Here is a 57671-nt window from a genome sequence, read left to right on the forward strand (position 1 = left end):
GCGTGTCGATCCTCTCGAGACCGGATCTCCTCTCGAAGCGTCGGGTGATCCGGTGCCGAGCCGACGAGTTCCGAGCCAGGGTCAGGCGGTGGCGGCGCGGATCGCAGCGTCGACCTCGGCGAGAACGTGCGGCGGCGTGAACATCAGAGCCGTCGACAGGGCTCGACGCGTGCCCCACACCGTTCCCGTGCGCACCGCATCCACCCGTTCGGGCGCGTGCTCGGAGAGGGTGTCGAGCAGGGCCCGGTAGGCGCGCGGGTCGTCGATGACGTCGGCGAGCATCGCGTCGAGTCCGGGTAGAGCCGGATGCTGCCGCGGCGCCGCGGCGGCGACGCGCCACTCGTGGGAACCGGATGCGACCTCCCGCGCGGCTCCGTCGCCCAGATCGACCTCGGCGACGGTATTGGCCGGGACGACGGCCGACACCACGATCTCGTCGCCCTCGCGCCGCCACGCCACGGCAGCCTCGCCATAGGGCGTGAGGTGCCGGGTCGACGCGTGCTCGAGTGCGGGGAGAGGGCGCGGAGCGATGCGCAGCCTGCGGTACCCGGGCGCCGCCGGAGCGAGCCCGGCCACCGAGCGGTGCAGCCAGTCGGCCACCGCACCCAGCGCGTAGTGGTTGAACGAGGTCATCTCCCCGGGGTTGATCGACCCGTCGGGCAGCATGGAATCCCAGCGCTCCCACACGGTCGTCGCTCCCATCGTCACCGGGTAGAGCCACGAGGGACACTCCGTCTGCAGCAGCAGGCGTTCGGCGACGTCCAGGTGCCCGGCCTCGGTGAGAGCATCGGTGACAAGGGGCGTGCCGACGAAGCCCGTGCCGATGCGGTAGCCGCCCTCGCGCACGAGGTCGGCGAGCCGCGCCGCGAGTCTCGTGCGCAGCGCCGGGTCGGTCACCAGGTCGAATTCCAGCGCGAGGGCATACGCCGTCGGGGCGTCGTCCATCATGCGCCCGGCCGGTGTGACGTACTCGGCGACGAACGCGCTGCGGGATGCGTCGGCGAGCCGGGCGTATCGGTCCCGATCCGCTTCGTGGCCCAGCAGGTCGGCCGCCTCGGCGACGCGTCGCAGCGAGCGGGCGAGATAGGCCGAGGCGACGATGTCGCCCGATACCTTGGCCGCCCCGGGGTCATCCGGCGGGGCGGAGGGGTCGAGCCAGTCGCCCAGCTGCATGCGACCGGTCCAGAGCCCCGACCCGTCGGTGTCGGCCAGCACCGCCTCGATCCAGCCGAGCATCGAGGAATACTGTGCGGCGACGACGCCCGCATCTCCGAAGCGCTCGTGGAGCACGTCGGGCACGACCGTCGCGGCGTCTCCCCAGGCCGCCGTCGGGCCGCCGGGCCCGAAGGCGGGCAGAGCCGCGGGCACGACCAGCGGCACCGAGCCGTCGGCGGTGCGCGCCTGCTCGTAGGCCAGGTCCCGCAGCCAGGAGGTGAGGAATCCGTCGCAGTCGTACAGGTAGCTCGCGGTCGGGGCGAAGACCTGGATGTCGCCGGTCCAGCCGAGGCGTTCGTCGCGCTGCGGGCAGTCCGTCGGGATGGACAGGAAGTTGCCGCGCATGCCCCATACGACGTTCTCGTGCAGGCGGTTGAGCTCGGCGTGCGACGAGTCGAACCATCCGGTGCGGCGCATGTCGGTGTGCAGCACGACCGCCTCGACGTCGTCGGGAGAGACATCGGTGCCGGTGATCTCCGCGTAGCGGAAGCCGTAGAAGCTGAAGCGCGATTCCAGCACGTCGTCGCCGCCGGACAGATCGAAGGTGGCGGTCGCGGCGGCGTTGCGAAGCGGTCGGATGCCGAGCTCGCCGTCTTCGAGCACCTCGGCGTGACGCACGACGAGCCGGGCGTCGCGGTCGCCCCTCACCCGGATCCGCACGCGGCCGACGAGGTTCTGTCCGAAGTCGAGGATGCGGCCGCCTGTCGCCGAGACGACGACCTCTGCGACGGGCAGCGTCTGCGTGCGCCGCACCGGCGCTGCGATGCGGGCTTCGGGAACGGGCACGCTCTCATATCCGGGCTTCGCGGCGGCACCGACGCGCACGGGCGCCCAGCTCGTCGCGGAGCGCCGGAGATCCTGGTGCTCTCCGGCGTAGATCCCGCTGTCCACCACGGGCCCCCCGGCCGCCTCCCATGACGCGTCGGTCGCGGCGACCGTGCGCACCGTCCCGTCGAGGCCGGTCACCCGAACCTGGGCGAGGAAGGCCGGCTGCGACCCGTAGAGCCGGTCGGTGAAGGTGAAGAAGCCGTACTTCTCGGTGTACCAGGCGCCGGCCACCGTGGCGGCGAGCTCGTTCTCGCCCGGGTGCACGAGGGCGGTGACGTCGACCGTCTCATGCACCAGCCGGTCGCGGTAGGCCGTCCATCCCGGCGCGAGGACGTCGTCGGACACGGGTGAGCCGTTCACGCGCGGCTCCGCGACACCGAGCGCCGTCCACAGCAGCTCCGCCCGTGCGATGTCATCGCCGAGGGTGAAGCGCGTGCGCGCTTCGAACGGCTGCGCCTCGCGGGTGGGGGATGCCAGCCCGACGGGTTCGGCGATCCACTCGTCCGCAGCGAGGAATCCCGCTACGAGGGTGACGGCGGTGCTCCAGGCCGTGGTCGCCCCGGCCGTTGAGTGCACGCGCACGGCGACGTCACGGCGCTCGCCGGCCGCCAGCGGGGAGAAGGGCCAGGCGACGAGCACGCTCTCGGCCGTTTCGAGGACCACGGTGTCGGTGCCGTCGGTGAGCTCCGCCGAGCGCTGCCGCCATCCGTCCGGCGCATCCGTGATCTGCCAGGTCAGTCGCGGCGTCGCCGTCGCGACGAGTGGGACGTCATCCCGCAGCTCCGCCCGCAGACAAGCGGTCGCACCCGTCATCCGTCGTGCCCCTCCGCCTCCCACGACGATACGGCGACCCGGCCGGCGACCGCGTAGACGCCGATGACCCGGCCGGTGAACGACTCGGTCACCTCGCTCGACAGGAATCGTCCGTCGATGCGCGCGAGATCCACGCGGGTCCCGTCGACGGTCGCCGCCAGGTGGAACTCATCGCTCGTGGTCACCATGGCGGCACCGGCCTGTGGCGGTCGGGACCCGAGGTGGAGGTCGATGACGTCCGACGCCGCGGCCGCCGACCACTCCTGCAGCAGCCCGCCGATGTGGGCGCGCGCGGTGACCGATTCCCCGTCGGCCTCGATCTCGATGAAGAATCGCTCGTCGTATCGCACGGCGAGTCCACCGGTGCCGTCGGAGACGTCGATGCGAACCGTCACCTCGTTCGTGAGGTGCTCCTGACGGCGCCCGACGAACACCGGCTGGGAATCGGCGAGGGTCGAGCCGTCGGCGGTCAACACGAGACGGTTCCCGTCCCGATGCGACACGTCTTCGGGGAGCCGGCGCACGGCCATCCACTCCGCGTCCAGCGGAGCGGAGAAGTCGATGTCGACGCGCGTGCCGGGGCGCGGGTTCAGCTCGACGGGAGCGATGCTCGGCCACCCGTCCTGCCACGTGACCGGGGTCACGAAGGTCTCACGGCCCAGCGCCGAGAAGGCTCGGGTTCCGCTGCGCGGGCGCACGCCGAGCAGCACGCACAGCCACTGTCCGTCGGGGCCGACGACGAGATCGCCGTGGCCGGTGTTCTGGATGGGCCGCGGCGTCGACCGTGCCGAGACGAGGGGATTGCGCGGAGCGCCCTCGAAGGGTCCTTCCGGGCTGTCGCCGCGAGCGATGCTGATGCCATGCCCGCGCTCCGTACCGCCCTCGGCGATCATCAGGTACCAGGAGCCGTCGATCTCGTAGAGGTGAGGAGCTTCGGGGAACATCAGCCCGGTGCCCGACCACAGCGACCGCGGCGCCTCGAGGGCAGTGTGGGTGTCGAGGTCGACGCGCACCTGCTGGATCCCCAGGTGAGTCGGTGCATTCGGGTTCAGGTCGCCCGAGAGGAGCAGGCCGGAGAAGGTGATGTAGCAGGTGCCGTCGGCGTCCCACGCGATGTCGGGGTCGATGCCGAACACGCTCTCCGAGCCGTCGGCCATCACGATCAGATCGCCGTCCGACCACGGCCCCGCCGCGTCTTCGGCGGTGAAGTGCAGCATCCCACGGCCCATCGCGTCGGTTATCACGAGGTGGAACCGGCCGTCGTGGTGGCGGATCGTGGGGGCCCACGCGCCGCCGCCGGTCGGGACCGACTCGACACCGAGCTGACCCGCCCGGGTGGCGACGTGGCCGATCAGCTCCCACGTCACGAAGTCCCTCGAGCGGTGGATGGGGATGCCCGGCAGGTATTCGAACGTGCTGGTCGCGATGTAGTACCACCCGTCGACCGCGACGACACTCGGATCGGGGTGGAACCCGTTGATCAGGGGGTTGTGAAGCGTTGTCATGCGTTGATGCTCCAATCCAGCTCGAGGTTCGACGCCGCAACGGACGCGCCGATCCGCAGGGTGTACGTGCCGGGCTCGACCTGCCAGCCGGCGCCGTTCCAGTGGGCGAAGCGGCGGGCGGGCAGCGCGATACGGGCTGTCACCGTCGCGCCGGCCGCAGCGCGCACGACGCCGTACCCGACCAGCCAGCGCACCGGACGCTCGACCGACGAGTCGGCGCGCTCGGCGTAGACCTGCACGACCTGCTTGCCGGCGCGGGCGCCGGTGTTCGCGATGGTGACCTCGAGCGCGTCGCCGTCGCGCTGCGCCGCGCCCCACGACCACGTCGTGTAGCCCAGGCCGTGTCCGAACGGGAACGCCGGAGCGGCCGCATCCTTCAGCCACGCCCGGTAGCCGATGTGGATCCCCTCCTCGTACCGCAGAATGCCGTCGGTCGGAGTGACGGCGGTGACGGGGACGTCGGCCAGGGCAGCGGGCCAACTGGTGGGGAGCCGTCCGCCGGGCTCGGCGGTGCCGGTGAGCACGTCGGCCAGGGCGGCGCCGAACTCCTGGCCACCGAAGTAGCCCTGCACGATCGCGGCGACATCGGCGGCCCACGGCAGTTCGACCGGTGAGCCGGCGTTGACGACGACCACGGTCGGCGTGCCCGTGGCGGCCACCGCGCGCACCAGATCGTCCTGACGACCGGGAAGGGCCAGGTCGGTGCGGTCGTAGCCCTCCGATTCCACCTTCGAGTTCGTGCCGACGACGACCACGGCGACCTCGGCGTCGTCCGCCGAAGCGACCGCACGGGCGATGAGCTCGTCGGGGTCGGTGCGCTCCGGGGCGATCCCGAGCGTGACGGACAGGGCGCCGCTGAGCGCGCTCTCGACCTCGTTCACGCGCAATTCCAGCCGGATGCGGCGGGCGACGCCCTGCTCCACGGGCACCGTCGCGGTCAGCGACGGCGGGTTGAGGAAGGCCGCGCCGAGGTCGGTGCCCTCGATCACGGGCGCCTCGTCGAGAACCGTCTCGCCGTCGACCTGCAGGACACCGCGATTGGCGCCGGCGAAGCCCAGCTCGACCTCGCCGGTCTCGTCGGCGACGAAGTCCGCCTCGAGCACGACGCGTCGGCTCGCCGCGATCGGGGCGTCGCCGCCGAACCACACCAGGGCGGTCGAGCGGCGGTCCTCGGCGAACAGCTCCGCCCCGTGAGCGTCGAAGAAGCTCACCCGCACTCCGGGCGCACCGGTCACGGGGTTCGCGATCTGCTCGAGCGGGATCTCCGCCACACCTTCCTGCACCACGGCCCCGATCTCGTACGAGACCTCGGCGTTCGCGAAGGCGGTGCGGATGCCCTCGAGCGGCGTCACGATCTGCTCGGGCAGCACGGTCGCGCTGCCGCCGCCCTGCGTGCGCGCTTCGAGAGCGTTGTGACCGATCACGGCGATGCGAGACAGCGCCGGGGACAGCGGAAGGGACCCGTCGTTCGCCAGCAGCACGGTTCCCTCGACGGCGGCCTCGCGCGCGAACGCGCGGGCGTCCACCGGATTCGGCGTGACAGCGGCATCCGCCCCGAGCGCCCCGACGCGCTCGGCAAGCAGCAGCAGCCGCAGCACCTTGCGGTCGAGGTCGGATTCGGACACGCCGCCCTCGCGCACGGCGTCGACGAGCCCGGCCCACGCCGGCGCGGGACCGGGCATCGCGAGATCCTGCGAGGCGGCGACCGCGTCGAGTGACCGCACGGCCGTCCAGTCGCTGATCACAACGCCATCGAAGCCCCACTCGGAGTTCAGCGGCGTCTCGAGCAGGTCGTTCTCGGTCATGGTCACGCCGCGCACCGAGTTGTACGCGCTCATGATCGTCCACGCGCCGGCGTCGGCGACCGCGCGCTCGAACGGCGCGAGGTACAGCTCGCGCAGCGGGCGGTCATCGAGCTGCACGTCGACGGTGAAGCGGTCGGTCTCCGAGTCGTTCGCGACGTAGTGCTTCGGGCAGGCGGCGACGCCGTTGTCCTGCAGGCCGCGCACGTAGGCGGCGGCGAGTCCCGACGTGAGCTCGGGGTCTTCGCTGAAGCACTCGAAGTGGCGTCCGCCGAGAGGCGAGCGGTGCAGGTTGATCGTCGGGCCGAGCACGACGTCGACGTCTTTCCGGCGCGCCTCGGATGCCGCGGCGGCGCCGTACCGGTACGCGAGCGCGTCGTCCCACGAGGCCGCGAGAGCCGACCCCGAAGGCAGGTTGAGCGAGGGCTCGCGCTCATCCCAGCGGGGACCGCGCACGCCGGCGGGGCCGTCGGAGAGCGTCATCGCGCGCAGGCCGATCCTCGGCAGCGGAACCGTCGTCCAGAAGTCCGCGCCCTGCACGAGCGCCGCCTTCTCCTCGAGGGTGAGCTGCTGCAGCAGCGGCACGAGATGATCGACCTCGGTGGTGGCGGGGGCAGTCATGCGGCTTCTCCTTCGGCCTGGGCGCGCAGAGCGGCGCGTTCGTGGCGACGCTGCTCCTGCTTGTCGGGATCGGGCAGCGGGGCGGCCATGAACAGGCGCTGGGTGTAGGGGTGCTGCGGGTGCGAGGTCACCTGGTCGCCGTCGCCGTTCTCGACGATCTCGCCGTGATACATCACCGCGACGCGGTGGCTGATGTGGCGAACGACGGCGAGGTCGTGGGTGATGAACAGGTAGGCGACGCCGGTGCGCTCCTGGATCTCGATGAAGAGGTCGAGCACGCGTGCCTGGGTGGACAGGTCGAGCGCGGAGACCGGTTCGTCGCACACGATGAGCTTCGGGTCGAGCGCGAGGGCGCGCGCGATGGCGATGCGCTGCCGCTGGCCACCGGAGAACTCCCGGGGCAGCCGTGAGCGCGCCCCGTCCGGAAGGCCGACGCGGTCGAGGAGGTCTCGCACGCGCGTCTTGGCCTCCCTGGCGGAGGTGCCCCGGGCGGTGAGCGGTTCCGACAGGATCTGCTCGATCGTCATCGCGGGGTTCAGCGAGGAGTACGGGTCCTGGAAGACGACCTGGATCTCGCTGGAGAGCTCGCGTCGCTCGCCGCGGGAGAGGTGGCCGATGTCGCGGCCGGCATAACGGACGGACCCCTCGGTGACCGGAGCGAGCCCGAGCAGCGCGCGACCGAGGGTGGTCTTGCCCGACCCGGATTCGCCGACCAGGCCCACCGTCTCGCCGGGCCGGATGTCGAGCGAGACGCCCTTCAGGGCGCGGAACGGCTTGGCGCGGAACCCCTTGCCGGGATACTCCACGACGAGGTCCTTCACATCCAGCAGCGGCGCGGTCATGCCCGGCCTCCTTCCTGACGGGAGGCGTAGGCCGGCCGGGCGGGGCCCTCGTCGAGGATCGCGTCGAGGAGCGACTGCGTGTAGGGGTGGGACGGGGAGCCGAGGATCGTGCGCACCGGGCCGGACTCGACGAACAGGCCCTGCTGCATCACGGTCACGCGGTCGCAGAGATCGGCGACCACGCCGAAGTTGTGGGTGACCAGCAGCATGGCCATTCCACGCTCCTTCTGCAGGTCGCGCAGAAGGTCGAGGACCTCGGCCTGCACGGTCACATCCAGAGCCGTGGTCGGCTCGTCGGCGATGATCAGGTCGGGATCGGTCGACACGGCGCCCGCGATCAGCACACGCTGCGCCATGCCGCCCGACACCTCGAACGGGTAGGCGTCGAAGGTGCGCTGCGGGTTCGGGATGCCGACCCGGTCGAGCAGGCTGAGTGCGCGCTCGGTGGCGTCCTTCTTGGACATCCCGAGGCCGACCCGGAGCGGCTCGACCAGCTGGCTGCCGATCGTGAACGACGGGTCCAGGTTCGACATCGGCTCCTGGGGGATGTAGCCCATGCGCGTCCCGCGCAGCGCCGTGTACTGCTTCTCCGAGGCTGCGGTCAGGTCGCTGCCATCGAAGTCGATGCGCCCGCCCGACACGTGACCGCCGCGGGGGAGCAGTCCGAGCACGCTGAACGCGGTCTGGGTCTTGCCCGATCCCGACTCGCCGATCAGACCGTGCACCTCGCCGGCCCGGATCTTCAGGCTCACGCCGTGCACGACCTCGACGACGGATCCATCCGATTGGTCGTACGCGACGTGGAGGTCGTCGACCGCAAGCAGCGTGCGACCGGGGGTGTCGTCATCGTGCACGATGGTCTCGCCGCCGACCGGGATGGGGCCGGAGTCCTCCAGTGCGAGGTCACCACCCGAGGTGGAGATCGACGTCGTCACCGCCGCGATGGAGGTCGTCGCGCCTGTCACGGCGCGGCGACGCCGACGTCGGACGGGGATGGTCCGCTCGAGCTCATCGCGCATCGCGTTCGCCAGGAGGGTCAGTGCGATACACGTGAGGGCGATCGCGAGCGCGGGCCAGAGCATCAGCAGTGGTGCGCGGTAGATGCTCTGGAACGCGTCGTTGAGCATCTGCCCCCACGTCGGCACCGAGAGGTCGCCGAGTCCGAGGAATTCCAGGCCCGCCTGAATCGCGATGGTGATGCCGGCCACGATCGCCGACTGGATGATGATCGGCGCGCGCACGACCGAGAAGACGTGCCGGCCGATGATGCGCATGTCGCTGAGGCCTGCGACGCGGGCGGCGTCGACATAGAGCTCGCTCCGCACGGCATTCACCGATGCGTAGACCAGGCGGAAGTAGGCCGGCGAGATGAGCACGCCGAAGACGAGCATCGCGATCCACACCGACGGGCCGACGACCGCCTGAACGGCCAGCAGCACGATGATCCCGGGAAGCGCCATGAACAGCGAGGTGACCCACGAGGCGACGGTGTCGAACCATCCGTGGAAGTACCCCGCGATGAGGCCCGAGACCACGCCGATGATCAGGGAGGTGATCAGGGCGACGAGCGAGGCGGCGACGGAGACCTGCGTGGCCGCGAGCAGCCGGGAGAAGACGTCGCGACCGGCGCTGTCGTTGCCGAGGAGGTGCTCGGGCGAGGGTGGCGCGAGGATCAGCGACAGGGATGCTTGGTTGGGGTCGTAGGGGGCGAGGAGGGGGCCGAAGACGGCCACCAGCGCGACGAGCGCGAGGAAGACGAGCGATGCCACGGCGAGCGGTCGGCGCAGCAGTCGCCGCATGATGTGGGCGTTCCCGGTGCCGCGGGTCGGTACGGTCTGCGGGGTGTCGATGGCGGTCATGACAGTCGCACCTTCGGGTTGAGAGCGGCCTGCGCGAGGTCGATGAGGAGATTGACGACGACGACGATCACCGCCGTGGCGACGACGACCCCCATCACCACGGGGATGTCGCCGGAGCTGGTGGCCGAGACGGTCAGCTGGCCGATGCCGGGCAGGGCGAAGACCTGTTCGACGATCACGGCGCCGCCGAGGAGGCCGACGAACTGCACCGCCAGCACCGCGAGGGCGGGGCCGCCGGCGTTGCGCAGCACGTGCTTGTAGACGACGCGGTTCGTGCTGAGGCCTCGGGCGCGGAGTGTGCGCACGTAGTCACGAGACGTGGCGTCGATCACGGATCCGCGGACCTGCTGCGCCACCGCCGCGATCGCGCTCAACGAGAGCGCCGCGATGGGCAGGGTGACCGAGGAGAGCCACCCGGTGAAGGACTCCCCGATGGGGACGTATCCGGTGGCGCGGAACCATCCGAGGTCGATGGCGAACCACAGCACGAGGTAGAGGGCGATGAGGAAGCCCGGCACGGCGAAGCCGACGACGGCGATGAACTGCACCACCCCGTCGACCCAGCCGCCGCGGCGGGCGGCGAGGACGCCCAGCACGACTGAGACGACGGCCGCGACGATCGTCGTGCCCACCACGAGCGTGAGGGTCACCGCGAGACGGCTCGACAGGCTTGCCGTGACCGGCTGGCTCGTGAACCACGACACCCCGAAGTCGCCGGTGAGCGCCGAGGTGAGCCAGTTGCCGTACTGCACGATCAGCGGCTGGTCGAGACCGAGCTGCTGAGCCCGGAGGGCGACGACCTCCTCGGAGGCGTTCTGGCCCATGATCCGGCGGGCGATGTCGCCGCCGCCCGCGTAGAGCAGGCTGAAGGCGACCGCCGAGACCGCGACGATGAGCACCAGGCCGGCGAGCAGGCGCCGGACGATGAAGGTGAGCATGCTGAGCGTCCTTGACAGTGTGATTCCCGGGGCCCGCCCGCATGGGCGGACCCCGGAGGTGATCAGTTGGCGGGGTAGATGTCGTAGATGGCCGGGTAGGTGTTGGTCGGCAGCATCTCGACGACGGTGTCCGCGTCGGACGGGAAGTTGCCCTGCACGCGGTACAGCGGCGCGAACCACGCCTGCTCGACCAGGTAGCGGTTCAGCTCCGCCGCGACCTCGTCCTGCGTGGCCTGGTCACCGAATTGGAACTCCTCGATCCACGCGTCCACCTGGTCGTCCTGGTAGCCGAACGGGTTGAAGATGGCGGTGGGCGAGACCATGAATTGGATGAGCTGCCAGTCGGGGTTCTGCTCCAGCGGGATGTAGCCCGCGGGGAACTTCGGCGCCAGGAAGTCGGCGATGAAGTTGCTTCCCGGATCGGTGTACTCCACGGTGATGCCGATGTCGGCCAGGGCCTGCTCGTGCAGCGTGTAGGTGGTCGCGCCCAGCTGGGCGGAGTTCGGCAGCGACAGCGTGAAGCCGTCGGCATAGCCGGCTTCTGCCATCAGCTCGCGCGCCTTCTCGGGGTCGTATCCGTAGTAGTCGTCCAGCTCCGGGTCGTAGGCCGCCGAGCTCTCGGGGAACATCTGGCCGGTGACGGTGCCGTAGCCGCTCTCCAGCGCCTGCAGGAGACCCTCGCGGTCGAATGCGTAGTTGATGGCCTGACGCACACGCACATCGCCGAGGGCTTCGTTCATCTCGCCCGCGCGGTCCATCAGCAGAATGCTGGCGACGTCGAGCTCGTTGGAGTTGATGGTCCAGCCGGCTCCCTCGATCTCGGCGAGGTTCTCGCTGCTGAACACCTTGACGGCGTTGGCCTCGCCGGCGCGAATCGCGTTCAGCTGGGCCGTGGCGTCGCCGAGCACGTTGATCACCAGCTCGTCGTAATGCTGCACATCCGGGTTCCAGTAGTCCGGGTTCGCGGTGTAGCGATAGCTCGTCCCCGGCACCGAGGCGGCGGCGTCGTAGATGTAGGGGCCGGAGCCGATCGGGTTGGTGGCCAGGTCTCCGGCGGCGATGGCCTCGCTCGAGGCGACGAGGCCGGCATCGCGCGTGAGGTAGTTCAGCATCGACGGGTCGGGTGCGACGAGGTTGATCGCCACGGTGCCGGCGTCGACCGCCTCGAACGTGTCGACGTTCGCGAAGTACGACGCGTCGGGCGAGGTGCCGTCCTTGAAGCGCTGCAGGTTCTCGACGACCACGTCGGCGGTCATCTCGCTGCCGTCACTGAAGGTGACGTCGTCGCGCAGGGTGAGGGTGAGGACGGTGTTGTCTTCGTTGTACTCCCACGCGGTCGCGAGCCAGGGCTCGATCGTTCCCTCGGGGGTCGCGACCAGAAGCGTGTCGTACATCGCCTGGTAGTACGGCGAGCGGTTGCCCCACTCGGCACCGGACGGATCGAGGGTCAACGGCTCGATCGCCGCGCCCAGCGTGAGTGTTCCACCGCTCGCGTCACCGCCGTTCCCGGAGTCCGAGCCTCCGCCCGAGCATCCGGTCAGTGCGAGTGCCGCGATGGCGAATGTGGCTGCTGTGGCCTTCCATCGGAACATCCTTGGTCCCCTTCGGGTCGTGGCGATTCCCCTGTGGATCGCCGGGTTGTCTGCGACCGTAACAGTAATTCCGAGCGCACACTAGGTTTTTGGCCTAAAAAACTAGCGGTCGCTAGGAATTCGTTATAGAACGGTACCGAAGGGACCTCGACACGGCGCCGAGGAGGGCGCTGAGGCCGGGGATACGGTGGTCAGATGACGAACGCGAAGACGGCGGCGCCGCCGCGCAAACGCCGCGGCGAGTACGCGAAATCGGAGGCGACGCGTGCCGCGATCCTCGACGCGGCTCTCGCCGTCTTCGCAGAGTCGGGGTACCGAGCGGGGTCCCTGCGCGAGATCGCACAGCGCGTCGGCATGAGCGAAGCGGGCCTGCTTCACCACTTCAAGAACAAGAGCGAACTGTTGATGGCTGTGCTGGACCGTCGCGACGAACACGCTTTCGACATCACGAGATTCAACGAGGTCGACGGGATCGAGCGGCTTCGAGGTCTCGTGCGCCTCGCCGCCTACAACGCCTCCGTACCGGGGGTCGTCGAGCTCTACTGCACGCTGTCGGCCGAGGCCACCTCGGCCGATCATCCCGCCCACGCGTACTTCCTCAACCGCTACGAGTGGACGCGGCGCGAGGTGACCCGCTCGTTCGATCAGATCGCGGAGGAGGGCCGGCTGTCCTCGGCGACGACGCCGACCGCTGCGGCGATCGCGACGATCTCGCTCATGGACGGCCTGCAGGTGCAGTGGCTGCTGGATCGCACCGTGGTCGACATGGCAGACGAACTCGCCCGCTACTTCCGCACCATCGTGAGCGGATTCGATCTCGAGTCGCTCGAATCGTTCCTCGACGGAAAGGTCCCCGCCGAATGATCCGCACGTCCTTCCCCGGTTCCTGGACGGTCGGACCGAAGCTCGGCGCCTTCGAGCGGCCCGATGCCTCGACCGCCCCGCGACCGGTCCGGCTTCCCCATGACGCCCTGCGGGACCTCGCCCGTGACCCGCGCACGGAGCAGGGGGTCCACGCCGGCTACATCCCGGGCGGCGTCTTCGAGTACGCCGTCGAGTTCGACGCCCCCGCCGAGTGGCGCGAGAAGACGGTGCTCGTCGAATTCGAGGCCGTCTACCGCGACGCCGTCGTCTGCGTGAACGGCGACTTCGCCGCCCACCACGCCGGCGGATACTCCGCCTTCACCGTCTCCCTGGACGGACACCTCCGATTCGGGGAGACCAACCGTCTCACCGTCGAGGCGCGCGTGCACAAGGACAGCCGCTGGTACACCGGCGCCGGCATCTACCGACCCGTGCACCTCGTCGTCGCCGACCCGGTTCACATCGTCCTCGACGGGGTCCGCGCCGAGGCGGCAGACGTGGATGCGGAGCGGGCGATGCTCGCGCTGTCGACCGATGTCGTCAACACCACGCGGCGCACGCGCACCACGCGGGTCGCGTGGGAGGTGCACGATCCGCGCGGGGTCTCGGTCGCCGCCGTCTCGGTGCCGCTCACGCTGGCGCCCGGCGAGACCGGCACGGCTCGCGCCCGTGTGGCCGTGCTCCATCCGCAGCTGTGGGGTCCGGAGTCGCCGCACCTCTACACCGTGGACACGACGCTCGACGACGAGACCGACGGTGCGCGCCTGGACCGGGCCAGCGTCGTCACCGGCATCCGCACCCTTCAGCTGGATCCGCTCCGGGGTCTGCGCATCAACGGCGCGCGCGTCGACCTTCGGGGAGCCTGCGTGCACCACGACAACGGCGTCCTCGGCGCGGCAGGTGACGCCGCGGCGGAGGACCGCCGCATCCGGCGATTGAAGGACGCCGGGTTCAACGCGATCCGCAGTGCGCACAACCCCGCCTCGCGAGCGGTGCTCGAAGCCTGCGATCGCCACGGCATGCTCGTGATGGACGAGCTCACCGACGTCTGGACCCGCTCGAAGACCGCCTTCGACTCGTCTCTCGCCTTTCCGTCGACCTGGCGCGAGGAGGTGGCGGCTCTGGTCGCGAAGGACCGCGCCCACCCGAGCGTGATCATGTACTCGATCGGCAACGAGATCCTCGAACTCGGCCGTCCCCTCGGCGCGGCGTGGGGCCGTCGCATCGCGGAGGAGTTCCGTTCGCTCGATCCGTCGCGGTACGTCACGAACGGGATCAACGGCATCATCGCCAACCTCGACGCGGTCGCCGAGTCGATGGCTGCCGCCGAGGAGGACGCGGCCGATCCGAACACGATGATGGCCAACATGGGCGCACAGATGGCCGCGGCGAACGCCTCGGAGGCGATCTCCCGCTCGATCGAGGAGTCTGCCTCCGTGCTCGATGTGGTCGGCTTCAATTACGCCGACTCCCGCTACCGGCAGGATGCCCACGATCACCCGCACCGGGTGATCGTGGGGTCGGAGACCTTTCCCGATCGCATCGCCGAGCTGTGGCGCCTGGTCACCGAGCTTCCGCACGTCATCGGGGACTTCACCTGGACCGGGTGGGACTACATCGGCGAGGCGGGGATCGGGCGCGTCGACTACACCGACGTCGACGGCTACGTGCCGACCGGCACCGCCGGCCCCTACCCCTATCTGCTGGCCGACTGCGGAGACATCGACATCACCGGGCACCGGCTTCCGGCGTCGTTCTACCGCGAGATCGCCTTCGGGCTGCGTCGCGATCCCTACATCGCCGTCCACCGCCCGCAGCACCACGGTCGCCCGACGGCCAAGACGCCGTGGTCATGGGATGACGTGGTCGCGAGCTGGTCGTGGGACGCGCCGCAGGGCGCACCGGTGACGGTCGACGTCTACGCCGACGCCGACGAAGTGGAGCTGCTCCTCGACGGGCGGTCGCTCGGGCTCGAGCCGGTCGGCCGGGTGCGAGACCTCGTGGCGAGGTTCGAGGTCGGCTATGCGCCCGGGGAGCTCACCGCGGTAGCCCGCCGTGAGGGGACCGTCATCGGCACGCACGCCCTGGCATCCGCAAGCGGTGACGTCAAGCTGCATGTCGATATGGAGGAGGAGATCCTCGCGGGTCCGCTGTCCTTCGTCGACATCTCGCTCGCCGACGGAGCGGGGATCGTTCCGTGCGATCGGGATGTGCGCGTGACGGTCGAGGTGACCGGCGCCGCGGAGATCGCGGGACTCGGAACCGGTCGCGCGCGTACGGAGGAGGGCTTCGCCGGGCCGTCCTGCACGACCTTCGACGGGCGCGCCCTCGCGGTCGTCCGCCGCGTGGGCGAGGGTCCGGTCTCGGTGTCGGTCGCCGCGGACGGCTTCACCCCGGTCGATATCTCCCTGCCCTGACGTGTACACGGAAGGTGCGCAGACTGGCGGTGGTCACGCGCCTGAAGAGGAGGTCCCGCCTGGAGAGGATCTGCGGACGGCGTTCCGTCCTCGGCAGCCGTGATCTCCTCCGCGCGGGCGCGTCAGGATGCCGGATTAGGATGCCGCGGTTCGGCGCCACGAGAGCGCCGGCACCGTGACGGCGGCGTCGCCGACGCGCACCACGCGGTCGGCGGCATCCAGATTCGCGACGACGACCTCTCCGGCCTCGACATCGCGGATCGCCCACACGAGGCCATCTGCGGTTCCGCCCGTCGCGACGACGCGGCCCTGAAGCGCGGCCAGCATCTCGATCGCCTCGGTCACCGGCCGTGAGGAGCCGTCGGCGCGGAACACCCCGCGCGGCCCCCATTCCTCGAAGTAGGCGAGTGTCGCGACGCCGGGCGCGGTGAAGGCCGCTGCGCTCGCGAGCGTCCAGGCCGCGAGCTCGGGCGCATCCATCCGGGGGTCGGCGGCATCCAGCAGCGCCGGCCCGTAGCCGTCGCGCAGGTCGCCGTGGGCGGACATCGGCGGTGGAGTGGTCGCCACGTCGTTGACATGCGGTCGCAGCGAGATCGGCCCGATGTGCACGGCGCCGCCGCCGGCGATCTCGACGGTCTGCTCGGCGACCAGGCGCTGCATGGCGACCGCTTCGGTCAGCTGCGCCGTGCTGAGGCTGTGGAACAGCGGTGTGCTGCTGAAGACGATGCCGTCCAGCCCTTCGGGGAGCCGATGCTGCTCGCGGTTGAGCTCGGTGAAGTGCGATCGCACCCCGCCGGCGAGGAACGCGGTGATCCCGGCGTCGCGCAGCGCAGCCCTCACGAGCGCGACGGCGGCCGTGTCCGACACGAGCCGCGCGTCGCCCGTCGGCCAGAACGCCGTGACACGGGCGAGGTCGAGGCCGGCGAGCTCACCCGCCGCGGCCTCGATGAGGAGCGGCTCGGCATCGGCGAGGATGAAGCGCACGTCGAGCGGCCGGTCCGACGCCGCCGCACGATCGAGCGCCGCCCGCCATGTCGGCGAGGCGAGGTCGAGTTCGACGAGGCTTGCGGCCCACGGGATCGCCGGCAGCTGCGGAGCCGGATCCGGTGCCGTCGACGCCGACACGGCCAGGAGCGGCATCCTGACCGGATCGCCCAGCATCACGACGTCGCGGTCGGGGCGTGCGGATTCACCGGGGCCCGAGGTGACGGAGACGGTGACGGCCTGCGAGACGGTCTCCCCCTCGGCGAGTCGGTACGGAAAGGGCAGCGAGAGCGGCCGGCTGTAGGTCTTGAACGACGCATCGGTCCAGTTGCGCTGGTCCTCCATCTCGAACACGTCGCCGTGGAACCGCAACGCCACGTCGCCGCCGCGACCCTCCCACGACAGTCCCGCGATGTCGAAGGCCGGCTGATGCGGGCTGATTCTCACCGGGAAGGCACTCGCCTCGGACGAGCCGTCGGTGTGGTCTATCCGCATCGCGGCACCGGCGAGCGTGGCCGGGTGCAGCACGACGAGGCCCGTGCGGTTGGTCTCGAAGTCGGCGGCCGCGCGCAGGTCGAGGGCGACGGTCACCGTGTCGCCGGCGGCATCCACCCGCACCTGGCCGGTCAGGTCGGCGCCGAGTTCGCGGGTGTGAACCCGGATCGTGAGCCCGCCCTCGCGCTCGATCACCTCGTCGACGGTGAGCGCCGCCGTGTCCCAGTCGCGATCGCGGACCACGGCGCGCACCGAGCGCAGCACGACGGCGCCGTCGACGGCGAGGTCGGCGATCTCGTCGCCGCGCAGCTCGGCGCTCCAGCGCCCGCTCGTCCACGCGCGGGAGGTCTCGGCCCACAGCGCGCTCAGCGACGAGGCCATCAGAGCGAGGTCATGCCGCCGTCGACCTGGAAGGTCGCGCCGGTGGCGAACGCGCCGTCGTCGCTGGCGAGGTAGACCATGATCCCCGCGACGTCGTCCGGAGTGCCGGCCCGTCCGATGGGGATGCGCGAGACGATCGCCGCGCGGGACTCCGGGTCGTCGCTGATGGCGGCGACGAGCGGTGTCTCGGTGTAGGCGGGCTGCACCGTGTTCACGCGGATGCCGCGATCGGCATACGCCGCCGCGACGGTGCGGCCGAGGCCGTGCATCCCGGCCTTCGACGCGCTGTACGCGGTGAAGTCCTTGCCCTCGCCGTTGATCGCGGTGGGGCTTCCGGTGAGGATGATCGACCCGCCGCCGTGGGCGAGCATCGTGCGCACCGCGTGCTTGACCGTGAGGAAGGTGCCGGTGAGGTTGATGTCGACCGTGCGACGCCAGACCTCGAGGTCGAGGTCGGCGATGGGCGCGTCCTGCCCGAACAGCTGCACGCCGGCGTTGGCGACGACCACATCCGGTGCCCAGCCGTCGGCTTCCACCGCGGCGAACGCCGCCGCGACGGCGGCCTCGTCCGAAATGTCCATCGTGACCGCGCGGGCTCTCTCGCCGATCTCCGCCGCCGCGGCCGCGGCGCCGTCGCCGTTGCGGTCGGCGAGGATGACACGCGCGCCCTCGCGGGCGAATCGCTGCGCGACCGCCAGCCCGATGCCGAGCGCGCCTCCGGTGATCAGCGCGGTCTTTCCCTCGAGTCGAGTCATGGTGCTCCTCAGTATGTCGGCGGTCAGCGCTGGATGCGGTCGAGGTGCAGCATGCGCGCCAGGTTCTTGTCGAGCTCGTCGTCGCGGAAGATCTTCTTCCAGTCGTCCTTGATGATCGACTCGCGGCCGTAGTCCATCGCGATCAGGCACGCGTCGCTGAACGGGTTGTCGCCGCGCAGGCCGTTGGCCAGAGCGACCTGGGTGTGCCCGTAGAGGATGCTCCGCGCGGCTGCTTCCGGCACGCCCATGGTGTGGATCGCCTCGTCGAGCGCCTCGTTCAGCAGCGACCCGATCATGCAGGCGACGGTCTCGACGAGAGTCGGCTCGAGCTGGGCGAGCTGCTTGACGGTGACGAAGTGCACGTCGATGACGGGAGCGTAGATCGCGCGGACGGTCGCCTCGACGATCTCCCTGTGTGCGGGGTCGTCGCTCTCGACGGCGGCGATCGCGTCCTGCGGGGCGGCGATGCCGCCGAAGGTGTCGGCCCACTCCTCCTTGGTCGTGCGCTCCAGGAACACGGACGGGTGGCAGGGGTGCGCGACGGCCTGGACGACGTCGTCGCGCGTGGTGAGCAGCCCCGCGTATGCGGCGGCGGGGTCGAGCGTCAGCACGATCGCCCCGGCCTTCATCTGCGGCACGAGGTCGGCGGTGACGGGCCCGAGGGCGAGGTCGGGCACGGCGAGCACGACGATGTCGGCGTCGGCGACGGCGGTCGCGGCATCCGACAGCTCGCGGCCCGCGTCGAGGGTGCGCTGCTGCCCGGCGGGCGAGGTCTCGACGTACCAGACGGTGTGGTCGGTGCGGACGAGGTTGTTGGACACGCGCATGCCCATCTTGCCGCCCGCGCCGATGACGGCGATCTTGTACGTGGTCGTGGTCTCGGCGGTGGTGCTCATGACGTGCTCCTCAGGTAGTCGACGGTGTTGCGGGTCCATTCCCGCTCGGTTCGGATGGTGGTCTCGGCGTCGCCCTGCCAGGACAGCCAGTGCTCGACGATCTCGTTGACGCCTCGCGCGCGCGGGCCGACGGTCTCCAGCAGGTGCGCATAGTCGTGCAAGCCCTCACCCATGCGGGCTCCGCCGTAGGTGAATCCGACCCAGCCGGCCTGGCGTGCGAAGGCGAAGTCCTTCACGTGCACGTTCTTCACCCACGGCGCCGTCGCCTCGACGCAGGCGCGGGGGGACTCCAGCCGCGCGACGACGTTCGCCGGATCGAGGCAGATCCGGAGGCGGTCGCTGTCGACGCGCTCGATGAGCCCGATGAGGTCGGCGGTCGGGAGCTGCTCGTACGTCTCGAGCGCGAGGGTCACGCCGGCGGCTTCGTAGTCCGGGATCGCTGCCCGCAGCGCGCTCTCCGCCTCGGCGAGCGTCGGGCGCGTCGTGGGTCCGTTCACCATGCTCCGCACCAGCCGGGCATCGAAGACATCGGCGAGCTCGAGGAAGCGCGAGAGGCGATCGGGTTCGATGCCCTTGGTGCCCAGCTCGATCGCGACGCCGAGGTCGCGCGCGGCGGCTGCCGCGTCGGCGAGGTCGCGCGCGGTCATCGACTCCAGCGGGGCGTAGTCGCAGATCTGGAACAGCTCGACGCCCATCTCGCGAGTCGCTTCGAGAGCGTCGACGAGCGACAGCGGAGCGGGCACCCGATCGGAGTGCTGCCAGAAGAAGGCGTACGTGCCCAGGCCGATCACGACGCGCTCCGGGCATCGGCGAGGGCGGCGGCTTCGTCGATCACGGCGAGCAGGTTGTCCGGATCGTGGGCGAAGCGGCCGAGGAAGAGGCCGTCCGCTGCGCCGTCGAGGCGGGCGAGGAGGCCGGGCCCGGCGGATCCGCCGTAGATGACGACGCTCCCGGCGCGGCCCGCGTCGGCGTCGATCGCGCCGCGCAGGGCGCGCGTGACGGTCGCGATGTGGTCGTCGGGTGCGGGCTCGGTGGCGCCGATCGCCCAGACCGGCTCGTAGGCGACGACGACCGGTCCGGCCGGAGCGCCCTCGAGGTCCGCGGCGAGCTGGTCGAGATTGGCGGAGGCCGCGTCGGCGCCGCTCATGCGGGCATCCTCGCCGATGCAGAGCACGGGGGTCATGCCGTGCTCGAGCGACGCGGCGGCCTTGCTCGCCGTGACCTCGTCGGTCTCGCCGAAGAGCCGCCGGCGCTCGGCGTGGCCGATCTCGGCGACCTGAACCCCGACCTCGGCGAGTTCGGCGGCGGTGATCTCACCCGTGAACGCGCCCGGCGGGTGGGCGGAGACATCCTGCGCCCCGACGAGCACCGGAGTCGCCGCGAACGCTTCGATCGCAGCCGGGATCTGCAGGTAGGTGGGGATGACGAAGAATCGCACCCGACCGTCGGCGATCGCCGGGTGGGCCTGCAGTCGCGGTGCGACCTCAGCGAACCAGTCGCGCGCGCGGGCGTTGCCGAAGTAGGTCTTCAGGCTCACACCGACGGTGACGGGTGCGGTCATCAGCAGGATCCGGTCTGCTCGTACGCGCCGATGACGGCGACCTTCTCGGCGGAGGCCGAGCTCGGGTCGAAGCGGTAGGTGAGCCACTCGCGCACGAGACGGCGGGCGAGCTCGATGCCGACCACGCGCTGACCCATCGTGAGCACCTGCGCATCGTTGGAGAGCACGCCGCGCTCGACGGAGAACGAGTCGTGGGCGGTGACGGCGCGGATGCCGGCGACCTTGTTGGCGGCGATCGCGACGCCGAGGCCCGTGCCGCAGATCAGCAGGGCCCGGTCCGCCTCGCCGCGCGCGACGCGCTCCGCGGCTTCGATCGCGACCTTGGGGTAGGGGGTGTGCCCGTCGGCATCGACGCCGACATCCACCACCGACGCGACACCGGGGTTCTGTTCAAGGTCCTTCTTGAGGATCTCCTTGTAGTCGTAGCCGGCGTCGTCGCAGCCGATGATCAGGCGCAGCGGTGTGGTGTCGGACATGTCAGTTCTCCTCGGGGGTCGGATCGGCGAGCATCGCGCCCACCGCGCTGGCGATCAGGGCGAGCGAGTGCGCACCCGGGTCGGGGGTTCCCACGCTGTGCTCGCCGTGCGTGCGCGCACGGCCCATGCGGGGGAGGAGGTCGGCCGTCGCAGCGGCGGCCTCGGTCGACGCCTTCGCGGCAGCCGTCCACGCGGCGGCGAGGTCGCGCGAGGCGACCTGTGCGGTGAGCGTCTCGGCGAAGGGAACGAGGGCATCGACGAGGGTCTTGTCGCCGACCTCGGCCTTGCCGTAGGCCATCACGCCGCGAGCGGCCGCATCCACCCCGCGCGCGACGGCGGTCGGCTCGGGTGCGCCGGCGTCGCCGAGCTCGGTGGCGATCGACGACAGGATCACGCCCCACAGCGCGCCCGAGGTGCCGCCGGCCCGATCGGACCACGCATCGGCGGCGCGCTCGAGCGTCGTGCGGGCCCCGGCGCCGGCGGTGACGGCGTTCGTGGCGGCGGCGAGGGCGGCGTGCGAGCCGCGCTGCATGCCGATGCCGTGGTCGCCGTCGCCGGCGACGGAGTCCATCCGGCCGAGTTCGTCGACGTGGGTGTCGATCGTGTCGACGAGGGTCCGAAGCGCCGTGTGGACGAGCCGGGCGGCCCGTCGCGAGGCGTCGTCGGCGTCGGGGATGGCGTCGATGTCGCCGTCGGCGACCTCAGCCGCGTCGGCCTGGGCGACGGGACCCACCGAGCCGCGCCGGTAGGCGGGGGTGTCGACCGGCGTCTCCCAGAGGCCGGCGAGCTCGTCATCGAGCCAGAAGAGGGTGAGCGAGGTGCCGGCCATGTCGAACGACGTGCAGTACTCGCCCACGTGCGGGTCGACGACCTCGACCCCGGCGTCTTCGAGCAGCCGGGCGATGCGCCGGTACACGACGAACATCTCCTCGTACTTGAGCGATCCGAGCCCGTTGAGGATCGGGACCACGCGCGCTCCCGGCACCGTCACGCCGTCGGGGATCTCGCCGAGCAGGCGAGAGACGAGGAGGTCGGCGAGCTCGTCGGCGGTGGGGATCGCCGCCTCGTCCACCCCGGGTTCGCCGTGGATGCCGAGGCCGATCGCCATGCGTCCCTCGGGCACGGTGAACAGAGGTGCGCCGGCACCGGGGAGGGTGCACCCGCTGAAGGCGACGCCGAACGAGCGGGTGCGGGCGTTGGCGTGGGCGGCGATGCGTGCGACCTCGCCGAGATCGGCGCCGGCCTCCGCCGCAGCGGCCGCGCTGCGGAAGACGGTGAGGTCCCCGGCGATCCCGCGACGCTTGTGCGCCTCGGCCGCGGGGGCGCTGGCGACGTCGTCGGTGACCGTGACGGTCTCGCATCGGATGCCCTCGGCGCGCAGGCGCTCCTGCGCCGCGTCGAAGTTGAGCACGTCGCCGGCGTAATTGCCGTAGCTGAGGAAGACGCCGCCGCCGGCATCCGCTGCCTTCGCCACCGCGTACACCTGCTGCGTCGACGGCGAGGCGAAGAGGTTGCCCATCGCCGCGCCGTGCGCGAGACCCGGACCGACCAGCCCGCCGAATGCGGGGTAGTGCCCCGAGCCGCCGCCGACGACGACGGCCACCTGGCCCGAGGGAACGACGGTGCTGCGCACGACCCCGCCGGTCACGCGTCGCACCGAGCGGCCATTGGCAGCGACGAAGCCGTCGATCATCTCGTCGGCGAAGTCGGCCGGATCGTTCCACAGTCGCGTCATTGCGGCTCCTCACAGCGATGATCGATGCGCGGGTGCGCAACCCCCATCTTCCACAACCGGTTGACCAATTGCAAACAACCGGTGGACCAATCTTCGCCCACGATGATCGGACCGGATAGGTTGATCACCATGCCCGCCTACTCCGACGACCGCTCGGCCGCGATCGCATCGGCGCTCGCCGCCGTGCCCGCCGGCTCGCCGGTGTCGGAGGTCGCGCGGCGCCTGCTCGACCTGTTCACGAGCGGATCCATCGCGGCCGGCACGCGGCTCCCGCCGGAGCGCCACCTCGCGGCGACTCTCGAGGTCGGCCGCTCCGCCGTGCGCGAGGCGCTCGCAGCGCTCGAGATCCTCGGCATCGTCGACGTGCGTCCCGGTTCGGGCACCTACCTGCGTGGAACGGCCAGCGAGCTGCTGCCGCAGACGCTGCGGTGGGGGCTGCTGATCGGCGAGCGGAACACCGCCGAGCTGCTCGAGCTGCGCTCGGGCCTGGAGATCTTCGTCGCTCGCCTGGCGGCCGGGCGGGTCGACGAGAGCTCCCTGGCCGGCATGCGCGCAACGGTCGATCGGATGCGCGCGTCGGTCGACGATCTTCGGGCCTTCGCCGCGGCGGACCGCGATTTCCACCTCGCCCTCGCCGCCGCGGCCGGGAACGGCGTGCTGGTCGATCAGCTCGACGTCGTGCGCTCCCTCCTGCGAGTCTACGCCGACCGGGCGGTCCACGACGCCGACGCGGCTCGCGTGGCGGTCCAGGAGCACGCCACGATCCTCGCGGCTCTCGAGCGCGCCGACGCCGACGCCGCTGCGTCGGCCATGGCGCTGCACATGGCGACGGCCTCCGCGCGCCTCGCAGACGCCTGAATCGTCGCCGCCCGGCGGACGCCTGCCGCTCCGGGTGTTCACGCGGCATTCAGGTGTCGTATCCCTCGCCGGCCATGTCCCGCCGGAAAGATGCCGGGCATGCGCGAGCACACCGCCCTGAGGTTCCTCGACGGGCTGAGGTTCGGGCCGATGCACCGCCGCGTGTGGTGGCTGTCGGCGATGGGCATCATGCTCGACGGCTTCGATTTCTTCATCATCGGCGTCGCCTCGCCGCTCATCGTCGCGCAGTGGAGCATCACGCCCTTCGAGACGGGTCTGCTCACGAGCGCCGCCGTCCTCGGGGCGATCGTGGGAGCAGCCCTCATGGGGCCGCTGTCGGATCGGATCGGCCGCAAGATCGCCTTCCGGATCGATCTGGCCATGTTCGTCGTGTTCTCGCTGGCGTCGGCCTTCGCCCCCGACATCTGGTGGCTCATCGCCTTCCGCTTCCTTCTCGGCGTCGGAATCGGCGCCGACTACCCGATCGCCGCCAGCTACGTGTCCGAGATCTCTCCCCGCCGGCTGCGGCCGCGGCTGCTCATCGGCGCCTTCAGCTTCCAGGCGGTCGGTCAGCTCCTGGGTGCCCTCGTGGGATTGGCCGTGCTGCTGCTCGACCCGCACCCGGAGGCGTGGCGGTGGATGCTCGCCGCCGGCGTCGTCCCCGCCACCGCGATCGTGATCCTGCGGCGCGGGGTGCCGGAGAGCCCCATGTGGCTGGCGTCGCAGGCGAAGTATCTCGAAGCGGCCGCCGCGCTCTCCCCGTTCGCGGGGCGGACGGTCACGGTCAGCGAGCTCCACGACAGGTCCCCGTCGGAGGGCCACGCGGTGCTCGTCGCCGCGACCCGCACCGTGCCGTCCGCTCGCCGTGGCGCCCTCTTCTCCGCTCGGCACCGAGCCGCCACCGTGCTGACGAGTGCGCCCTGGTTCCTCATGGACATCGCGACCTACGGCGTCGGCGTGTTCACGCCGACCATCCTCGCCGCACTCGCGCTCGGATCCGCCGCGAACACCCCTTACATCGCCGACGACATCGTCTCGACCGAGGGTGCCGCGGTGCTCGACATCTTCCTCGTCGTCGGTTTCGCCGCGGCGATCCTCCTCGTGCGCCGACTCGGTCTGGTCGCGATGCAGTCCGTGGGCTTCTTCGTGATGGCGGGGGCGCTCGTCGTGCTCGGCGCGACCGAACTGATGGCGCAGTCAGCGCTCCAGCTCGCGATCGTCTCCCTCGCCTTCGCGGCGTTCAACCTGTTCATGAACGCCGGACCCAACGCGACCACCTTCGCGATGCCGACCGCCGTCTTCCCCGTCGAGGTGCGCGGTGCCGGCGCCGGCTTCGCGGCCGCTGCCGGCAAGGCGGGCGCAGCGGTGGGAACGTTCTTCTTCCCGCAGCTCCAGGCCGGGATCGGACTGTTCGGAACGCTGTCGATCATCGCCGCCGGCTGCGCCGTGGCGGGCGTCGTCACGATCGTGCTGCGGCGCCTGGTCAGTCCGCGTGAGGTCGTGCCGGACGCGCCGGGCGGCGCGGCGCCGGTTCCGGTCGGCTGACCGCGCGGCCGCGCCGCGGGGCCGCACGGCCGTCTGTCAGCGGGATGGGCGTCGTCTGGGCGATCGGCTCGCTGAACTCCTCCGGCGTCGGCCGCACCACGGACAGTGGGCGGGTCTCGTCGATCGTGAGGCGGAAACGGCGAGCCTCGTGGCGGTGCACACGACCCGACGACAGCAGCCAGACGAGGCCGATCGAGAAGGCGACCACGCCGGCTCCCGCTCCGACGAGAATGCCCACGCGCGGGCCGAACGCGTCGACGACCGCGCCGACGATGGGTGCGCCGAACGGCATGCCGCCCATGAGCACCGCCATGTAGAGCGCGAGCACCCGGCCGCGCAGGGCCGGCTCCGTCGTCGTCTGCACGTAGCCGTTGGCCGTCGTGAGCATCGTCACGATCGAGAACCCGAGGAACATGAGCGTGATGGCATACGCCCAGTACACGGGCATGTAGGCGCCCACCGCCGCGGAGACGGCGAACAGCCCGACACCGAACAGGATGATGCGGAAGCGGGCGCGGTCGCGGCGCGCGGCCAGCAGCGCGCCCGTCAGGGAGCCCACGGCGAGGATCGAGCTCAGGAGACCGAAGCCGTCGGCCTCCTGGCCGAACTCGATCGCCATCGTGGAGGCGTAGATGGGGAAGTTCATGCCGAACGCGCCGATGATGAACACGATCACGAACGTCACCAGCAGATCGCTGCGGCGCGCGACGTAGCGGAAGCCGTCGGCCAGGCGCGCCCGGCCCTGGGCCTTCGCGCGCGGGACCAGTTCATCGGGGCGGATGATCGCGAGCGCGGCGATCATCCCGACGAAGGTCAGGGCGTTGATGACGAACACCCAGCCGGTGCCGACCGCGACGATCACGACGCCCGCGACGGCGGGGCCCAGCATGCGGGCGGAGTTGAAGGATGCCGCGTTCAGCGCGATCGCGTTCGAGGCGTTCTCGCGGGCGACGAGGTCGGAGACGAACGCCTGCCGGGTGGGGTTGTCGAACGCGGCGACGATGCCGAGCACCAGCGCGAAGCCGTACATCAGCGGCAGCGACATCGCCCCGACCAGAATGAGGAGGCCGATCGCGCCGCCGAGCAGCATGAGGGCCCCCTGCGTGATCATCAGCAGGCGCCGCCGGTCGAAGCGGTCGGCGACCCATCCGGTCACCCCCACCAGCAGCAGCGGCGGACCGAACTGCAGCGCCATGGTGACCCCCATCGCGCCGGCGTCGTTGTCGGTGAGCACGGTCAGCACCACCCAGCTGAGGGCGGTCGCCTGCATCCACTGGCCCACGTTCGACACCAGGGCGCCGATGAACCACACGCGGTAGTTGAAGACCGAGAAGGAACGGAACATGCTCATCGTGCGGCCAGCTCCTTCATGATCTCGGATGCGGCCGCGAGCGTGCGCCGCTGCGCGGGGGTGAGTGAGGCGAGGCCGTGATCGAGCCACGCGTCGCGCCGGCGCACGGTCTCATCGACGACGTCGCGTCCGGGGCCGGTGAGGGCGATGTTGACCTTGCGGCGGTCGGTCTCATCCGCGGTGCGGCTGAGAAATCCGAGCTCTTCGAGGCAGTTCACGGTGCGGTTCATCGACGGAGCCGTCACGCGCTCGCGCTCGGCCAGCTCGCTCAGCGTGTGCGGGCCGTGGACCTTGAGCGCGGCGAGCACGGCGAACTGGCCGTCGCTCATGCTGTCGATCGCGCGTTCTGCGCGGAGGCGTCGGGCCAAGCGGAAGGTCGCCATGCGGAAGTCGGCGGCGGAGATGTCGCGTTCGAGTTCGTCGGCGTGAACGGCTGCTGGGGCGGTGGTGGGTGTTTCGGGAGAGTCCATGCGGTTCTTTAGCATAGCTCATTAGTCCTGCTAAAGGAATGTCGGCGGACGTGCTGCGCCTAGACTCGGCCCATGCCCGAGTTCATCGACGCACACGGGGTCGCGATCGTCTACGACGTGCACGCCGCCCGCACGCCGGCCCGCGGAGTCGTGCAGCTGCTGCACGGCGTCGGCGAGCACGCCGGCCGCTACGCCGCCCTCATCGAGGCGCTCACCGCCGACGGTTTCACCGTGTACGCCGACGATCACCGCGGGCACGGCCGCACCGGCCTCCGTCAGCACGGCGGCTCCGGCAAGCTCGGCCGCCTCGGCAAGGGCGGACATCGCGCCGCCGTCGACGCGCTGTGGCGGTTCACCCGGCTCATCCGTGACGAGAACCCCGGTCTGCCGCTGGTTCTGCTCGGCCACTCGTGGGGGTCGTTCCTCGCGCAGAAGCTCGTCAATGCGCATCCCACCGCCTACGACGGTCTGGTGCTGTCGGGTTCCGCGCTGCCGTGGCCCGGCACCCTCAACTCCGGCCCGCTGAACAAGCCGTGGAGCGGTCCGGATGCGACCGGCGTCGAGTGGCTCTCGTCCGACCCCGCGACCGGCGCCGCGTTCCTCGACGATCCGCTCACCACGGCCACGCCGATGCTGCAGCTGTTCGGTCCCTGGAACACCCTCCAGGTGCTGTCGCGGCCGAAGCGCGGTCTGGCGCGCGACATTCCGACACTGATGCTGGTCGGGAGCGAGGACACCGTGGGGGGTCCGAAGAGCGTGCATCGCCTGGCGGATGCCTACCGGCGTCGGTCGGGGTTCGGCGATGTCACGACACTGGTCTACCCCGGCATCCGCCACGAGGTCTTCAACGACGTGGCCCAGGCCGAGGTGCGAGCCGACCTCTCGGCATGGCTCGACGCGCGCTTCCCCGTGCGGGTCTGACGCGCGTCGAGCCGCCGATCAGTTCGCGACGTTGCCGCCGCGCGCCGCGCCCGAGCGTCCGCGCCCGCCGCGGCGCGACCGGCGCCGACGGTTCGACGGCGCTTCGGCCGGGTTGTGCGCCGCGGCCGACCCCTGGGCGCCCGCCCGCTGACGCTGACCGTGCACGGCGCCGCCGTGGCCGGCCGCGGGCTTGTCGCCGCGAGCCGAGCGGCTCTGGCCGCCCGCGCGCTTCTGGCCGCCACCGGACTGCTTCTGTCCACCGGTCGATGCGACCGGAGGGGCGGGCTTCACCGCGGGGGCGGACTCCCCGACGAGCTCGGCGACGGTCGCGTGCGCGGCGTCGACCGGCTCCAGGGCCGCCGTGATCTGCGCCTTCCGCAGCAGGTCCTTCACCTCGCGGCGCTGCGCCTCGAGCGCGATCGTCACGACCACGCCGTCGGCACCCGCGCGTGCGGTGCGGCCGGAGCGGTGCAGGTACGACTTGTGCTCCACGGGCGGGTCGACGTGCACGACGAGCTCCACGCCGTCGACGTGCACGCCGCGTGCGGCGACGTCGGTGGCGACGAGCACGCGCACGCCGCCGGCATCCGGGTTCGCGCCGAAGGCGGCGAGGTTGCGCTCGCGCGCGTTCTGCGACAGGTTGCCGTGCAGGTCGACGGCGGGAATGCCGGCCGCGGTGAGCTGCTTGGCGAGCTTCTTCGCCTGGTGCTTGGTGCGGGTGAACAGGATGCGGCGGCCGTATCCCGAGGCGATGCGGCGCACGAGGGCGGTCTTGGCCTCGGCGTCGGCCGCGACGAAGACGCGGTGGATCATCGTGCCCTCGGGCACCGAGGACTCGTCGACGGAGTGACGCACCTCGTTCTGGAGGAACTTCGACACGAGGGTGTCGACGCCACGGTCGAGGGTGGCCGAGAAGAGCATGCGCTGACCACCCTGCGGCGTGGCCTTGAGGATGCGGGTCACGCCGGGCAGGAATCCGAGGTCGGCCATGTGGTCGGCTTCGTCGAGCACCGTGACCTCGATGCGGTCGAGCTTGACGATGCCCTGCTGCATGAGGTCCTCGAGGCGACCGGGGCAGGCCACGACGATGTCGACGCCGGCGCGGATCGCGTCGGCCTGCGGACGCTGGCTGACGCCGCCGAAGACGGTGGTGACCGTCAGGCCGGTCGCATCGGCGAGGGGCTTGATGGTCGCCGCGATCTGCGAGGCGAGCTCGCGCGTGGGGGCGAGGACCAGTCCGCGCGGGTGCCCGCCGGTGCGGCGGGCGGCGTTCGCGCCGGAGAGGCGCGCGACCATCGGAAGCGAGAACGCGATCGTCTTGCCGCTGCCGGTGCGGCCGCGGCCGAGCACGTCACGGCCGGCGAGGGCGTCGGGCAGGGTGTCGCGCTGGATCGGGAACGGCTCGGTCACGCCGCGCGAGGCGAGGGAGGAGGCGAGGGTCTCGGGCACGCCGAGAGCGAGGAAGGAGGACATGGGGGAGTGCTTTCTGACAGAGCGCGGCACGCGAGAAGTCGCGGGGCGCGGGGTGGGCGACGGCGCGGGATCGCGCATCGGTTCGCCGATCGAGAAGAAGTCGCGGCTCGGGAGGCCGGAAAGCGTATCGTCGACGCAGCGGCAGGAAGCCGCACCACGACGGTAGCACGCCGACGCTCGAGGCGGCTGGGAGGCCCGTTCCGTGGCTATCGGGTGCGCAGGTGATCCGGGCGCCGGAGGAAGCAGACGGCCACGACGCCGAGCGCCATGACCGCGGCGGGAAGCAGCATCGACTGGGCCATCGCGGTGGCGAACGGGCCGGCCAGGTCGGCGGGGAGCTCGGTGGCGGCGGCGACGTCACCCGCAGCCGATCCGGCGGGCAGCTGTGCTCGAGGCTCAGCTGCATCATCGCCGCGATCGACGATGATCCGAGCACCGATCCCACGGTGCGGGTGGTGTTGTAGATCCCGGCGCCCGCCCCCGCCTGATGGCGCGGAAGATCGCGGGTGGCCGTCGTCGCGAGCGGTCCCCACATGCCCGCGTTGCCGATCCCCATCATCGCCGCCGGGATGAGGAACGCCCAGACCGGCGTGTCCATGTTCATGAGCGCGGCATACAACACGAGGGCGCCCGTGACCGTCAGCAGTCCCGGCACCAGGAGAGCGCGCGGATCGACGCGGTCGAGCAGGCGTCCGGCCAACGGGGAGAGCACGCCGGCGAACACGGCCGTCGGCACGAGCAGCAGGGCCGCCTGCGTCGGCGAGAGTCCCCGGGCGAGCTGGATGAAGAACATCAGCGGCAGCGACATGCTCGTGACGGTGAACCCGACGATGGCGACTCCGGCGCTGGCGAGCGCGAAGTTGCGATCGCCGAACAGTCCCAGCGGCACGAGGGGCTCGCCCCGTGTGAGCTTCTGCTGCCAGAGGAACAGCCCGAGCACGACGACACCGGCGCCGATCATCACCCACACCCACGGCGCCCAGTCATACGCCTCACCCTCCTGAAGCCCGAAGACGATGAGGAACAGTGCGGTGGCGCTCAGGACGACGCCGACCACGTCGAAGCGGTGCGGCTGCCTGCCGAGGTCGGGCACGAGCATCCATGCCAGAACGAACCCGACGATGCCGACGGGGATGTTGATGAAGAAGATCCACTCCCACCCGAGGCCGTCGACGAGGAAGCCGCCCGCCAAGGGGCCGACGAGCATCGCGACGCCGGATGTTCCGCCCCACAGCCCCATCGCCGCGCCGCGCTGACCGGCCGGGAAGGTGCGGGTGATCACCGCCATCGTCTGCGGGGTCATCATCGACGCGCCCAGCCCCTGCACCGCGCGGAACGCGATGAGCGCGCCGAGCGTCGGCGACAGGCCGCACGCGAGGGACGCCAGGGTGAACAGCGCGAGACCGCTCAGGTAGATGCTCTTCGGGCCGAACCGGTCGCCGAGGCGTCCGGTGATGAGCAGCGGCACGGCGTACGCGAGCAGGTAGGCGCTGGTGACCCACACGACGTTGTCGAGGTTGGCGGTGCCCGGGTCGAGGGCGGCCTTGATGGCCGGGTTCGCGACGGCGACGATGGTGGTGTCGACGAGGATCATGAAGAACCCGATGATCAGCGCCCACAGCGCCGGCCACGGGCTCCGGGGGCGTGTGTCGACTGCGCCGGTTCGTGCGTGGGTCTGGGTCATTCGCGCGCCGCCTTCCGCTGAGCGAGATAGTGATCGCTCTTTTTGCCGGCGGCGGCGTGGCCCCAGGGCAGCTGCGGATTCTGCAGGCGTCCCAGGAAGTCCGCCAGCCAGATCGTCTCGGCCACGCACAGGGCCCGTTCGCGGTCGTCCTCGACGAGGAACTGCTCGTCGACGGGAACCCGCCGGGCGGCGGCGAGGCTCTCCTCCAGTTCCGCGAGGTCCTGCGTGAGCCGTGCGAGCCGGCGCGTCAGCAGATCCCGCACCTCATCGCGCGGCAGGTTGTGGGCCTCGGACAGGGCGATCCGGAAGTCGCCGGGACGATCGATCCGCTCGAGCTCGTCCCGCAGCCACGATCGCATCGCGTCGCCGCCGGAGGGCAGGAGCGTGTACGTGGTGCGCTCCGGCCGATTCCCCTCGCGGTCGACGCCGACCTCGGCGATCAGACCGTCGCGCTGCAGTCGCGCGACGGTGTGGTACATCGTCCCGTTGGTCACGCTGAGCATGCGGTCGTCGTGTCGCTGCTTCATCAGGCGCAGCATCTCGTACGGATGCATGTCGTCCTCATCGAGGAGGGCGAGCACCATCAGGCTCAGCGGCGTCAGTCGGCGCGCGGTCATGAATACTCCGAATCGATTAGCCCAATTGGACTATACCGGACGAGTCGTCCTCGCGGGCCGACGGCCGGGCGCCGTAGGCTGGCACCCGTGCACGGCGAATACAAGGTCCCCGGCGGAAAGCTCGTCGTCGTCGACCTCGAGGTGGTCGACGGCCGCATCAGCGGATTCCATCTCGCAGGCGATTTCTTCCTCGAGCCCGACACGGCGCTCGACGACATCGACGCCGCCGTCAACGGGCTCCCGGCCGAGACGGATGCGGCCGCCATCGCCGCGGCGGTTCGGGGCGCCCTGCCGCAGGGGGCCCAGCTGCTCGGCTTCACCCCGGAGGCGGTCGGCACGGCGGTGCGCCGCGCGCTGGTCACGGCTCCCGGCTGGAAGGACTTCGACTGGGAGGTCGTGCACGAGCCGCCCGTCTCGCCGCGCATGAACCTCGCGCTCGACGAGGTGCTCACCACGCGTGTCGGCGACGGGCGCCGTCGCCCCACGCTGCGGCTGTGGGAGTGGAACGAGTCGGCCGTCGTCATCGGATCGTTCCAGTCGTTCCGCAACGAGGTCGACCCCGAGGGGGCCGTGCGCCACGGCTTCGATGTCGTGCGGCGCATCTCCGGCGGCGGGGCGATGCTGATGGGCGCCGGATCGATCGTGACCTACTCGCTCTACGTGCCCGCCACGCTCGTGGCCGGCATGACCTTCGCCGACTCGTACGCCTTCCTCGACGACTGGGTGCTGCAGGCGCTGCGCGGCATGGGGGTCGAGGCGACCTACCAGCCGCTCAACGACATCGCCTCGCCGCAGGGCAAGATCGGCGGCGCCGCCCAGAAGCGGCTGGCCAACGGCGGCGTGCTCCACCACGCCACGCTCTCCTACGACATGGACGGCGCGGTGCTCACCGACGTGCTGCGCATCGGGCGGGAGAAGCTCAGCGACAAGGGAACCGTCTCGGCCGCCAAGCGCGTCGATCCCCTCCGGCGGCAGACGGGTCTGTCGCGCGAGGAGATCCTGGAACGCCTCGCATCCACCTTCACCAGCCTCTACGGCGCCGATCGGGGCACGATCAGCGCGGAGGAGTACGCCGAGGCCGAGAAGCTCGTGGCGTCGAAGTTCGCCACCGACGCGTGGCTGCACCGGGTGCCGTGACCGCCGAAGAGGACGGACCGGGAGAGGTCGTCATCCACCACGGCGACAATCTCGAGGTGGCACGCGGGCTCGAATCGGGCGCCTACACGCTCGTCTATCTCGACCCGCCGTTCAACACCGGCCGCGCCCAGCGTCGTGCCGTCGAGACCGCCGTCTGGCGCATCGCGGAGCCGCCCGACGCCGCCGCGCCGTCGCCCGACGACGCCGCCGCCTCGCCCGATGCCGGCGCGGACGCCGACGCCGCCGCGGCCTCGCCCGATGCCGGCGCGCTCTCGCCCGATGCCGATGGTCCGTCGTTCACAACTCCTCAAGATCGGCACGTAGAGGCTCCCTCCGGGGCCGAATCGCCGCACCAGGGCGCGGTTCCGAGGAGTTCTGAACGGCGCGAGGAGCCGCCGGTGGTCCGGCGCGGCTTCCACGGACGAGAGTACGAGCGCCTCCGCGGCGACCTGCGAGCCTACGACGATCGGTTCGACGACTACTGGGGCTGGCTCGAGCCGCGGCTGGGGGAGGCCTGGCGGCTCCTCGCCGACGACGGCACGCTCTACCTGCACCTGGACTACCGCGAGGCGCACTACGCCAAAGTGCTGATGGACGCGCTCTTCGGCCGCGAGCGGTTCCTCAACGAGCTGATCTGGGCCTACGACTACGGGGCGAAATCCCGGCGCCGGTGGCCCACCAAGCACGACACGATCCTCGTGTACGTCAAGAACCCGGCGACCTACTGGTTCGACTCCGACGCGGTCGACCGGGAGCCCTACATGGCGCCGGGGCTCGTGACGCCGGAGAAGGCCGCCCGGGGGAAGCTCCCCACCGACGTCTGGTGGCACACGATCGTCCCGACCACGGGCCGCGAGAAGACCGGCTACCCGACACAGAAGCCCGAGGGCATCCTCCGTCGCATCGTGCAGGCCTCCAGCCGGCCCGGGGACCGCGTACTCGACCTCTTCGCCGGTAGCGGCACCACCGGCGCGGTCGCCTCGGCGCTCGGCCGCCGCGCAGACCTCGTCGACGCCAACCCCGACGCGATCGCGGTGATGGCGGCCCGCATCCCGCACGCCCGCGTCGACGTCGGGAGCGATTCCACGCGGGGCGAGACGGCGGTGGAGGTCGCCCCCTAGGCTGAGCGGGTGCGATTCGGAATCTTCATCCCGCAGGGCTGGCGTCACGACCTCGTCGACATCGAGCCGACCGATCAATGGCGTGTGATGTGCGCCCTGGCGCAGCGCGCCGACGCCGCGGCGTGGGAGTCGCTGTGGGTCTACGACCACTTCCACACCGTGCCGGTGCCGACCGACGAGGCCACCCACGAGGCGTGGACGCTCATGTCGGCCTTCGGTGCGGCCACCGACCGCATCCGTCTCGGCCAGATGTGCACGTGCATGGGCTACCGCAACCCCGCCTACCTGGCGAAGGTCGCCGCCACCGTCGACCACGTGTCGGCCGGACGCACCGAGATGGGGATCGGCGGCGGCTGGTACGAGCACGAATGGACCGCGTACGGCTACGGCTTCCCGCGCATCGGCGAGCGACTCGGGATGCTGCGCGAGGGCGTCGAGATCATGCGCCAGGCCTGGACGACCGGCACGGCCACACTCGCCGGGAAGCACTACCAGGTCGACGGCGCGATCGTGCGGCCGCTGCCCGTGCAGGACGGCGGCATCCCGATGTGGATCGCCGGCAGCGGCGAGAAGGTGACGCTGCGCATCGCGGCGGAATACGCCTCGTACACGAACTTCGCCGGCAGCCTCGAGGAGTTCGACCACAAGGACGCGGTGCTCCGTGGTCACTGCGACGACATCGGTCGCGACCAGGCGGAGATCGTCCGCAGCTCGAATTTCAACACGATCGTGGGGGAGACCGAGGCGGAGGCGTCCGAGCGGCTCGCCGCCGTCGTCGCCCGCGTGCGGCCGTACATCGGCGCCGAACGTGCCGACGCGCTCGAGCAGGAGTATCTCGCCTCGCCCGGCTTCGGCACGGTCGAGCAGGTGGCCGAGCGCCTCGCCGAGCGCGGGCGGCACGGTCTCGGCTACGCCATCCACTACTTCCCCGAGGCCGCCTACGACACCTCCGGCATGGACCTCTTCGAGCGCCACGTCATCCCGTCCCTCGCCTGACCCGCTCCGCCGGCGGGCGTGCAGGCGAGGGTCGGTGCCGCGGCCGCCGGTGAACAACACAGGAGATCCGCGCGCAACACCCGCTGAGAGCCACCGGCAGCCCGGAATCCGACTGTTTCTCCTGTCTTGTTCACACCATGTGGCCTGCGTCGCGTCGCCGCTCGCCTGCACCCGACCCGGATACTCCTCTCGTGACGAGACGCGGGCGCGCTGCGCTCCGCCGGTGAACAACACAGGAGATCCGCGCGGTGTGGCCGCTATCCGGGCGCCCACGGCCCTTTCCCCGTCGTTTCTCCTGTGCTGTTCACCGGAGGCGGCCGCGGCCACTTCTCCTCCCCGGCTCGGCAGTTGCCGCATCGATCCACAGGGTGGTCGCGACTTGCCCGGACGTCTGCGGCATCCGGGCACGGTTGGCCGATGGCCAGACATGCCGAACCCGCCCCGCTTCTCGCCCGTCGCCGCGATCTGCGCGAGGAAGGCGTCACGGATCGCGACCTCGCGCGAGCCGTGACGGCGGGCACGCTCCTGCACCCGCGACGAAACGCCTATCTTCCGATGGGCGTGCCCGTCGACACGGTGGACGCGGTGAGCATCGGGGGCCTGTTGACGTGCACGTCCGAGCTGCGTCGCGCCGGCGTCTTCGTGATGGAGCGCGCCGATCTCGACGTTCATCTTCCGGAGCACGCCTCCCGTGTGCCCGGGATATCCCGGCCGGTGCGGCGTCACTGGGGGCGGTTGGTCCGTCGCCCACACCCGTGCGCCACCTCCGTCGAACCGCTCGACGCGGTCGCGTGCGCGGTGAGGTGCCAGAGTCCTCGCGCGGCGATCGCCTCGATCGACTCGGCGCTGCAGCGGGGGTATGTGCACCGCGACGACCTGCGGGAACTGTTCGGCGCGCTCGCCGGGAGGTACACGGCCCTACTGCCCCTGGTCGACGGCAGAGCTGAGTCGGGACCGGAGACACTGGTGCGGCTGATCCTTCGGGCCCTCGGCCTGCGTTACGAGGTGCAGGTCCGGATCACCGGCGTCGGGCGGGTCGACTTCCTCGTCGACGGGTGGCTCATCATCGAGTGCGACAGCGAGGAGTTCCACTCCGATTGGGAGGCGCAGCGCCGCGACCGTCGTCGGGATCAGGCGGCTGCCGCGCGTGGCTTCGCGGTGTATCGGCCGATCGCGGAAGACATCATGTGGGGACCGGAGGAGGTGGTCGCAGCCATCCGCGGACTCTTCTCGGGCACCGCCGGAGGCGCTCTGTCGCGGCGCGTTGCGTGAACAACACCGGAGATCTGTGGCGCGTCGGCCCTGTGGAGGCCAGGAGCGCGGGATTCGCCCGGAATCTCCTGCGTTGTTGACGCGCGCGGCGGCGTTGTCTACGCGCGAGGCGGCGTTGTCGACGTGGGAGGCGGAGTCACACGCGCCGAGTCACAGGAGACTGGTCAGCACGCGACGGGTCACACGAGCGGGGCGACGGAGCGGTAGCCGTCGGCAATCACCCCGGGCAGCGGCCCTGACCCGCCGAAGACGCGGGTGGTGCCGGGCGCCTCCGACCATGGTCGCCACCCCGGGTCTCCCGTGCGGGCGAAGGCGGCGGCGCTGTCGTGCACCGCGGCCGCGAGGGCCCGCGGCGGAGCCTCGCCGGCGATCGCGGCGACCCGCTCCGCGGAGAGCACGTCAAACCAGAAGGGCACGTCGAGACAGTGCAGCGCCCAACCCTTCGTCGGCGACACCCACGAGAACCGGTAGGCCCACGTCGGGGCGGGCGCGCCCTCCCGCGCCTGCGCGACGCGCGCCACGAGCGACCGGAAGACGACATCGCCGAGGTATCGGCCGAGGACCGCGGCCGTGCCTCGGCGGCGCTGCTCGGCGTTCGCCGCGAGGTAGTCGCGGCGCCGCCCCCGCTCGACGCCGAGCAGTCCCAGGGCGATACCCGCCGGCACCACGCGAAGGGGCCGTCGCGCCCGGTCGGTGATGAAGGTCATCTCGTCATCGACCGCGCCGATCACCAGCGGGATGTCGTCTCCCGCGCCGTCGCGGATCGCATCCACCGTGGGTCGTTCGATGAGTTCACCGTCGACGGCGGGTCCCCACGACAGCGCGTCGTCGACGAGCGCCCGGAGCGCCTCGAGTCTCGAGCCGGACTCCGGTCTCGCTGCCCGACGCTCGAGGGCGGGGAGATCCTCGCGCGGCACGGCACCGAATCCCTCCCGCGTGGCGGGCACGCCGGCGAGGTGTGCGATCCTCGCCGACAGTGAGCGTGCCGTCTCGGGCGAGACGTCGGCGAGGGCGGGCGACATCGCCCACGCCGCGCGGAACAGTCCGCGTGCGGCGGGGAGCGCGAGCAGGGTGAGCACGGCTCCGCCGCCGGCAGACTGGCCCGCGAGCGTCACGCGGTCGGGGTCGCCGCCGAACGCGGCGATGTTCTCCCGCACCCACTCCAGCGCGGCGACCCAGTCCCGCACCCCGCGATTCGCCGGGGCGCCCGGAACATGCCCGAACCCGTCGAACCCGAGCCGGTACGACAGGGTCACCGTGACGACACCGTCGCGCGCGAAGGCCGCGCCGTCGTACCAGGCGCTCGCGGGCGACCCCGAGACGTACCCGCCGCCGTGGATGTAGACGATGACCGGCAGGTGGTCGCCACCAGGCGCGGGTGTGAAGACGTTCACCGACAGGATGTCCTCTCCCGCGATCGCCGGTTCCGGGATGAGCGTCTCGCCGCCGTCGATCCGCTGCGGGGTCGCGCCGAATCCGGTCGCGTCGCGCTCGCCGTCCCAGGGCGTACGCGGCACGGGCGCGGCGAACCGCAGGTCGCCCACCGGCGGCTCGGCGTACGGAATGCCGAGGAAGGCCGCCGAACGGATGCCGTCGACGTCGCGCCACCGGCCGCGCACGCGGCCTGCGGAGGTATCGGCGACCGGATCGGCGCTCACGTCGCATCCTCCCTGGGCGGCACGAGGATGTCGAGGAGCGCGCCGGTCGCGGCGGCCATGTCGAGGTCGGGCTCGAGCATCCACTGCAGCTGCAGGCCGTCGGCAACCGCCTGCAGCAGGCGCCCGGCTGTCTCCGGGTCGACGCGCGGGTCGAGGCGATCCTCGATGGCCTCGGCGAGGGTCTCTCGCAGGCGCCTGTTCCGCTCGATGAAGTAGTCGTGCGCCGGGTGCTCCGCGTCCGCGGCGTCGACGGACAGCGCGGCGAACAGGTGCACCAGTCCCGGCACGCGCTGGTTGTGGCGGATGACGCCGACCCAGCCCTCGCGCATGGCGTCGTCGTGCGTCCGGTCGCCGGTCGCGGCGCCGAGCGCGGCATTGTCGAGCTCGTCGCGCTTGCGGAGGATCTCCGTGAACAGCTGCTCCTTCGTGCCGAAGTAGTGCAGGAGCCCGGCCTGGCTGAGGCCGACGGCCTCGGCCAGGTCTTTGACGGATGTGCGACGGAACCCCTCGCGCGCGATCACGTCGAGGGCTCGCTCGAGGATCTCCTCCCGCTTCGCCACGCCCTTCGCGTAGGAACCTCTTCGTGCCATGGGAGAAGTAAACCGAACAATGCTCGAACCTCAAAGCCAAATGTCGTATGGCTTATGTGTCTGCTCGCGTGCCGGGTCAGAGACGGGATGCGGCGATGCCGACGACATACACGGCGCACGCCGTGCCGATGGTCACCAGGGCTCCGAGCATGAGAACCAGCGCCGCCCCGTCGGTCGGCAGCTCGCCGTCGGTGCTCAGGGCCTGGTGCGCCCGGCGATAGCGGTGCCCGGCGGCGACGTAGGCGGCGATGGCCATGACCAGCCCCACCACCCCGAAGGCGATCGCGGCGACCCCGAGGATCTCGGCGGCGAAGCGCACCGAGACGAGGCTCGCGACCGCGAGGGCCAGGCACGTGCGACGCCACGACAGGAGCGTCCGCTCGGGCTGCAGGCCGGGGTCGAACGGGCGGTCGGTCACCGCAGCTCCAGCACGAAGCCGGCGAGCACGAGGCCGACGGCGACCACGACGCCCACGACGATGATCAGGGCGGTCGCGGGCGCGGGCAGGGCGCTGCTGCGACGGAGCGCGCGTTCGGTGCGGGCCCAGCTCAGCCATGCGTGCACGGCGGCCAGCAGGCCCAGGAGCACGAAGATCAGGGCGGCGGCGAGGCGGAAGCCGGTGTTCTCGGGAAGTTCGAGAGCCTCGAGCGCGACCCCGCCGGCCATGAGGGCGAGGGCCGTGCGCACCCACGCGAGAAAGGTGCGCTCGTTGGCGAGACTGAACCGCGGGTCGGGTTCGTCGCCCTCGCGGTAGACGGATGCGGGGAATCGTCGGGGGGTCTCGCTCACGCCGTCCTCCTGGTGCGGGTCGGTGGCTCACCCAGGCTACTCCGGCGCCGCCGCGCCCCCGTGCGCCGCGGCGGCGGCGGAGATTCACACCGACAGGAACGCCGAGAGAGCCTCGTTCACTTGGTCGGCGTGGGTCCACAGCAGGCCGTGCGGTGCCCCTTCGAGCTCGACGTACGTCGCCTGTGGCAGGAGATCCCGCAGCCGTCGGGCCGACGCGTCGATGGGCACGACGTTGTCGGCGGTGCCGTGCACGATCAGGCACGGGATGCCGCTCGCGGCCACTTCGGCGATGTCGGCGCGGAAGTCGGTCGGCCACGTCAGCGTCGCATCGGCGATCGCGACGTTGCCCGCGTGCGCGGCCACCTGCACGTTCGCGTCGACGGCGTCTTGCGAGATGCGCCGGTCGAGGTTCTCCTCGAGGTTGTAGAAGCCCTCGAAGAACCCGCGCACGAAGGCGAAGCGGTCATCCCTCACCTGTGCGCGCAGGTCGTCGAAGAACCCCTGCGGCCCCGCGCCGTCGGGGTTGTCGTCGGTGGCGAGCAGGTAGGGGAGGATGCCGCTGAGCAGCCCGGCCTTGGCGACGCGGTCGGCGCCGTAGCGGCCCAGGTAGCGGGCGATCTCGCCGGTGCCCATGGAGAAGCCGAGGAGCACGGCGTCGCGAAGGTCCAGCTCTTCCATGAGTGCGTGGAGGTCGGCGGCGTACGTGTCGTAGTCGGCGCCGGAGGCGGTCTTCGTGGATGCCCCGAAGCCGCGCCGGTCGTAGGCGATGACGCGGTAGCCGGCATCCAGCAGCGGATACTGCTGCCGGGCCCACGACTCCCCGTTCAGCGGATAGCCGTGGATGAGCACGACCGGTGTTCCGGTGCTCGGTCCCTGGTCGGTGTAGTGGAGCTCGACGTCGACCGAGTTCTCGGTCCCGACGGTGATGTACGCCACGTGCGGTCGCCCTTCTCGCTGCGCTCCCGGGATGCCGGGGCGGACCGGAGTGTCCGATCCGCCGTCGACGCTACGGCCGGCGACACGTGCGAGCCAGGGCTTGACCGTCCGCGATGCGCGTGGTGGGGTACGGCCGCTGCGAGGCCTCAGGCGTCGCGGCCGGCGCCGGCGGCGGCGGTGACAGAGAACACGTGAGGGTCGGCGAAGCCGCGAGCGGCGAACGCACGCCGCACGGCGTCGGTCACGTCGGCGACCTTCTCGCGCGAGACCAGGGCGATCGCGGCCCCGCCGAACCCGCCGCCGGTCATGCGGGCGCCGATCGCGCCGGCGGCCAGCGCGGCATCCACCGCGGTGTCGAGCTCGGGCACCGAGATCTCGAAGTCGTCTCGCATCGACGCGTGCGAGGCGACGAGGAGCTCGCCGATCGCGGTGGGTCCGGCATCCCGCAGCACCGCCACGGTGTCCAGCACGCGCTGGTTCTCGGTCACGATGTGGCGCACGCGGCGGAACGTCACCTCGTCGACGCGCTCGGCCACCCGCGGCAGGTCGTCGACCGAGACGTCGCGGAGCGCCGCGACCTCCATCGCCGCGGCCCCGCGCTCGCAGGCGGCACGGCGCTCGCCGTAGCCGCCGGTGGCGTGGGAGTGCTTCACGCCGGTGTCCATCACGACGAGCTCGAGGTCGGCGGCGTCGAACCCGAGGTCGACGACCTCGGTGGCGAGCGTGCGGCAGTCCAGGAAGATGGCCGCGTCGGCTTCGCCCAGCATCGAGGCCATCTGATCCATGATCCCGGTGGGTGCTCCCACCGCATCATTTTCGGCGGTGCGTCCGGCCCGGGCGAGGGCGACCCGGTCGAGATCGAGCCCCCACGTGTCGGCGAGCGCGGTCGCCGTTGCCCCCTCGATCGCCGCGGACGACGACAGGCCCGCGCCCACCGGCACATCGGACGAGAAGGCCAGGTCGGCGCCGGTGACGTCGGTCGCGGCGGTTCCGGATGCGGCGAGCAGCGCCCACGCGACACCGAGCGGGTACCGGGCCCACTCCGGCACCTCGTCGCGACGCGCGGGGAACAGGGCCTCGAGTTCGGCGACCGGCACCTCGACCAGCACCGGGTCGACCTCCGACACGACCCGCAGCACGCCGTCGGTGCGTGGAGCCACCGCGACGTGCGTGCGGAAGGGGATGGCGAAGGGCAGCACGAAGCCGTCGTTGTAGTCGGTGTGCTCGCCGATGAGGTTCACTCGGCCCGGCGCCGACCACGTTCCCACCGGCTCGGCTCCGGTCAGCTCGCGGAAGAGCTCGCGTGCCTGCCGGGCGGTGTCGGATGCGGGTTCGGGCGAGGTCACAGGGACACCTCCGGGATGGATGCGACGGCCTCGCGCAGGCGGTCGGCGGCGGTTTCGGGCGGGATGTCGCCGATCCAGGCCCCCATGGCGGCCTCGGATCCGGCGAGGTACTTCAGCTTGTCGGCGGCGCGGCGCGGGGAGGTCAGCTGCAGGTGCAGGCGCGCCGTGTCGCGTCCGACGGCGACCGGGGCCTGGTGCCACGCGGCGATGTACGGCGTGGGGGTGTCGTACAGGGTGTCGACGCCGCGGAGCAGACGCAGGTAGACCGTCGCGAGTTCGTCGCGCTCGGCATCCGTCAGCTCGGTGAAGTCGGCGGCATGGCGCCGGGGTGCGAGGTGCAGTTCGATCGGCCAGCGCGCCGCGAAGGGCACGTAGGCGAGCCAGTGCTCGGCTTCGAGCACGACGCGGGGACCGGCCGCCTCGAACGCGACGATGCGCGCGAACAGGTCGTCGCCCTCGCGGGCGATCGAGCGCAGCAGCGACTGGGTGCGGGGAGTGATGTACGGATAGGAGTAGATCTGACCGTGCGGGTGCTGAAGGGTGACCCCGATCTCTTCGCCGCGGTTCTCGAACGGAAACACCTGCGCGATGCCGGGCAGGGAGGAGAGCGCGGCGGTGCGATCGGCCCACGCCTCGATGACGGTGCGGGCGCGTGTGGCGCTCTGGGTGCCGAACGACCCCGCGTGCTCGGGGCTGAAGCACACGACCTCGCAGCGTCCGACCGACGTGCGGGTGCGGCCGAGCCCCGGAGCGTCGAGGTCGTCGAGGCTCTGCGGCGCATCGTCGGCTGCGGGTGCGTCGCCGGTGGCGCGGGCCAGGGCCGGGCCGAACGAGGGCGACTTGTTCTCGAACACCGCGACGTCGTAGACGGAGGGCACCTCCGACGGGTTGGTCGCGGTCTGCGGGGCGAGCGGATCGAGGTGCGCCGGCGGCAGGAACGCGCGGTTCTGACGTGCCGCGGCGATCGAGACCCAGTCGCCGGTGAGCACATCCCGCCGCATCGTCGCGGTGGCGGGGCGCGCATCCAGGGTGCGGGCGTCAATGGCGCGCTCGGCCGGCAGCGACGTGTCCGGGTCGTCGAAGTAGATCAGCTCGCGGCCGTCGGCGAGGCGGGTGGCCCGCTTGACGACGCCGCCGGACAGCTCGGCCGTGAAGAACTCAGGTGTGTTCACGTCAACACGGTACCTGGAGGGGTGTGTTAGCGTCAACATGCCTGCGTTGTTCACCCGATGACGCGGGTCGGTGCGAGAGGGGAACGCATGCCGAGGCGGATCGCGGGACAGGTGCGGCGGGTCTCGATGGCTGACGTGGCCGCGCGCGCCGGCGTCTCCGGACAGACGGTCTCGCGCGTGGTCAACGGCAGCCCGCGGGTGGATCCGGCGACGCGGGCGCGCGTCGAGGCGGCGATGGCCGAGCTGGGCTACCGGCCGCATCGCGCGGCACGTGCGCTGCGCACCGGTCGCACCCACACCATCGGGCTCGTGGTGTCGACCCTCGCCACGGTCGGCAACTCGCGCATGCTGCAAGCGGTCTCGGATGCGGCCGCGTCCCGGGGCCTCGCCCTCGTCGTGGTCACGCTGCACGCCGAGGTCGACGGCGGCATCGCGTCGGCCTTCGAGCGGCTCGAGGACCAGGGCGTCGACGGTGTAGTCGTGCTGAACGAGGCGACCCTCCTCGCACGGGACGTCGCACCGCCGGAGGGCCTGCGGCTGGTCGTCGTCGACGCGCCCGCGGAGGATGCGGCGGGGCCGGGGAGTTCCGCACATCCCGCCACCGCCTCGCCGCGGAACGGTCGGCCGGGTGCCGGGCAGGCGGGTGCCGGGCAGGCGGGTGCCGGGCGCACCGGTACCGCGCAGACCGACCATGCCGGCGGCGCGCGGGCGGCGACACGGCACCTCATCGCGCTCGGTCATACGCGCATCCGTCACCTCGCCGGTCCGCTGGGCAGCTACGCGGCGGCCGAGCGCGAGCGCGGTTGGCGCGAGGCGCTCGAGAATGCGGGGCTCGAGGTCGCGGAGCCGCTGCGCGGTGCGTGGACGTCGGGCGCCGGCCACACCGCCGCGGCACTGCTTGACGACGCCGCGACGGCGGTGTTCTGCGCGAACGACCAAATGGCGCTCGGGATGCTCCGGGGCCTCGCCGAGCGGGGGCTCGACGTTCCCGCGGACGTGAGCGTGGTCGGATTCGACGACGTGCCGGACGCCCGGGACTACCGGCCGCCGCTGACGACCGTGCGGCAGGACTTCGACGCGCTCGGCGAGGCTGCCGTATCGGCCCTCGTCGATGATTCGTCCGGGGGTGGCGCGGTCATCCCGGCCCAGCTCGTCGAACGGGTCAGCACGGCACCTCGACGGTGACCGCGTGTGCCGCGTCGCGCGGCCGCTGACTCCGCTGGGAGGCGGAGGCGGAGGATCCGACGGGCGGGGGATGCGGCGGGAGCGTCCTCGCGGGACGATCGATGCATGACGCGTTCATCCCTCACGCCCGGTACCGTCGTCGCAACGCCTCGCGGGGAGGGGGAGGTCATCGACGTTCGAGCGACGCCATCGGGGAAGTTCGTCGTCGGGGTCGAGATCGAGACCGGCGAGGTCGTCCATGTGACGGGGGGCACCGCGCGGCCGGTCGACGCCTAGTTGTGATGTCCAGGGACGTTGCTACGTGAATCGCGAGTGATTTGCTGACGGGCGAGGGCCTCCCGTTGTGAAGTGGAGCTGTCTAGGAACCGCTTCGTGCAACAGGAGGCCCTCGTGTCCCACGCTAATGCTGCTCTCACGCCCCGCGCACGGCTCAGGCTCGCGCGATTGATCGTCGAGGATCGGTGGCCGGCGACGGCCGCCGCAAAGATGTTCATGGTGTCGCCGATCACCGCTCGTAAGTGGGCCGCCCGGTTCCGTGCCGAGGGCGCCGCCGGGATGACCGATCGGCCCAGTCGGCCCCGGTCGATGCCGAGCAAGACACCAGCGCGGACGGTCAAGCAGATCGTGCGGTTGCGGTGGCGGCGTCGCCTGGGTCCAGCGCAGATCTCGGAGGAGCTCCAGATCCCGGCCTCGACGGTCCACGCGGTGCTGGTCCGGTGCCGGATCAGTCGGCTCAGCCATATCGACCGGGTCACGGGCGAGCCGATCCGCCGCTACGAGCACGACCATCCCGGTTCACTGCTGCACGTCGACGTCACGAAGTTCGGCAACATTCCTGACGGCGGCGGATGGCGATACGTCGGCAAGCAGCAGGGCGACCGGAACCGCGAGACCACGGCGAAGCGCACCGGGAAACGGAGGGGCTACGAACCCAACGTCGGGACCGCGTTCCTCCACACCGTCGTTGATGACCACTCGCGTGTTGCCTACGTCGAGATCTGCCCCGACGAGAAGGCCGTCACCGCGATCGGCGTGCTCGAGCGCGCCGTCGCGTGGTTCGCCGACCGCGGCGTGACTGTCGAACGGGTGCTCTCGGACAACGGGTCGGCCTACAAGTCGTTCGCCTGGCGAGACGCCTGCGCTGGGCTGGGCATCACGCACAAACGGACGCGGCCCTACCGACCGCAGACGAACGGCAAGATCGAGCGATTCCACCGCACCCTCGCCGATGGGTGGGCTTACGCCCGGTTCTACCGATCCGACTCTGAGCGTCGCGAAGCGCTACCAGGCTGGGTCCACTTCTACAATCACCACAGGCGCCACTCCGCAATCGGAGCCCCGCCCCTCACCAGACTCAACAACCTGCCTGGACATCACACCTAGTCGCTTCGTCCTTTCGAGTGGAATACGCTTTCCGTGGGATGCTCCACCGGAGTCCATCCCATCGCGACCGCGTCGACGAAGGAGTGGCATGACCGGAGCGACCGAGGGCCGTCCTCCAGGCACCGTGGTGCTCGCGGTGGACTCGTTCAAAGGCTCGATCGCCGCAGACGCCGCCGCTGACGCGCTTGAAGCGGGGTGGCACCACGTGCGACCGGGCGACCGGATCGTGCACCGGCCGATGGCGGACGGCGGCGAAGGCACCGTCGCCGCCTTCGCGGCGGCCGTGCCCGGGGCGACGCTCATGCCCGTGACGGTCGATGGACCGGAGGGCGCGCCCGTCGAGGCGCACTGGCTGCTGCTTCCGCCGACCGCCGACGCCGACGCCGACGCCGGCACCGGGGTCGTCGAACTCGCCGGCACCTCGGGCATCGAGCTGCTGGGAACGCCCCCGCGACTCCGGCCGCTCGACGCCGACACACGCGGCTTCGGGCAGGCGATCGCCGCCGCGCTCGACCACGGCGTCTCGCGGTTGGTCCTCGGGATCGGTTCGAGCGCGTCGACGGACGCGGGGGTGGGGATGCTCGCCGCGCTCGGCGCGCGCGTGCTCGACGTCGACGGCGCGCCCGTCGCTCCCGGTGCGCGCGGACTCGGCGATGTGGCCGAGGTCGATCTGTCGGGTCTCGCCCCGCTTCCAGCCGGCGGCGTCCGTGTGTTGAGCGACGTCACGCATCCGCTGACGGGCCCGCGGGGAGCGGCAGCCGTCTTCGGTCCGCAGAAGGGTCTGGGTGGGGACGACATCCCGGCTGTGGATGCAGCGCTCGCCCGCCTCGCCGACCTCGTCGGGGTCGACCCGGACGCACCCGGTTCGGGTGCCGCCGGCGGTACCGGCTTCGCCCTGCGCCTGTGGGGCGGCGATCTCGTTCCCGGCGCCGAAGAGGTCGCCGAGCTCATCCGGCTCGCCGACGCGATCGGCGGCGCCGCCGTCGTCGTCACGGGCGAGGGCGCATTCGACGGCCAGTCGGCCGCCGGCAAGGTGCCGTCCCGGGTGCACCACCTGGCGGCGGTTGCCGGCGTGCCCGCGATGCTCGTCGCCGGCCGCATCTCGCCCGAGGCCGACACCTCGGCCTTCGCCGCCACCGCGTCGCTGACCGACCTGGCGGGAACGCCGGAGGCGGCCATGGCCGACCCCGCGACGTGGCTCGCGCAAGCCGGCGCCGCCCTCGCCGCATCCCTCTGACCTTCCTCCGTCCACCCGACCTCCTCCGCCTCTGACCCCGCCGCCTGCCCGCCCCCGGTCGCCCCGACCTCCCTCCGCCCGCGTGCTGGTGCCTAACTCAGGCTGAGGAGGTCCAGATGCGGCCTGGTATCGATTTCCCGGCCCGGTGAGTGCCATCCAGCCTGAGTTGGCGCACGTCGCCGGTCAGGCCGCCCGACAACTCACACCTCGTGCGGGCGTCGGCGTCTTTGCCGTCTGTCCCCTGGCGCGGCACCGGATGGTCGACTCGATGCCGCACCGGAGTCTCACCCCACCGTGTGCACCAATTCAGGCTCGGGGAGTTCGGGTACGGCCGAGAGGTCGGAATTCCGGCGGCTCGTGGTCCCCCAGCCTGAGTTGGTGCCCGTCGCCCGTCGAGACGCCGACAGGTGACACCACGTGCGGGGGTTCGGCGCCTTCTGTCGTCTGTCGCCCGGTGAGGCAAGGTCTCGACTCGATGCCGCCCCGGTGTCACACCCGACGTGTGCACCAACTCAGGATGGAGGAGCCCGGGTACGGCCGGGAGGCCTGGAATCCGGGCCGTTCGGTTCGCCCAGCCTGAGTTGGGGCACGACGTGAGCGGAGACGCGGCCCCCACCATCGCCGGGGCCACCGCCCGGCCGCAGCCTATCGTCGCCGGCCCGCGCCGCCCGGCCGCAGCCCGTCGTTGCCAGCCCGCGGCGTCACCGCCCCACCGTCGCCGGAGCCCCGCGGCCCACCGGAGCCCCGCGGCCCGCCGGAGCCCCGTGGCTCGCCGGAGCCCCAGCCTCGCCGGAGCCCCCCACGTCACTTCCCCACCGTCGCCGGAGCCCCGCGGCCCACCGGAGCCCGGCGGCACCGCGTCAGGGGAGGGTGAGGATGCCGTTCCGGCGGTGCGGGAGCGACGGGAAGGCGTCGTCGCGCAGCACCGGGGGCAGCAGACGCTGCGGGGCGTCCTGGAAGACGATCGGCCGCAGGAACCGGCGGATCGCCGTCGCGCCGACCGAGGTGTGCAGCGAGGTGGTCGCCGGCCACGGACCGCCGTGCTGCTGCGCCCACGTCACCGCCACGCCGGTTGGCCAGCCGGCGAACAGCACGCGTCCGGCCTTGCGCTGCAGCACCTCGAGCACGTCGTCGACGGCGTCGTCGTCCTCGGCGTGCAGGGTGGCCGTGAGGCTGCCCGGCACCGCCTCCAGGGCACGCTGCAGCGCGGCGTCGTCGGCGTACTCGACCAGCAGCGTCACGGGGCCGAAGCACTCCTCGAGCAGCGTCTCGGGCCGATCCGCGACGGCGGCGGCGTCGGTCCTCAGCACGACCGGCTGCGCGGTGCCCTCGGCCTGTTCGGCCGATCCGGCGACGACCGAGACCGACGGGTCGGCCTCGAGGTGCGCGAGACCGGACGGGAACGCCGCGGTGATGCGATCGGTAAGCAGCGGCCCACCGGATGCGCCCGGAACGAGGCGCGCGACGAGCTCGTCGAAGCCGGATCCGGTCGGGACGAACACCACACCCGGCTTGGTGCAGAACTGCCCGACTCCGAGCGTGAACGAGGCGACCAGGCCCTGCGCGAGCGCCTCACCGCGCCGCGCGACGGCGGCCGGGGTGAGAACCACGGGATTGACGCTGCCGAGCTCGCCGTAGAAGGGGATGGGGTCCTCTCGCCCGGTCGCCAGGTCGAACAGGGCGCGTCCGCCGCCCAGCGAGCCGGTGAACCCGGCGGCCTGGATCGAGGGATGCTGCACGAGGGCGTTGCCGGCTTCGCGGCCCTCGACGAGACCGAGCGAGCCCGCGGGTGCTCCCGCCGCTTCCAGGGCCGCGGCGACGATCTCGGCGGTGCGCTCGGACAGGCGGGGATGGCCGGAGTGCGCCTTCACGACCACGGGGTTCCCGGCCGCGAGGGCCGAGGCGGTGTCGCCGCCGGCGACGGAGAACGCGAAGGGGAAGTTCGAGGCCGAGAACACCGCCACCGGGCCGACGCCGGTGAGCATCCGTCGCAGTTCGGGGCGCGGCGGGGTGGCGGCGCCGTCGGCGTCGTCGATCGTGATCTCGAGGTACGAGCCCTCCTCGACGACGCTCGCGAACAGGCGCAGCTGGCCGGTCGTGCGCCCGACCTCGCCGCGCAGGCGGGTCTCGCCGAGGCGGGTCTCCTCGTCGGCGATCGCGACGAGCTCGTCGGCGTGCGCGTCGAGTGCGTCGGCTGCGGCGCGCAGCCAGCGGGCGCGGTCGTCGGCCGACGAGGTGCGCCACGCCGGCGCGGCCTCCGCGGCGGCGGACACGAGGCGGTCGAGGTCGGTGATGCTGGTGCTCATGATTGCTCCCGAGTGGTCGCAGGCGGTCAGGTGAAGCGGATGCCGAGCCCGACATGGTCGGTCTCGGTGAGGGCGCCGTTGTGGATGCGGACGGGCGAGGGGTCCCGCAGGGCGTTGAGCTCGCCGAAGCCGGCGTCTTCGACGTCTTCGACGAGCGGATCCGTCACGCCGGGGACACCGCGCAGGCACAGCGCCAGCTGTCCCGAGAGCTCCGGCAGCAGGTGCGGATGCACGGCGGCACCGTACTCGGCCGCGACGGCGGCGATCCCCAGAAACGGCGTGATGCCGCCGACGCGCACGACGTTCGGCTGCACGATCTGGGCGGCTCCGGTGCGCAGGAAGTCGTCGAAGCGGAAGACGTTGTGCAGATTCTCGCCCACGGCGATCGGGATGCGGCTGGAGGCCGCCAGACGCTCGGACAGCGCGATGTGCCCGGCCAGGTCGTCGGCGCGCAGCGGCTCCTCGATCCACGCCGGCGCCACCTCGGCGAGCACCTCGAGGTTCCGCGTCGCGCGGTCGAGGTCCCAGCGCTGATTCGCGTCGATCATGAGCGCGCGGTCGGGCCCGAGTACCTCGCGCACCGCACGCATGCGGTCGAGGTCCTCCGCGACGTCGGGCTTGCCGACCTTGACCTTCACGGCGTCGAAGCCGGCATCCACCCACCGTCGCGCCTGGGCGACGAGATCGTCGATCGGGTAATGCAGGTTCACGCCGGAGCCGTAGGCGCGGGCGCTGCGACGCTGCCCGCCGAGGAACCCGGTGAGCGACGTGCCCCGCTCGCGCGCCGCCGCATCCCACAGCGCGAGGTTGAGCCCGGCCATCGCGATGGTGGTGACCCCGCCGCCGCCGGCCTCGTGGAGGTGCTGCCACAGCGCCAGGGACTCCGAACCCGGGTCTGCCGAACGCCCGCGGGCGAAGGCGGCGACGTCGTTCGCGAGCATCGCGTGCACCGCTTCCGCGCCGATCTGCGGCGTCCACGAGAAGCCCCAGCCCTCCGCTCCGTCCGAGCGCACCACGTGCGTCTCGACGACACCGACGGAGGTGACTTCGGCGCCCCACGGGCGCGTCAGCGGCACCCGGATCAGCCGGGTCTCGAAGGTCGCGACGGTCGGATGCTCCTCCGCCGCAGCGACCGCGGTCACAGCAGGGCCCGTCCGGCCTCGAGGATCTCGGCCAGGCGCTCCTCCTGGGCGGGCGAGGGGTCGACGAGCGGGGCGCGCACGCCGCCGACCGGCATCCCCGACAGCCGCAGGCCCGTCTTGATGAGAGAGACGCCGAAGCCGGGGGTCTCGTCGCGCAGCGCGACGAGCGGGCGGAAGAACCCGTCGAGCAGCTGCAGGCGACGGTCCTCGTCACCGGCGATGTACGCACGGTAGTGGGCGGCGGCGACCTCGGGGATCATCGCGAACGCCGCCGAGGAATACAGCGGCACGCCGATGCCGCGGTACGCCCCCTGGGTGAGCTCGGCGGTGAGCAGGCCGTTGAAGAAGGCGAAATCGTCGCGGCCCTCCTCCGCGACCGCGCGCACGATCAGCTGCGCCGTGCCGATGTCGCCGGCCCCGTCCTTGAAGCCGATGACCTTGGGATTGCGCGCGAGGTGCCGCATCGCATCGACGGAGTACTGCGCGTTGGCGCGGTGGTAGACGACGACGGGCAGATCGGATGCCGCCGCGATCGCCTCGACGTAGGCGATCAGGCCCGCCTGCGGTCCGCCGACGAGGTACGGCGGGAGGACGAGGAGCGCGTCGGCTCCCGCATCCGCAGCCGCGCGTGCGACCCCGATCGCGTGGCCGAGCGGACCGCCGGCACCGGCGACGACGGGAACGCGCCCGGCGACCGTCTCGACCGTGGACCGCACGACCTGCGCGGCCTCATCCGTCGACAGGGCGTGGAACTCGCCCGTGCCGCACGCCGGGAACACCCCGCCCGGGCCGTGCTCCATCGTGGTGCCGACGTGGCGCCGCAGCAGCTCGTCGTCGACGCGGTCGTCGGCGTCGAAGGGCGTGACGGGGAAGAAGAGGATGCCGTCGAAGGCGATTCCGGTGCTCACGCGGCGGTGTCCTTTCGGGAGTCGGGGGACGATCCCGCGGCGCGGGCGTCCGTGGCGGCGAGTTCGTCGCGCCAGGTGCGGGTGGGGCGCCATCCGATCAGGCGCGCGGCCTTCGCGCTCGTGAACGCCGGGGTCGTGCCGACAAGGCCCGCCGCGACCTCCTCGGTTCCGGGGTGGAAGCGCGGCACGAGATCGCACAGCGGTTCGCGAGCGAGCGCGTCATCGGCGCCGACGAAGAAGGTCTCGGCGTTCGGGATGTCGCCCATCGCGGCCAGGAGCACGTCGACGAAGGCGGCGACGTCGCGGGCGTCGACGTAGTTGAACACGGCCGGCGCCGACAGCGCCGGATCGTCGAGGCGCTCGCGCACGGTGTGCCCCTGCTGCGTGAGGGCTCCCTCCCACTCCTCCGGCGCGATGACGTAACACGGCCGGAACGCCGCGAACCGCGTCGCGTCGCCGGTCTGGCGCGCGAGCATCGCCGCGGTCTGCTCGGCGAGCAGCTTCGACAGGGCGTAGGCGTTCCACGGCCGGGGCGGCGTGGACTCGTCGAGGGGCATCGACGGCGGCACCCATCCGGTGGGGGATCCGTAGCCGAGCACGGTGGGGCTCGACGCGGTGACGATCCGCGGCACACCGGCGGTGACGGCCGCGGACATCGTGTTCAGGGCGAGCGCGGCGTTCGTGCGCAGGATGACGTCTTCGGGTGCGCTGAAGGGCACGGCGATCGCGGCGAGGTGCACGAGCGCGTCGGCCCGCGCATCCGCCACCGCCGCGGCTGCGGCGTGGGCGTCGGTGAGGTCGACGGCCGCCTGCGTGACCGCGTCCCGCGAGGTCAGCTCGACCGCATCCGAGACCTCACGATCGAGCGAGACGATCTCGTGTCCGGCATCAGCCAGACCGGCCACGAGCGAGCGCCCGAGCCGGCCGGCGCCACCGGTGACGACGATGCGCGTCACGCCGGCACCGACTCCGGGCTCGCGGCGAGGAAGCGGATGCCGAGGTCGGCCACACGCACCGGCATGCCCGTCGCGAGCGACCGGTTGCCGGCGATGCCGACCGAGATGGAACGCACACCGTCGCGCCAGTCGGCGGGACGCTGCAGCGGGTCATCGCCCGGCCCCTCGAAGACGTCGGCCAGGAGCAGACGGTCGCCGCCGCCGTGCCCGCCCGCGAGGTTCTCGATCTCGACCTCGGTCGCGGCCTCCCAGTGACGCTGCACAAGGAGGCGCTCGCCTTCGGGCCGCAGGGATCCGGACGAGCCGGCGTCGACCGCGCTCGGGTCGAGCACCGGATGCAGGCCCTCGTCGGCCAGCACGGCGCCGCGCTCGACGACCTCGAGCTCGACGCGCCCCTTCGTGCCGTTCACCGCCACGCGGTAGCCCTCCCAGGGAGCGTGCGCGTTGAGGGAGTAGCTGAGGGTCGCGCCCGAGGCGTAGTCGACCACGAGCGCGAGATTGTCCTCGATGGTGATCCCCTCGCCGAACACGTCGCGGTCGCGCAGGTATCCGTCGTGCTCCTCGGCATCGAAGTACAGGGCCTTGAGGTTCGCGTCGGCCCGCAGGTCGAGTTCGAAGGCGCCGGCGTCGTCGTGGCTTCCGCGCGGAGCGCGTGCGCCGAGCCCGCGCGCGTCGGCGTTCTCCGCACCGTAGAAGCGCAGCCCGCCCGACGCGTAGACGCGGGTGGGGACGGACCGGAGCCACCAGTTGACGAGATCGAAGTGGTGGCTGGACTTGTGCACGAGCAGGCCGCCGGAGTGCTCCTTCTCGCGGTGCCAGCGGCGGAAGTAGTCCGCGCCGTGCTTGGTGTCGAGCATCCAGGAGAAGTCGATCGAGGTGATCTCCCCGATCGTGCCCTCCTGCAGGATCTGCCGCAGCGCACTGTTGCGCGGGGAGTAGCGGTAGTTGAAGGTGATGACCACGTCGCGTCCGGTGCGGTCGATCGCATCCTCGATCGCGGCGGCGCTGGCGGCGTCGATCGTGAGGGGCTTCTCGACGACGACGTCGGCACCGGCATCCAGCGACCGCACGATGAGCTCGGCGTGCAGGTCGTCGCGCGCGCAGACGATCACGCGGTCCACCTGTTCTGCGGCGATCATCTCCTCCAGGCGATCGGGGGAGTAGATCAGCGGCGCGGGCTTGCCGCTCTCGGCGACGCGGTCGGCGTGGAACTGCGCACGCACCGGGTTCGGCTCGAGGATCGCCACGAGCGAGGCGCGGTCGGCGTAGGTCGTCGTGATCGCGTCGACGTACATCTGGGCGCGCGCGCCGGCGCCGGCGAGTGCGTAGCGGAGGTGGGTCATCGATGGCTCCTCAGGAAACGTTTTCTCAGTGTAACACGCGTGGCCGTGCTCCTATGCGGTGGATGCTGCGGCCGCTCAGGACGGGGCGGGTCCCGTGCTCTCGCGCAGCGCGACGACGGGGCGGAGCCAGTGCGCGGCGGGCTCCGCCGGAGCGCCGGTGAGCAGATCCTGCATGGCCTCCCACGCGCGTGCGCCGAGGTCTTCGGCCGGCACCGCCGCGGTGGTGAGGGTGGGCGAGGTCCAGCGCGAGAACGGGATGTCGTCGAACCCGGTCACCGAGAGGTCTTCGGGGATGCGCACGCCATCGCGTCGCAGCACTCCCATGACTCCCATGGCGACGAGGTCGTTGTAGGCCAGCACGGCGGTCGCGCCCGAGGCGCGCACCTCCGGCGCGACCCGCGCACCGCTGTCGACGTCGACCCCGCACGGGAGCTGCGTGATCTCCACCTCGGCGTGCGCGCCGGCGAACGCGGTGATCGCGTCGACGCGCGCGGCGTTCGATGCGCTGCGCGGATTGCCGGAGAGGAAGACGTAGCGACGGTGACCGAGGCCGTGCAGGTGGGTGAGGATCTCCGCGAAGGCGGACCGGTAATCCGCCCCGACCACGGGAGCTCCGTCGACGTCGCGGTTGACGACGACCACCGGTGACAGCTCGCGCAGCGACGCCGCGAGGGCGTCGTCATCCATGCGCGGCGCGCACAGCACGACGCCGTCGGTGCGGCGTCGGGTCGTGAGGGCGAGCACCCGCTCCTGGTCGACCGATTCGGCGGAGTCGGCGACGAGCACGTGGTAGCCCGCGGTTCCGGCCGCGCGGCTGAGTCCGCGCAGGATCTCCTGGAACGTCGGGTTGCCGAGATCGGGCACGACCACGGCGATCGTCTGGGTGCGGCCGAGGACGAGGCTGCGGGCGAGGGGGCTGGCGGAGTAGTCGAGCTCGGCAGCCGCGGCGCGCACGCGCTCGGCCATGGCCGGGTCGACGGTGACATTGCCGTTGAGCACGCGTGACACGGTCGACAGCGACACCTCCGCCTTCGCGGCGACGTCGGCGATGGTCACCCGTTTCGGTGGGCGCGGCATGCGGCCTCCTCTCGCTCGCGCCACTCTATCCGCCCGGGAAACGTTCTCCCATGTCGGCGGCGGCGGCCGGCCGTGAACAGCACAGGAGATTCGGCGCGCAGCAGGCCTGTCGGCGCGGCTTCAGCCCGATTCGACGCGGATCTCCTGTGTTGTTCACCGCGGAGACGCCTCGCCAGGTAGCTCGGGCAGCGGGCGGCAGAGGTCGATGCAGGCGAGAGCGGGCAGCGGCGAGTGGCGGCTCGCCGGGTGGGCCGCGGACAACACAGGAGATTCCGGTCGGGGCGCAGTGTGTCGGCAGGTTTCAGCTCCCGGGCGCCGCGGATCTCCTGTGTTGTTCACCGGGGCTGACGGTGTCGACGAGCTGGTGGCGCCGGGGAGGTCAGGCGCCGGCGGGGTCAGGGGCGGGGTGGCGTGCTGCCGCGCACGACCACCTCGACGGGCAGGGGCGGCTGGGAGGCGTCCCACTCCTCGTCGACGGTGGCGTGCAGCGCGCGGTAGCCGAGCTCATCGAGCGGCACATGCGCGGTCGTGAGGCCGGGCCGGATGTCGCGGCCGGTGGCGATGTCGTCGAAGCCGGCGACGGCGATGTCGGCGCCGACCTCGCGCCCGGCATCCCGCACCGCCGACATCACGCCGATCGCGACGACGTCGCTGATGCCGAAGATGACCGTGCCCGGGGGCACCTCATCGTGCAGGAGCGCCTCGGTGGCGGCGTACCCGGCGTCGCGGGTGAAGCCGCCGCGAACGACGCTGCGGATGCGCCCGCCGGCACCGGTGAAGCCGTGGGTGAACCCCGCGATGCGGTCATCGGAGGTCTGGATGCCCTCGCGCGCGCCGACGATGACCGCCTCGCGGTAGCCGAGTTGGCGCAGGCGTGCGCCGAGCGCGCGGGCCCCGCCACGGTTGTCGACGGCGACCGAGCGGATGCTGTCGGGTGCCGGACCGAGCATGACGACCCGTCCGCCCATGCCCCGGAACGCCTCGAGCTCGGGGTCGAGCCCCGCGGCGTCGGGGCCGGTCGTTCGGGAGGCGGCCAGGATCAGGCCCCGCGGGCGCTGACCGCGCAGCGCGCGGACGAGCGAGACCTCGCGCGTCGGGTCGCGCTCGGTGATGGCGATCGTGACGACCAGGCCCGCCTCGTCGGCGCCGCGTGCCACACCCGAGGCGAGTTGGCCGAAGTAGGGGTCGGCGATGTCGGCGACGAGCAGGGCGACGACGGCGGAGGTGCCGCGTGCCGTCGCCTGCGCGGAGAGGTTCGCCGTGTAGCCGAGGCGCTCAGCGGCCGCCTCCACCTTCTCGCGGTAGCTCTCGGCGACCTTGCGCGTGGAGCCGTTCAGCACCCGGGAGGCCGTCGCCAACGACACCCCTGCCTCGCGGGCCACGTCGTGCAGGGTGGCCGCGCTGCGGGCGGTCGAGGGTGTTCGGGTCACGTGCAGGATTCTAGGGGCTCGCCCGCGCGGGATCAGGCGGGAACGACCGCGGGAAGGTGCGGCGTGACGGCAGCCGTGAAGCCGTCGGAGGTGCGTCGCACGGCTTCGGCCGGGTCGGTCGCCCACACGTCGGCGTTGAAGATCTCCACCTCGATGTCGCCGGTGTACCCGGCATCCACGACGGCGCGGGTCATCGGCCCGAAGTCGATGACGCCGTCGCCCGGGTAGTGCCGGCTCAGCAGCACGTCGGCCGGGAGCGGCGTCTTCCAGTCGCACACCTGATACGTCGCGATGCGTCCCTCGCGACCGGCGCGTTCGATCTGCGGGAGCACATCCGGGTCCCACCAGATGTGGAAGGTGTCGATGGTCACGCCCACCACGGACGGGTCGAAGTCGTGCGCGATGTCGAGCGCCTGGCCGAGCGTCGACACGACGCAGCGGTCGGAGGCGTACATCGGATGCAGCGGCTCGATCGCGAGGGTGACGCCCGCTTCGGCGGCGTGCGGAGCGAGCTCGCCGATGGCATCTCGCACGCGCTCGCGGGCGCCGATGAGGTCTCGGGAGCCCTCGGGCAGACCGCCGGCGACGAGCACCAGCACCGCGGTGGATCCCTCGGCGCCCGCCGCGGCGAGCGTGGCGGCCTCCTCGACGGCGACGCGGTTGTCGTCGAGGGATGCGCGGCGGGCGGGGCCCTCGGGCATCGTGAAGAAGCCGGACCGGCAGTGTGTCGTGAAGCGCAGCCCGGAGTCGGCGAGCATCGACGCGGCCGTGGTGAGGCCCACCTCCTGCACCGGTTCGCGCCACAGCCCGATCGCGGGGACGCCCGCACCGGATGTGGCCGCGAGCGCCGTGGCGAGGTCGGCGTGCTTGAGGGTGCCCTGGTTGATCGACAGGCGCGGATCGACGCTCACGCGATCACCCCCGGAACGTCGACGCCGTTCAGGCGCAGCATCCCGTGCCATCGGATGGCGGCCAGCTCGGGCCGCTCCAAGGCGCCGGAGGCGTTGGCGAGCTCGACGATGCGGGACAGGTGCGGCAGGCTGCGCGCGGAGTGGAGCCCGCCGACCATCTGGAAGGCCGGCTGGTGGCCGTTCAGCCACGACAGGAACGCGACCCCGGTCTTGTAGTAGAACGTCGGCGCGGCGAAGACCTGGCGGCTGAGCTCCTCGGTGGGCTCGAGGATCTCGCGGTATCGAGCGCCGTCGCCGGCGTCGAGCGCCTGGATCGCGGCGGAGGCGACCGGGGTGATCGCCGCGAACGCGCCGAGGAGCGCGTCGGAGTATCCGCGTTTCGTCTCGGCCGCCCCGGCCGATGCCTCTCCGGCCCGCCCGTCTCCGGCCTCCCCGGTCGTTGAGCGAGCAGAGCCAGACGAAACGTCGCCCGTCGCAACGTCCGGCATGTCCGTCCCGCCGATGAGGCCGACGTAGTTGAAGTCGTCGCCGGTGAACATGCGCACGCTCTCGGGGAGGCGCTCTCGCACCGACACCTCGGCGTCGGCGTCGAGCAGGCTCATCTTCACCCCGGCGACCTTGTCGGTGTTCTCGCCGATGATCTCCAGGAGCACCTCGGACGCCTCGCGCCAGTCGGCCGACCCGCTTGTACTGAGCTTGGTCGAAGTGAAGTACCCCTCGAGGGTCGGGTCGAACGCGGTGCCGAGCCAGTGCAGCACGACCGGCACCTGCGCCGCGCCGAGCACCTCGCGGTACACGCGGCGGTAGTCCTCGGCCGAGGATGCGGCGCGCGCCAGATGGCGCGACGCCATCAGCACGGGAGCGGCGCCCTGCTCCTCGGTGAAGGCCAGCTGAGACCGGTACGCGTCGATCACCTGGTCGAGGGAGATGTGCTCGTCCTCGACGTGATCGGTGTTGACGCCGACGACGACCGATCCGCCCTCTTCGCGCGCGGTCTGCGCCGTTCGCGCGATGAGTTCGCGCACCGCGGCGGCGTCGAGCCCCATGTTCCGCTGGGCGGTGTCCATCGCGTCGGCGACGCCGAGGCCCCAGGAGTAGACCGAGCGGCGGAAGGCGAGCGTCGCATCCCAGTCGATCTCGGCGGGCCGCCCCGGGGTGTTGTCGGCGTGCACCAGCGGCACGACGTGCGCGGCCGCGTACGCGAGGCGGCTGCGCAGCGGCGTTGTGGGCTTGGTGAATCCGGATGCTTCGCGCAGCGCGACCTGCGAGGTCGACCCG

The 57671-nt window shown here is 71.7% G+C and carries 47 protein-coding genes and 1 pseudogene (1 of these 48 running past the window's edge); 13 read left to right on the forward strand and 35 right to left on the reverse strand.

All coding sequences use genetic code 11. The annotated features are described in order from the left end of the window. Nucleotides 1-81: 81 nt before the first annotated feature. From ACGG9C_RS06265 to ACGG9C_RS06295, 7 genes are all read right to left on the reverse strand, one after another. Nucleotides 82-2856: an alpha-L-rhamnosidase gene (locus ACGG9C_RS06265; RefSeq protein WP_194383862.1), complete on the reverse strand. Its 2775-nt coding sequence runs from the start codon at nt 2854-2856 to the stop codon at nt 82-84. Further along, complete coding sequence (locus tag ACGG9C_RS06270) at nt 2853-4361, reverse strand: glycoside hydrolase family 43 protein (RefSeq protein WP_194383861.1); 1509 nt, start codon at nt 4359-4361, stop codon at nt 2853-2855. Before ACGG9C_RS06270 ends, ACGG9C_RS06265 begins: the two co-directional genes overlap by 4 nt. Then, nucleotides 4358-6784, reverse strand: coding sequence for a beta-glucosidase (locus ACGG9C_RS06275; RefSeq protein WP_194383860.1), 2427 nt, complete (start codon nt 6782-6784; stop codon nt 4358-4360). Before ACGG9C_RS06275 ends, ACGG9C_RS06270 begins: the two co-directional genes overlap by 4 nt. Next, nucleotides 6781-7626 (reverse strand): ATP-binding cassette domain-containing protein, encoded by an 846-nt coding sequence (locus ACGG9C_RS06280; protein ID WP_071045002.1) that lies wholly within the window; start codon nt 7624-7626, stop codon nt 6781-6783. Before ACGG9C_RS06280 ends, ACGG9C_RS06275 begins: the two co-directional genes overlap by 4 nt. After that, nucleotides 7623-9485, reverse strand: coding sequence for a dipeptide/oligopeptide/nickel ABC transporter permease/ATP-binding protein (locus tag ACGG9C_RS06285; protein WP_194383859.1), 1863 nt, complete (start codon nt 9483-9485; stop codon nt 7623-7625). Before ACGG9C_RS06285 ends, ACGG9C_RS06280 begins: the two co-directional genes overlap by 4 nt. Further along, nucleotides 9482-10423, reverse strand: coding sequence for an ABC transporter permease (locus ACGG9C_RS06290; RefSeq protein WP_071045000.1), 942 nt, complete (start codon nt 10421-10423; stop codon nt 9482-9484). The genes ACGG9C_RS06285 and ACGG9C_RS06290 overlap by 4 nt, the downstream gene beginning before the upstream one ends. 62 nt (nt 10424-10485) lie before the next feature. Continuing rightward, nucleotides 10486-12015 carry an ABC transporter substrate-binding protein gene (locus ACGG9C_RS06295; RefSeq protein ID WP_071044999.1) on the reverse strand — a complete coding sequence of 510 codons (1530 nt, stop codon included), beginning with the start codon at nt 12013-12015 and terminating at the stop codon, nt 10486-10488. Between the two features lie 195 nt (nt 12016-12210). Between ACGG9C_RS06295 and ACGG9C_RS06300 the strand changes: the two genes are divergently transcribed. Together ACGG9C_RS06300 and ACGG9C_RS06305 are read left to right on the forward strand one after the other, a co-directional pair. Next, nucleotides 12211-12879: a TetR/AcrR family transcriptional regulator gene (locus ACGG9C_RS06300; RefSeq protein WP_071044998.1), complete on the forward strand. Its 669-nt coding sequence runs from the start codon at nt 12211-12213 to the stop codon at nt 12877-12879. Continuing rightward, complete coding sequence (locus ACGG9C_RS06305; RefSeq protein WP_194383858.1) at nt 12876-15296, forward strand: glycoside hydrolase family 2 TIM barrel-domain containing protein; 2421 nt, start codon at nt 12876-12878, stop codon at nt 15294-15296. Before ACGG9C_RS06300 ends, ACGG9C_RS06305 begins: the two co-directional genes overlap by 4 nt. Nucleotides 15297-15431: 135 nt before the next feature. Here the strand turns inward: ACGG9C_RS06305 and ACGG9C_RS06310 are convergent, their stop codons facing one another. Genes ACGG9C_RS06310 through ACGG9C_RS06340 form a run of 7 tightly spaced genes read right to left on the reverse strand, consistent with a single transcriptional unit; the run spans nt 15432 to nt 22579 of the window. After that, nucleotides 15432-17156: a hypothetical protein gene (locus tag ACGG9C_RS06310; protein ID WP_194383857.1), complete on the reverse strand. Its 1725-nt coding sequence runs from the start codon at nt 17154-17156 to the stop codon at nt 15432-15434. Then, nucleotides 17156-17911, reverse strand: coding sequence for an SDR family NAD(P)-dependent oxidoreductase (locus ACGG9C_RS06315; RefSeq protein WP_390178408.1), 756 nt, complete (start codon nt 17909-17911; stop codon nt 17156-17158). Before ACGG9C_RS06315 ends, ACGG9C_RS06310 begins: the two co-directional genes overlap by 1 nt. A gap of 23 nt (nt 17912-17934) precedes the next feature. Further along, entirely contained in the window at nt 17935-18807 is an 873-nt protein-coding gene (locus tag ACGG9C_RS06320) for a phosphogluconate dehydrogenase C-terminal domain-containing protein (RefSeq protein WP_194383856.1), read from the reverse strand. Continuing rightward, nucleotides 18804-19598, reverse strand: coding sequence for a sugar phosphate isomerase/epimerase (locus ACGG9C_RS06325; protein ID WP_194383855.1), 795 nt, complete (start codon nt 19596-19598; stop codon nt 18804-18806). The genes ACGG9C_RS06320 and ACGG9C_RS06325 overlap by 4 nt, the downstream gene beginning before the upstream one ends. Next, complete coding sequence (locus ACGG9C_RS06330) at nt 19595-20368, reverse strand: triose-phosphate isomerase family protein (RefSeq protein WP_390178409.1); 774 nt, start codon at nt 20366-20368, stop codon at nt 19595-19597. Before ACGG9C_RS06330 ends, ACGG9C_RS06325 begins: the two co-directional genes overlap by 4 nt. Next, on the reverse strand, nt 20368-20844 hold the full coding sequence (locus tag ACGG9C_RS06335; protein ID WP_071044991.1) for a ribose-5-phosphate isomerase: 477 nt from the start codon (nt 20842-20844) through the stop codon (nt 20368-20370). The genes ACGG9C_RS06330 and ACGG9C_RS06335 overlap by 1 nt, the downstream gene beginning before the upstream one ends. A gap of 1 nt (nt 20845) precedes the next feature. Beyond that, nucleotides 20846-22579: a dihydroxyacetone kinase family protein gene (locus ACGG9C_RS06340; protein ID WP_390178410.1), complete on the reverse strand. Its 1734-nt coding sequence runs from the start codon at nt 22577-22579 to the stop codon at nt 20846-20848. A gap of 129 nt (nt 22580-22708) precedes the next feature. Here ACGG9C_RS06340 and ACGG9C_RS06345 point away from each other — a divergent pair, with 129 nt between their 5' ends. Continuing rightward, nucleotides 22709-23437: a FadR/GntR family transcriptional regulator gene (locus tag ACGG9C_RS06345; protein WP_390178411.1), complete on the forward strand. Its 729-nt coding sequence runs from the start codon at nt 22709-22711 to the stop codon at nt 23435-23437. 99 nt (nt 23438-23536) lie between these two features. Then, nucleotides 23537-24982 (forward strand): MFS transporter, encoded by a 1446-nt coding sequence (locus ACGG9C_RS06350; RefSeq protein WP_390178412.1) that lies wholly within the window; start codon nt 23537-23539, stop codon nt 24980-24982. Here the strand turns inward: ACGG9C_RS06350 and ACGG9C_RS06355 are convergent. Together ACGG9C_RS06355 and ACGG9C_RS06360 are read right to left on the reverse strand one after the other, a co-directional pair. Next, the gene (locus ACGG9C_RS06355) at nt 24921-26327 is read right to left on the reverse strand and encodes an MFS transporter (RefSeq protein ID WP_194385594.1); all 1407 of its coding nucleotides are present in this window, start codon (nt 26325-26327) and stop codon (nt 24921-24923) included. The two genes, ACGG9C_RS06350 and ACGG9C_RS06355, sit on opposite strands and share 62 nt — an antisense overlap. A gap of 2 nt (nt 26328-26329) precedes the next feature. After that, entirely contained in the window at nt 26330-26803 is a 474-nt protein-coding gene (locus ACGG9C_RS06360) for a MarR family transcriptional regulator (protein WP_071044986.1), read from the reverse strand. Between the two features lie 72 nt (nt 26804-26875). On the opposite strand from ACGG9C_RS06360, the gene ACGG9C_RS06365 reads away from it, so the two are divergent. Beyond that, the gene (locus ACGG9C_RS06365) at nt 26876-27724 is read left to right on the forward strand and encodes an alpha/beta fold hydrolase (protein WP_390178413.1); all 849 of its coding nucleotides are present in this window, start codon (nt 26876-26878) and stop codon (nt 27722-27724) included. 18 nt (nt 27725-27742) lie between these two features. On the opposite strand, the gene ACGG9C_RS06370 is transcribed toward ACGG9C_RS06365, so the two are convergent. From ACGG9C_RS06370 to ACGG9C_RS06380, 3 genes and pseudogenes are all read right to left on the reverse strand, one after another. Continuing rightward, the gene (locus ACGG9C_RS06370) at nt 27743-29197 is read right to left on the reverse strand and encodes a DEAD/DEAH box helicase (protein WP_071044984.1); all 1455 of its coding nucleotides are present in this window, start codon (nt 29195-29197) and stop codon (nt 27743-27745) included. A 206-nt stretch (nt 29198-29403) separates the two neighbouring features. Continuing rightward, nucleotides 29404-30881: pseudogene (locus ACGG9C_RS06375) on the reverse strand (DHA2 family efflux MFS transporter permease subunit). Continuing rightward, nucleotides 30878-31498: a PadR family transcriptional regulator gene (locus ACGG9C_RS06380; protein ID WP_071044982.1), complete on the reverse strand. Its 621-nt coding sequence runs from the start codon at nt 31496-31498 to the stop codon at nt 30878-30880. The pseudogene ACGG9C_RS06375 and the gene ACGG9C_RS06380 overlap by 4 nt, the downstream one beginning before the upstream one ends. A gap of 87 nt (nt 31499-31585) precedes the next feature. On the opposite strand from ACGG9C_RS06380, the gene ACGG9C_RS06385 reads away from it, so the two are divergent. The 4 genes from ACGG9C_RS06385 (at nt 31586) to ACGG9C_RS06400 (ending at nt 36024) form a co-directional block, all read left to right on the forward strand. Then, nucleotides 31586-32635: a biotin/lipoate A/B protein ligase family protein gene (locus ACGG9C_RS06385; protein ID WP_390178414.1), complete on the forward strand. Its 1050-nt coding sequence runs from the start codon at nt 31586-31588 to the stop codon at nt 32633-32635. Further along, on the forward strand, nt 32614-33756 hold the full coding sequence (locus ACGG9C_RS06390; RefSeq protein WP_390178415.1) for a DNA-methyltransferase: 1143 nt from the start codon (nt 32614-32616) through the stop codon (nt 33754-33756). Before ACGG9C_RS06385 ends, ACGG9C_RS06390 begins: the two co-directional genes overlap by 22 nt. A 9-nt stretch (nt 33757-33765) precedes the next feature. Beyond that, nucleotides 33766-34752 carry a TIGR03560 family F420-dependent LLM class oxidoreductase gene (locus tag ACGG9C_RS06395; RefSeq protein WP_071044980.1) on the forward strand — a complete coding sequence of 329 codons (987 nt, stop codon included), beginning with the start codon at nt 33766-33768 and terminating at the stop codon, nt 34750-34752. Nucleotides 34753-35169: 417 nt separating this feature from the next. Continuing rightward, nucleotides 35170-36024 (forward strand): DUF559 domain-containing protein, encoded by an 855-nt coding sequence (locus ACGG9C_RS06400; RefSeq protein WP_228480837.1) that lies wholly within the window; start codon nt 35170-35172, stop codon nt 36022-36024. A 179-nt stretch (nt 36025-36203) separates the two neighbouring features. On the opposite strand, the gene ACGG9C_RS06405 is transcribed toward ACGG9C_RS06400, so the two are convergent. The 7 genes from ACGG9C_RS06405 to galT all read right to left on the reverse strand — a co-directional run bounded on the left by ACGG9C_RS06405 (nt 36204) and on the right by galT (nt 42515). Then, nucleotides 36204-37682, reverse strand: coding sequence for a carboxylesterase/lipase family protein (locus ACGG9C_RS06405; protein WP_194383848.1), 1479 nt, complete (start codon nt 37680-37682; stop codon nt 36204-36206). Then, complete coding sequence (locus tag ACGG9C_RS06410) at nt 37679-38272, reverse strand: TetR/AcrR family transcriptional regulator (RefSeq protein ID WP_194383847.1); 594 nt, start codon at nt 38270-38272, stop codon at nt 37679-37681. The genes ACGG9C_RS06405 and ACGG9C_RS06410 overlap by 4 nt, the downstream gene beginning before the upstream one ends. 76 nt (nt 38273-38348) lie before the next feature. Next, entirely contained in the window at nt 38349-38690 is a 342-nt protein-coding gene (locus ACGG9C_RS06415) for a DUF202 domain-containing protein (protein ID WP_194383846.1), read from the reverse strand. Then, nucleotides 38687-39061: a YidH family protein gene (locus ACGG9C_RS06420; RefSeq protein ID WP_071044975.1), complete on the reverse strand. Its 375-nt coding sequence runs from the start codon at nt 39059-39061 to the stop codon at nt 38687-38689. The genes ACGG9C_RS06415 and ACGG9C_RS06420 overlap by 4 nt, the downstream gene beginning before the upstream one ends. 84 nt (nt 39062-39145) lie before the next feature. Continuing rightward, complete coding sequence (locus ACGG9C_RS06425) at nt 39146-39997, reverse strand: alpha/beta fold hydrolase (RefSeq protein ID WP_071044974.1); 852 nt, start codon at nt 39995-39997, stop codon at nt 39146-39148. A 146-nt stretch (nt 39998-40143) separates the two neighbouring features. After that, nucleotides 40144-41343, reverse strand: coding sequence for a galactokinase (gene galK / locus ACGG9C_RS06430; protein WP_194383845.1), 1200 nt, complete (start codon nt 41341-41343; stop codon nt 40144-40146). Then, nucleotides 41340-42515: a galactose-1-phosphate uridylyltransferase gene (gene galT / locus ACGG9C_RS06435; RefSeq protein ID WP_071044972.1), complete on the reverse strand. Its 1176-nt coding sequence runs from the start codon at nt 42513-42515 to the stop codon at nt 41340-41342. The genes galK and galT overlap by 4 nt, the downstream gene beginning before the upstream one ends. Nucleotides 42516-42641: 126 nt before the next feature. Here galT and ACGG9C_RS06440 point away from each other — a divergent pair, with 126 nt between their 5' ends. The 4 genes from ACGG9C_RS06440 to ACGG9C_RS06455 all read left to right on the forward strand — a co-directional run bounded on the left by ACGG9C_RS06440 (nt 42642) and on the right by ACGG9C_RS06455 (nt 46320). Then, complete coding sequence (locus tag ACGG9C_RS06440; protein ID WP_194385591.1) at nt 42642-43700, forward strand: LacI family DNA-binding transcriptional regulator; 1059 nt, start codon at nt 42642-42644, stop codon at nt 43698-43700. Between the two features lie 105 nt (nt 43701-43805). Continuing rightward, complete coding sequence (locus ACGG9C_RS06445; RefSeq protein ID WP_194383844.1) at nt 43806-43976, forward strand: hypothetical protein; 171 nt, start codon at nt 43806-43808, stop codon at nt 43974-43976. A gap of 114 nt (nt 43977-44090) precedes the next feature. Further along, a complete protein-coding gene (locus ACGG9C_RS06450; protein ID WP_194383843.1) occupies nt 44091-45083 on the forward strand; it encodes an IS481 family transposase in 993 nt (330 codons plus the stop codon). An 88-nt stretch (nt 45084-45171) separates the two neighbouring features. Beyond that, nucleotides 45172-46320, forward strand: coding sequence for a glycerate kinase (locus ACGG9C_RS06455; RefSeq protein WP_194383842.1), 1149 nt, complete (start codon nt 45172-45174; stop codon nt 46318-46320). Between the two features lie 860 nt (nt 46321-47180). Here the strand turns inward: ACGG9C_RS06455 and ACGG9C_RS06460 are convergent. The 9 genes from ACGG9C_RS06460 to ACGG9C_RS06500 all read right to left on the reverse strand — a co-directional run. Then, nucleotides 47181-48626, reverse strand: a complete 1446-nt coding sequence (locus ACGG9C_RS06460; protein ID WP_194383841.1) for an aldehyde dehydrogenase (NADP(+)) — start codon at nt 48624-48626, stop codon at nt 47181-47183. A gap of 26 nt (nt 48627-48652) precedes the next feature. After that, nucleotides 48653-49768, reverse strand: coding sequence for a mandelate racemase/muconate lactonizing enzyme family protein (locus ACGG9C_RS06465; RefSeq protein WP_228480836.1), 1116 nt, complete (start codon nt 49766-49768; stop codon nt 48653-48655). Further along, on the reverse strand, nt 49765-50664 hold the full coding sequence (locus ACGG9C_RS06470; RefSeq protein WP_194385589.1) for a 5-dehydro-4-deoxyglucarate dehydratase: 900 nt from the start codon (nt 50662-50664) through the stop codon (nt 49765-49767). Before ACGG9C_RS06470 ends, ACGG9C_RS06465 begins: the two co-directional genes overlap by 4 nt. Nucleotides 50665-50672: 8 nt before the next feature. After that, the gene (locus tag ACGG9C_RS06475) at nt 50673-51632 is read right to left on the reverse strand and encodes an NAD(P)-dependent oxidoreductase (protein ID WP_194383840.1); all 960 of its coding nucleotides are present in this window, start codon (nt 51630-51632) and stop codon (nt 50673-50675) included. Further along, entirely contained in the window at nt 51629-52975 is a 1347-nt protein-coding gene (locus ACGG9C_RS06480; RefSeq protein WP_194383839.1) for a Gfo/Idh/MocA family protein, read from the reverse strand. Before ACGG9C_RS06480 ends, ACGG9C_RS06475 begins: the two co-directional genes overlap by 4 nt. Before the next feature lie 75 nt (nt 52976-53050). Continuing rightward, nucleotides 53051-54052 (reverse strand): LacI family DNA-binding transcriptional regulator, encoded by a 1002-nt coding sequence (locus ACGG9C_RS06485; RefSeq protein WP_194383838.1) that lies wholly within the window; start codon nt 54050-54052, stop codon nt 53051-53053. A gap of 395 nt (nt 54053-54447) precedes the next feature. Next, entirely contained in the window at nt 54448-55482 is a 1035-nt protein-coding gene (locus ACGG9C_RS06490; RefSeq protein WP_390178416.1) for a LacI family DNA-binding transcriptional regulator, read from the reverse strand. A 32-nt stretch (nt 55483-55514) separates the two neighbouring features. Beyond that, a complete protein-coding gene (locus tag ACGG9C_RS06495) occupies nt 55515-56444 on the reverse strand; it encodes a sugar phosphate isomerase/epimerase family protein (protein WP_083336538.1) in 930 nt (309 codons plus the stop codon). Beyond that, on the reverse strand, nt 56390-57671 hold the 3' portion of the coding sequence (locus ACGG9C_RS06500) for a dihydrodipicolinate synthase family protein (RefSeq protein WP_071044962.1). 29 nt of this gene lie beyond the right edge of the window; 1282 of the gene's 1311 nt are visible here — the last part of the coding sequence; its start codon lies off the right edge, out of view; it ends in the stop codon at nt 56390-56392. Before ACGG9C_RS06500 ends, ACGG9C_RS06495 begins: the two co-directional genes overlap by 55 nt.

Source organism: Microbacterium sp. MTN4-26, assembly GCF_042846595.1.
GTDB classification, from domain to species: Bacteria; Actinomycetota; Actinomycetes; order Actinomycetales; family Microbacteriaceae; genus Microbacterium; species Microbacterium luteum.

Bases quoted from the DNA above. Each gene is read 5' to 3' on its own strand.
- ACGG9C_RS06295 (WP_071044999.1), bottom strand. From the start codon at position 12,015: ATGTTCCGATGGAAGGCCACAGCAGCCACATTCGCCATCGCGGCACTC.
- ACGG9C_RS06335 (WP_071044991.1), bottom strand. From the start codon at position 20,844: ATGTCCGACACCACACCGCTGCGCCTGATCATCGGCTGCGACGACGCC.
- ACGG9C_RS06380 (WP_071044982.1), bottom strand. From the start codon at position 31,498: ATGACCGCGCGCCGACTGACGCCGCTGAGCCTGATGGTGCTCGCCCTC.
- ACGG9C_RS06265 (WP_194383862.1), bottom strand. From the start codon at position 2,856: ATGACGGGTGCGACCGCTTGTCTGCGGGCGGAGCTGCGGGATGACGTC.
- ACGG9C_RS06340 (WP_390178410.1), bottom strand. From the start codon at position 22,579: ATGACGCGACTGTGGAACGATCCGGCCGACTTCGCCGACGAGATGATC.
- ACGG9C_RS06290 (WP_071045000.1), bottom strand. From the start codon at position 10,423: ATGCTCACCTTCATCGTCCGGCGCCTGCTCGCCGGCCTGGTGCTCATC.
- ACGG9C_RS06305 (WP_194383858.1), top strand. From the start codon at position 12,876: ATGATCCGCACGTCCTTCCCCGGTTCCTGGACGGTCGGACCGAAGCTC.
- ACGG9C_RS06345 (WP_390178411.1), top strand. From the start codon at position 22,709: ATGCCCGCCTACTCCGACGACCGCTCGGCCGCGATCGCATCGGCGCTC.
- ACGG9C_RS06310 (WP_194383857.1), bottom strand. From the start codon at position 17,156: ATGGCCTCGTCGCTGAGCGCGCTGTGGGCCGAGACCTCCCGCGCGTGG.
- ACGG9C_RS06460 (WP_194383841.1), bottom strand. From the start codon at position 48,626: ATGAGCACCAGCATCACCGACCTCGACCGCCTCGTGTCCGCCGCCGCG.
- ACGG9C_RS06270 (WP_194383861.1), bottom strand. From the start codon at position 4,361: ATGACAACGCTTCACAACCCCCTGATCAACGGGTTCCACCCCGATCCG.
- ACGG9C_RS06445 (WP_194383844.1), top strand. From the start codon at position 43,806: ATGACGCGTTCATCCCTCACGCCCGGTACCGTCGTCGCAACGCCTCGC.
- ACGG9C_RS06400 (WP_228480837.1), top strand. From the start codon at position 35,170: ATGGCCAGACATGCCGAACCCGCCCCGCTTCTCGCCCGTCGCCGCGAT.
- ACGG9C_RS06365 (WP_390178413.1), top strand. From the start codon at position 26,876: ATGCCCGAGTTCATCGACGCACACGGGGTCGCGATCGTCTACGACGTG.
- ACGG9C_RS06355 (WP_194385594.1), bottom strand. From the start codon at position 26,327: ATGTTCCGTTCCTTCTCGGTCTTCAACTACCGCGTGTGGTTCATCGGC.
- ACGG9C_RS06440 (WP_194385591.1), top strand. From the start codon at position 42,642: ATGGCTGACGTGGCCGCGCGCGCCGGCGTCTCCGGACAGACGGTCTCG.
- ACGG9C_RS06360 (WP_071044986.1), bottom strand. From the start codon at position 26,803: ATGGACTCTCCCGAAACACCCACCACCGCCCCAGCAGCCGTTCACGCC.
- ACGG9C_RS06370 (WP_071044984.1), bottom strand. From the start codon at position 29,197: ATGTCCTCCTTCCTCGCTCTCGGCGTGCCCGAGACCCTCGCCTCCTCC.
- ACGG9C_RS06330 (WP_390178409.1), bottom strand. From the start codon at position 20,368: ATGACCGCACCCGTCACCGTCGGTGTGAGCCTGAAGACCTACTTCGGC.
- ACGG9C_RS06280 (WP_071045002.1), bottom strand. From the start codon at position 7,626: ATGACCGCGCCGCTGCTGGATGTGAAGGACCTCGTCGTGGAGTATCCC.
- ACGG9C_RS06485 (WP_194383838.1), bottom strand. From the start codon at position 54,052: ATGCCGCGCCCACCGAAACGGGTGACCATCGCCGACGTCGCCGCGAAG.
- ACGG9C_RS06300 (WP_071044998.1), top strand. From the start codon at position 12,211: ATGACGAACGCGAAGACGGCGGCGCCGCCGCGCAAACGCCGCGGCGAG.
- ACGG9C_RS06320 (WP_194383856.1), bottom strand. From the start codon at position 18,807: ATGAGCACCACCGCCGAGACCACGACCACGTACAAGATCGCCGTCATC.
- ACGG9C_RS06275 (WP_194383860.1), bottom strand. From the start codon at position 6,784: ATGACTGCCCCCGCCACCACCGAGGTCGATCATCTCGTGCCGCTGCTG.
- ACGG9C_RS06410 (WP_194383847.1), bottom strand. From the start codon at position 38,272: ATGGCACGAAGAGGTTCCTACGCGAAGGGCGTGGCGAAGCGGGAGGAG.
- ACGG9C_RS06480 (WP_194383839.1), bottom strand. From the start codon at position 52,975: ATGACCCACCTCCGCTACGCACTCGCCGGCGCCGGCGCGCGCGCCCAG.
- ACGG9C_RS06285 (WP_194383859.1), bottom strand. From the start codon at position 9,485: ATGACCGCCATCGACACCCCGCAGACCGTACCGACCCGCGGCACCGGG.
- ACGG9C_RS06315 (WP_390178408.1), bottom strand. From the start codon at position 17,911: ATGACTCGACTCGAGGGAAAGACCGCGCTGATCACCGGAGGCGCGCTC.
- ACGG9C_RS06350 (WP_390178412.1), top strand. From the start codon at position 23,537: ATGCGCGAGCACACCGCCCTGAGGTTCCTCGACGGGCTGAGGTTCGGG.
- ACGG9C_RS06455 (WP_194383842.1), top strand. From the start codon at position 45,172: ATGACCGGAGCGACCGAGGGCCGTCCTCCAGGCACCGTGGTGCTCGCG.
- ACGG9C_RS06495 (WP_083336538.1), bottom strand. From the start codon at position 56,444: ATGGCACGGGATGCTGCGCCTGAACGGCGTCGACGTTCCGGGGGTGAT.